Source organism: Rhodococcus sp. 06-1460-1B, assembly GCF_002258475.1.
GTDB lineage: Bacteria > Actinomycetota > Actinomycetes > Mycobacteriales > Mycobacteriaceae > Rhodococcoides > Rhodococcoides fascians.
In genome coordinates this window covers 1-42,884 of record NZ_NOYS01000001.1, presented here as the reverse complement: position 1 = coordinate 42,884, position 42,884 = coordinate 1, and the positions used below count along the sequence as shown (strand labels likewise).

The window sequence follows — 42,884 nt, the reverse complement described above, 5'->3', positions numbered from 1 at the left end:
TGTCGGAGGGACCGGTGGTGCCGGACGACTCGCCGCCACCGCCGCCGCCGGCGAGTCGTCCGGCACCACCGGTCCCTCCGGAGAACGCTGCCGCGCCTGCGCTGCCGCCACCGACTGCTTTGCCTGCGGCCATGGACTTTCCGCCCGTGGCGACCGCAGCTCCGGCCATCAGGGCTGTTCCTGCTGCGGCGGCACCGGATCCGCCCGAGCCGACGGCCGCGACCGCCGGGACCAACAGGCGCATCATCGCGGGCAGAACCGCTGCGGCCATGGTGAGCATGACGATGCCCAGCAGCGATTGTTGGAGCTGGTCGATGTCGGGGATCTCGCCCTCGGTGACGTTCGCCGAGTTCTGTGCGGTCAGGAACGCCATTGCGTAGACCAGTGCGCCGACGGGCTTGAAGAGCAGGAACGCAATGATCCAGGCCACGATCTTCTCGTAGGACTGCGAGCCGACCGAGGTACCTCCGGCCGCGGCCGCCAGCGGTGCGGCCGCGACAGCGGCAATGAGAAGCACCTGGCGGGCCACGAGCATCACTGCCTGCGCGATCGCGCCGAGAAGTCCGACCAACCCGATGATCAACATCAGCCCCGGGGTGGCGCTGCCGTAGGAGTTGATCGAGAGCATCGAATCGACCATGCCCACCGGGTCACGGTTGGAGGTATCGGTGATCAGCCAGTCCGAGAACGCGTCCCCTGCACGGGTTCCCGCAGCGACGACGACGGAGAACATCGTGGCGGCAATGACGGTGCGGGAGAGGGCCTTGTAGGTTTCTTCGGCCTCGTTGAGCAGTGCGTGACGACGCGCAGCCGCCAGACGCAAGGCCAGGAAGATGATCGTCGCGACCAGCAGTGCGAGTTGTATCCAGCCCGTGTACTCCGAGATCGTCTGCAACGGAGTGAAATTCTGCAGATCCGGGTTCGGGATCTTGATCCACCAGGTCATCGCCATGGTCAGTACTTGCGCCATGCCGGTGAGGATCGACTGCACGATCTCCCCGAACTGCGATTCCCACATCTCCGCGAACTGGCTGGTGGCGAAGTTCTTGGCTGCGTCGAGGGGGTTGCCATCCGCGGCGCACAGTGCGCCGCTCGCGCCGCCGATCAGATCGCCGATAACCGGCAACTGCGTTCCCAATACGTCCCCGACGACGTCGCCGGCGGTGTCGCACGCGGTGGTCTGCGCCGAGTCCGTCTGTGCCGTGTCGTCCGGGGTGGGTTCCTGCGCGGCCGCGATCGCACTGCCGGTCAGCATCACCGCAAGCGCGATCACCAGTGCCACTGCGGTCGTCCGGAGGTACCGGAGGGTGAGGGTCGTCATTTGCCGGGCCATTGCGTCCACCCCGCCAACGTCGGGGTGTTGCCGACCTTGCGCGCCTCGGCGAGCTTGAGGGACCAGTCGCCGCCGCGCCAGAGCAGCTCGATCGGCACTGTGGTCCAGCCGTTGCCGGAGACGTTCTTGCCGGCGTATTCGATCACCGCGTAATCCGAGGAGTAGTAGGTCAGGCGGTAGGCCTCCTGTCGAAACAATGGCTTGGCCGGCGGCGCGGTGTTGCCGGCCGCGATCTGACGTTGGGCGTTGGCGAGATTGCGGTCGAGCTCGGTCTGCAGCTCGGGGGTCGAGGCGACCGCTCGGGTACCCATCACTGCCGCTGCACCCTCGAACGTGGATTGGCTGCGGTTCACCAGCTGCAGTCCCGCCAGTGCCGCGCCTTGTGGGGTTCGAGCGAAGCCGGTGGCGAGGGCACCGTCGACTGCGGTGGGCCCGTCGGAGGCGGAGAACGGGAGGGGATAGTTCTGCACTTTCTGCCACATCACCCCGGCAGGCGGGGCGCTCTGGTAGTCGGCGGAGCTGGGATCGGGGCGAGTGCCGGGGTCTTGGTCGAGGGCGATGCCGTTCGGGTTCGGGGGCACCTCGACGCGGAAGCCGAGTTCGTCGAGGTAGGGCAGTCCCCAGTCGGTGCGGTTGCTCTGGGTCGGCTGCGGCGCGGCGGGACTGGCGGCGTCGGGTTGCGGCGCGGCGCTCTCGCGGGCGCTGCGGTTGATCAGGACGGCCGCGGTGCCGCCGACGACGACGAGAACGATCACAATCACAGACAGCACCAACGTCCACCGGCGTCCGCCCAGGACCTGTCCGTCGTCACCCGGGGACGACGGCACGGGATTGTGTCGCGGGGCTGTGCTCATCACGATTTCTCCAATGGTGTTGCCTCTGCGGGTACTTCGGTGATCGAGCGCACTCTGACGGTAGTGTCGCTGGGCTCGGGAAGCAGCAGCCGCCAGTCCTCGCCCGACCACACGACGGCGGTGTCGGATGCGGCGATCGAATCGTCCGGGAAGGTGGTGTAGATCGTCAGAACCGCCCGCTCGGCGGTGTAGTCGGTGATCCGGTACCCGGCGATCGAGGGCCGCTCTTCAGCGGCAGGGGGTGCGGTGATCGAAATCAGCTGCCGGTTGACGGCGAACGAGTCACGCGCAGGTCCGGGAGCGACCGCAGCATTGACCACCGATGGCCATTGGTAGTCGGGAGCGACCGAGATCCGCACGGTCTGTTGCAGTGCTGCCAGGGCCGCACCCTGCGGGTCGTGAGTGAATCCGCCGACTGGGCCGCTTCCCGAATTGAGGGACGGGCCCTGATCGCCGACAGGCAATGCGATGCCTTGGTAGTCCTGCCACCGCACCCCGGTCGGTGGTGCGGACGGATCCGGGGCCGTCGACGTGGTCGGAGCCGCTGGACCGGTGGCCTCGGTGTCGCCGGAGCTGCAGGCCGTGGCCACCGTCGCTGCGAGCAACGCAACGGCTATCCATGCTCGTGCCCCGTGGGTGCGGGGTGCCCCGTCGCCGGGTGTGGATGCGGTCATGATCGGAGATACCTCTTTCGTTACGCGATGCTCGTGCGCTCGCATGGTCAGAACGTCAACAGGGCGGCGGCGATACCGGTTGCGGCAGAGGCGAACACTGCCGAGATGAGCGTGACCACGATCGACTGACCGGCGTCGGTCTCGTGGGGAGATTGATTGCGGGCGTACGCCAAACGTCCTGCAGCCCAGATCAATCGGATGGTGAATATCGCGAAGGCGAACCAGAGCAGATACTGCAGCAACTGCACCAATGGTTCGGTGACCTCGGGCGGTGGTGTCTTCACATGTCCTCGTTCACGAGAGGACGACGGTGTTCATGATGGTGCCGGCGCTGGTGGCGATGACACCGCCGATCAGGGCTCCGACGACGATCTTCGGCGACTCCAACGACCCGCCGTTGTACTTCTCCCAGCCGAACTTTCCGCCGCCGTAGACCAGTGCGCACACCCCGGCAAGGACGACGAACCAGAGCAGCCAGCGACCCAGGCGTAGGAAGCCGTCGGACTTCGGGGGCGCTTCGGGGGTGAGCTCGATCTGGGCGAGGATGTCGATTCCGGTGTGCAGGCTGTGCAGGATCATGGCTTTCCTTCTGTCGGGGTGGTGGAGCGTTGAACGTCGAGGAGGATGGCCTCGCGTAGTTCCGATCCGACGGCGGCGATGTCGGCGGGAACGTCTGTGGCACTGCGCTTTTTCTCCGGTTGCGGATCGAACGGTGACCAGACCGCCAGGCCGCTGGGATCTCGCGCGAGTGGGTATTGCTCGACCCAGCCGATGCGCCAGTCGCGGCCGACAAGTGCGGTGACGACGTCGCGGGTCTGCTGGATCTGTTTGGGCAGCTTTCGACCCGGTCGGTCGGCCACGGTGATCAGGCCGATGATCGTGGAGGGTCCGCCGTGGCCTGCGGTGTGTTGACGAAGCAGTTCACCCGCTTTGACCAGTCCCGAGACGGTCTCGCGGGCAACGATCGCGACGTAGGGACTTTGCTTTCCGTACCCGCCGGGCCAGCGGTCACCGCAGTCGCCGGCGGGAGCGAGGACGTGGGCGAGGGTGCTCACGCCCGCACCGCCGTGTGCACCGAGCAGCCAGAGCATCGGGGACGGGGAACGATCCGGTAGTGGTATCGGCCTGTCCCAGATCGGGAGCTCGCGTTCGGGTAGGCGCATCGAGAGATCTCCCGACTTGCGGGGTGTCTGGTCGCTGGAGGTCGCGAGGTGGGGAATGCTCACCGGTCCTGCCCTCCGGCGGCAGCGCGGACGGTGTTTGCCCGCAGCTGCTCGTAGGCGGCGGACGTCGCTGGGTTCAGCTCGTCGGCCGTAATCGGCAGCCCCGTGGCCAGGTGAGGGTCGTAGGGGATGTCGAGGACGGCGAACACTCTGCCGTGCAGGTGGTTTCGGAGTTCGTTGAGGTCGATTCCCGGTGTTCCCGGGAGCTGGTGGGATATCGCGACGATGGTGCGCAGTGGGCCTGCATCCGTGGCGGTGTAGCGGATGGTTTCCAGTGCCGCGCGCATCCGATTGACGGCATCGGCGCGGGCATGGACGGCCAGGACTATCGCCGCCCAGGGCTCGGACCGCAGTGGATCGGCTGCGGCGCGGCCGAACCCGCGGTGTCCGAGGTCGTAGATCGAGGTGTCGACTTGGCTGCGGAGGTAGCGATCGATGCCCCGGTATGCCGGCTCGACCGACTGCAGCCAGGCGCGCCCGAGTATGTGTGCTCCTGCCGAGGTCGCGGAGGTGCAGTCGGCGACCGAGGCCGGCACGTTGTCGGGGTCGGAGCTGTCGAAGGCGGTTTCGATGACGGTGTCGCTGACCATGGAATCTGCGCCGCGTTCGACCAGATCACCGCCTGCAGGTGTGGCGTCGACGACGACCACGTCGTGGCCGCGGGCAGACCATGCGTTGCCCAGTCCGAGTGCTGTGGTGCTCGCTCCTGCGCCCCCGCAGGCACCGAGGACCAGAGTCATCGGTGGTATCGGTTCGGGGGCGGGCACCGGTTCGGGGTGAGCACGTAGGGGAAGGACCCGTGCGCCCTGGTCCGCGGGGTCGGGTAACGGGCTCTCTGGGGGCGGGGTGAGCCATTCGCTCATCCATTCGGCGCGCTCTTCGGTCACTGTGCTGCTCCGATCGAGGTGATGAAGGTGCGGCCACCGGCGTCGGTGGTGCTGATGGTCTGTTTGTCCGTGGTGCGAGTGCCGTCGCTGTAGCGCTGCTCGAGGGTCACGGCGTAGGTGTTCGGGGCGGCGGCCCGGATGTTCACGCAGTGCTCGGTACCGGCGGGGATGGTGTCGATGCCGCGTTGGAGCTCGTCGGCGGTTGCAGACTTCAACTGCGCGTTCGGGGCGAGGATCTCGCGGGCGGCCGCGCCGCTGCGTTCGACGTAGTAGGCGTGCTCGAACGCCAGGATTGCTGCGCTTCCCGAGGTGGTACCGCCCGGGCCCGCGCCGGTCACCACGCCGTCGGTCACCGATTCGGGGCACCAGGATTGGGCGAGCGCAGCGGTGGTGGTCGTGGGTGCGGGCAGCTCGGATGTCGGGGCTGGGGTCGACGACACGGCCTCGATCTCGGGCGTGGTGTCTTGGTCGGAGGTGAAGGCAGAAACCGCAAGTGCTCCGACACCGATCGTCATCGCGACGGCCGCCGCGGTGATGCCGAGCGCGCGGGCGTTGACGGAGCGGCGTCGAGCGGGGCGTGGGGTATCGGTCGAGACGGGCTGTGGGGGCGCGAGAAGCCAGTGCGACCCGTCGTCGGCGGAGCGGGTGTCATCGGTCTTGTCTGCTGGAACGTCCTGTGGCGGTGTGGGATCAGCCACCGGGGTGGCGTCGAGGGGATCGAAGGGCGGAAACCAAGAGTCGAGGGAGGTCGATGCTTCGTTGTTGTATGTCATCATCTTTGGTTCCTCTCTTCGAGAGTCCCTGGCGCACAGCAGGTGTGCGCCAGGGGCTTTCTCAATTCGGCAGAGCGGCCGGGGTCGTCGTGGTCGGCCTGCTGCTGGCCGGAGGTGTGACGACGGCGGTGGTGGTGATCGCAGTGCTCGGGAGCGGGGAGCTGAGGTCGGCGTCGATGCCGCCCGTATCGGTCGAACCGTTAGCCAGGTCCTTGGCAAGCGCGACGAACCAGTCGGTCACGAACTCCGTCGCCGATTCACCTGTCGGGGTGGTCGGTGTCGACCCGTAGGAGCCGTGTTGAGCGATGGTCGACGAGTACTTCGTCAGGGTCGCCAGGTTCAACAGGTCCTTGTTGTCGGTGATGTTGTCTTTGACAGCGGTGAAGGCCTGGTTGGTCAACCGCGACGTCGTGGCCGGGGGAACGAGCTTGGCGGCCGCGCCGAGGAGCTTGGTTCCGAGCAACCCGGCCGCGGCGACGGGGTTGGACATCCCGACTGTGGCGAGTTCGGCGATATTCGCCGGCGTCAGGATCTCTTTCGCGACCGTTTTCACGGCGTTGAACCCGATCGTCCCCACCTTGAGCAGAGCCGAGATCGCCTGGTCGGCAGTCGGTAGCGGGGTATTGGGATCCGATGCCACCGCGAGACGCTCGGACAGGGACTTCTTCGGAGCGATCGACAGGTTCGCCAGCGTCGTTCCCTTGATGTCCTCGTTGACCACCGTCACTGCCGTCTTGATCGAGGTCATCGCCAACGCTTCCGCAACCGAGGACAGGGACCGAACCGGGTCACCGGCCGAGAGCTCGGACTGACCGGCGATGTTGGTCACCACCCGCAGGATCGGCGAATCCGACGGTGCGTCACACGCGAGATCTCCGGACTGGCAGAAGCTCGCGACCCGGCCGGTCAACGCGCCGTAGTTGCTCACCGTGTCCGACGTGGGCGCGATACCTCCACCGGTCGGCGCGTTCTGGTCGAGGGCCTCGATCTTCGAGACCTCTGTCCCTGCGGTGCCCGGTGCAGGCTTTGGGGTCGTCTGCCCTGGTGCACCGGGAAACAGCGGTGCACCCACGGCCCGAGTCGGGTCGCCAAAGGTGGCGACCCCGACGAGCTTGGCGGCCGGAATCGACCCCTGACCGGCTCCGACTTTCTGTGCCCACGTCGAGACCGCGTGAGCGCCCTGGCTGTAGCCGGCGGCGGTGAATTTCGTTTCCGGGCATGCGGCAGCGACCTCCGCAGCCATGGCGTCGATGCTGGTCTCCGCACCCTCGACCGACTGTGTGTAGGGGACGTTGCCGCCGGGCACCGCGCCGCCGAACCCGGCGTCGTACGGCACGTACGCCCGCCCAGCGAGCTCGGTACCACCGGATACGGCTTTGGCGAGCAGAGGCATGAAGACCTGCGAGAGCATCCCGGTGTCGGTCGTCGGCGCGGCATCGGGGGCGGACTCCCCGGTCCCTTGCACGCCGAGGGCGAACAGCGCCGGGCACGGCCCCGTGATGAGGTCCGTGCCCGATTCGCTCGGAGCAGCCAACGCCGGCGACGTGGCATTGACCACGACCGCCACAGTGGCGGCCGCAGCCAACGCCACGCGAGCAACGCGGAGTCGAGGACGCGAGGTCACAGGTGCCATCCAGCAGGGGCAACCGAATCCAGGAACGATCCCGCCTGCGCTGCAACGTTGTCGGCAGCGGCGAGTGCATCGGCACCGCCCGGCTGCGCAGCGACGATCTCCCGCACCTCCAACGGATGCGCGGGTGCGATGCTCGCTGCCTCCGGAGGAGTCCATACCGGGGCCGCGAGTGGCGGGGGAGTAGGTGCTGGGGCAGGTGCAGGTGCTGGGGCGGGCGAAGGTGCTTCACCGAGGTTTTCGCCCGCACCGTATGCGCCGCCGACGACACCGCCGATGACCGCTCCGGCTGCGCCGACACCGGCCGCTGGAATCAGTGCTGCAGCTGCGCCGACCGCTGCACCGATCGCTGCACCACCGGCTGTGGCGGCGACACCCACCGGGACAGCTCCGACACCGGGGATCAGAACCGACCCGACTCCTGCGCCGGTGATGCCGCCGATGGTGCCGCCGATCAGGCCGCCGGCCAAGATCGCCGCTGGTGCTACGACTGCGTAGGTCGTGACCGCGGAGGTCGTTCCTCCGATGAGGACGCCTGCCGTGGTGCCGGCGGCCATCCGGTCCGAGCGTGTCGTCGGGATACCGAGGTTGTTGAAGTACGTCGCGCCCTGGGCTTCGAGCACAGCGGCGGTGTTGTTGACACGGTCCGCGTCGTCCTGGCTCAACCAACCTGGCTTCTCGCCGGAGATAGCACCGAAACGAACGGTGTTGTCCGGGGCCTGAATCGGAGCAACCGGCGTACCCGGTGCTACGACCGTCTCGTCCTTGGACGGTTCGGGTACAGCGTCGGTCGAGGGCTCTGGAGCAGGCGTCGACGGCGTCTGCTCGACGGTGGGTTCGCTGTAATAGACCGGCGCGTTGTAGTTGGGAACCGAACGGGTCGGTGCGTTGCGGTACTCCGCCGGTGGCACGTACGGGCCGACGTACTGCCAGTCCGCCGTCGTGCCTGAATCTTGCTGCGGCACTGCAGGGGAGGGTGCAGTGACGCTCGGCTGGCCGCCGGGAATTTCTGTGGTCACCCCGGGCTGCCCTGGCGCGGCAACGGCGAATCCAGCGCCGGTGAACATCGCGGCCACCGTCAAAGTGAGCGCTGCTGTCGCTGACGCTGTGACAGGGCGAGGGATCGCACGGTGGCGTGCTTTAGTCGAAGAGTGAGTCGGCATGGTGATGTAGCTCCTTCGAAATTTGTTGATCTACAACAAGTTTGGGTCTTAGATCGGTCGAGCAATTCAGCTATTTACCAGCAGGGAGGCTATGTGGGGCAATCGCATCGGCATGTGTGGATGTCGATTCGATTGCCCCACGTCCTCAGTCAGAGCCAGCCGAAGAGGACGGGCCAAATCCACAGCTGCTGGAAGATCCACACGGTGAGTCGCTACATCCTTTCCTCGACTTTGAATTTGGACAGAGGGTCGATGTCCCGGCGGGGTCACGCAGTTCGGCACACGATGAGGTCGAAGCGTCAATGCATGACCCTCGCGCCGGTCCATCGGATGAGACGTGAGCGCAGTCCCGACCTGCGGACGCGATCGTCGTCTCACGACTTCACAACGGGGGGCGGAGAAAGAGCCGAGACAATCGCTTTCAGTCCCCGTACGTTCTCCGCCTCCCCTGTTGTGGGAACGCGATTGGTAACCCAGGGCGTTGGGATTACCCTCACGTCCTCGAACTCGACACTTGTTGGGCAGGAGTCGAGTTCAAGATTCGGGTCGTTACGCGACTTTTCGTATTCCGGAGGTACTGATCAGCTCCGTAGGGGGCGAGGTCGGCAACCACTCGGTGAGAACTTCGGCAGTCGATTCGTCGATCTCCTGGTGGGGTCGCTCGCATTCGTGCCCAGCTTTGTGCGAGCACCCGACGAGGCCGATACCGGCAACGGTCGTGAGGGAGGCGCACTGATCTGCCTCTAGCCGGTTCTGTGGGGGCATGAGAACGAGCGGGCGGGACGGTAACGGCCGCGATTTCAGTTGCGATGTCATGGGTGCTCCAGTCGTTTGGACTGCGCTGTGCACCTAGGCTGGTAGGCCTGCGGGTGTCGTGCGTTCAGGCGCAGTTGTCATTCGCAGATACGGGACCCCGGGGCGTTCGGACGCCAATCACTTACGCACCCGGGGTTTCTCTTGCTTTGCTTCTGCCCCTTTTTCGATCAGGGGCGTCGCCACCTCCACGTTTGCGACGGTGGAGGGCAACTGCCTGTCCTCCAGGGCAATAAAGCGGTTCGACCTATCACGACATTTGCATCGTTTAAGGTCATGCACAGATTAGACCTTAGTGGAGGTGCGGCATGGTGTCTAGCAATGAACGGAATGCGACAGTGAGTCGACGCGTCTTGCGGGGGTTCGACCCAGCACGGCTGACGTCGCTGCGTGAAAGTAGAGGCATGAGCCGGGCGGATCTCGCACGCAAGTCCGGGCTCGGAGGTGCCACCGTCCAGCAATGGGAATCCGGCACTCGGAGTCCTCAGGTCGACACCCTGGCCCTCGTTGCGAAGACCCTCGGCCTGCCTATCAGTGAGCTTGTCGACGTACCCAGGGATCAGCGCTTCCCTGGAGATTGGCGCGTCCTTCTCGGGCTTACGCAGCCGCAGCTGGGCCAGCAGGTGGGTATCAGTACGTCGATGATCGCCCGTATCGAGCGCGGCGAGGTGAAGTTGACCGATGAGAATGCTCGCCGCCTCGCTACGGCGCTCGACATAGGGATCGACGAGCTCGTTCGCAGTTACGAGCGTGCGCGAGACAGGCCGGCTGGCGTTCAAGCGTGACGAGGCTCGCCAGTTCCTGAATCGGCAACGTCGTTGAGTCGACGTCGTGGACCGCAGCGACGGTGGGTGTTGCGCGGCGAGCGACGGCATGAGTGCAGTATGTACCGGCGATCGAAAACAGAGCAACTTAGAAGCAAAATTTTTGCAAATCCAGCTTGTGTGTAACGACATCCCTGTAGTTCTGAGCTGCTTCGATGCCAGTCCGGTACATTGATCCAGAAATTGCGATTTTTTTGCTAATCGGACATAGGATGCAGCAATGCAGGAAACAGACGACCTGGCCCGTTTTGGCAAGGTGGTGGCGGCGCGGCGGGCAAGGCTTGCGTTGACCAGGTTCGAGGTCCGTGATGCTGGTGGACCGTCGGACACCACACTTGGCAACATCGAAAACGACACTCTCGGTCGGGCACCCAGTCCGGCCGTGCTCAGGAAGCTCGACCAAGGCCTGCGGTGGAGCAAAGGGAGCGCAGCTGCTGTTCTCGCCGGTGGCGATCCTGTCCCCCTGGAGAGCCTGTCGAACAGAAACTCCAGATCGAGCAGTGCCGCCGCCGAGCCGGATGCGATTGTGCTTCCTTTGGACGAAATCAACAATCTGTTCGGGCTGCACCGGCAGCTCAATGCCGCGCACGAGAGCTGTCATGGCGCGGATCCCCCACTAGAAGACTTCGACCAGGTCGTCGGGGGATTCAACGCCTTTGTTTCCCGCGTAGCCGGACGGTATGCCACCGCGGTCTTAGAACGAAGTGGGGGCCCTGGGAGAACCCTCCCTCCGATGGCGGAGATGGCATTCGGCCCCCTCCTCGATAAACCCGCCGTCGACTACGACCCGGTCGAGCGCGAAGAACAGCTCTACCGTCGCTGGCTGGCTGGGCGGCACGACGACATCGACGACGAGCTGGACGCCAGGTTCCAGGAGCGATGGGCGGAGCGCGAGTGAAGCAGTTGAAGTTGCGCAGGAAATGGGCAAGGGTGCTTGCTCGGGACCAAGCCTCTCGTAGTACTCCGCGGGGAGAGAACGTTCGGAAGGAACAGACCACAATGGACAGCCAGCTACCGCTACACAATCGAATCAGCAGGCTATTCGGGGGCTTCCGACATCTGGGGACACCCGATGATCTGGACCCGCAGGTCGCGGCGCATGTGAGCAATAACGTCGGCCGCCACGTCACTGCCGAAGAAGTGAAAGTGCTCCGCAGCCAGGCGGTCGACGCCGCCGAACGAGACGTCCTCGAGGCAGTAGCCACCTTCTTCGAGTCGCCGGTTACCTACCTGGTCGGCACCACTGCTGAGCAGATGGACTACAACGCGCAGCTCGATTACTTCGACAACGTTCGGAACTCCCAGGCCACGGTATTTGCTCTACGAACTCGCGTACCGCAACTGACTCCGTCGATCGCTGAGCGTCTGAGCGAGCTGGTCCGGGACACGCACGGACGTTTCGAGAAGCAGAATCGGCACGAACCGGCCGAGGCCGGCGAATCGACATAATGAGCTCGGTCCGAGACGCTGCCGCTGCAGCGAGAACTATCGGCGACCCCGAGCTACGTGCCAGATCCTTCCTCGACACACTGCAACTGCAGTTCACGAGACCCTGGTCGATCGACCGATTCGTTGCCGAGGTTGGGTTCAAGATCGGCCGCGTCATTGTGATCCTCGATCTACCTGACGATCTGAGCGACAGCGGCGAGGTCTCGGGCTTTTGGGTACGAACTGCCCCGGTCGATGTCATCTACGTCCGTGCGGACGTAGATCCGCTCTTTCGTGAACAATGCATCCTCCACGAAGTCGCACACATACTTCTCGGTCATGATGCCGATGTTGTTGTCACCGAAGACATTCTGGTCGAATCGTTCATGAGGATGGCTCCTGCCATTCCGAGGACAATGATCAGCGCACTTGCCGAGGAACAACGGGCGAAGGTGTGCTTCACGCGAGTCCCGGACTTCCTTCAGCCCATCGAAGCAGAGGCCGAATGGCTCGGCACACTCATGCTTGCCCGCGCCGATTCCCTACGCAAGCCGTTCTACCCGGAGAACATCGACTCGAAAGACAAGGAGACCCTGCGCCGGGTGGCCACCATTTTCGGGTGGCAAATGTGAGCACGTTCTTCGAGGCGATACTGCCAATAGTGTTGCTGGTGTTCGGTCTTCAACGCCTACCGCTGTACAAGCGGAGGCCACAGACACGCCCCATGACTGTGCTACTGCTCACTCTCAGTATTGCGCAGATGTTCAGAATTCATGCGCTGGCAGACGACAATCTCGACCCCGTCATCCACGACGTGACGGGTCTGTGGAACGTGTCTGTCCTGATAGCTCAGGCCCTGGCGATTTGCGCCGCAACCCAATGGGTCGGGATGGCGGCTCACTCGACCCAACGTAGTTTTCCGCGTCGCTCTCGCTACGCAGTCACCACGGCGTTGGTCGGCGGTCTGGTCATCTCATTCCTGCTCTCCCCCGCGCCGTCGAGGCCTACCTATTACCTCAGTCAGACCTTTCCAGCCGAAGGCTGGATGCTGGTCTACTGGGTCATCTTTCTCGGCAGCCTGTCGTTGTGCGTGGTAGTGCCGTTCTACCTGTTGGTCCGCATGGCCTTGATCGTGAAGACCGGAGAACTAGCGCGCGTCCTCACCGCTGCTGCGGTGGCGTGCGGGATGATCCTGCTCTACGCAGTTCACAAAATCGTCTACCTAGCGGCGTTCGCCCGCGGCATAGAGAACTGGTACACCGACCACACCGTTCAGATATCGCTCTTCCTCATCATGTCGCCTCTGCTCGTCGCCGGATACGTTGCGTGGGTGTATATCTGGACGACACTGCTTCCTCGCGTCCAGCGGTACCGACGCATCGTTGCGTACATGGACGAGTGGCAGGCCTTGGCGACTCGAAGCAACGCCATCCTTGCGGACACTCTGATCCCAAGCTCCAAGCGGGCTGCCTGGCGTGCCAGCAGAAACTCCGTCGCGTCTACTCGACTCATGGTCGAGATGGTCGACGGCGAAGACGGTAAGGCCGCTTCCGCGGGGGCGACTAGAAGATGAACGGGATCAAGCGCTTAGAGCGCGTCATGTATTCGGCGTACCCCTCTCCTATCCCTTCGAGCATCGCGGCTTCCTCCGACGGAATCCGGTGGACGTATCCACCTGCCAGAAATGACACCATCACGGGGGAAAGCCAGTTCCCGTACGCGATGGAGAATCCCAGCGCGCAGATCAATGCCCCCGTGTACGAGGGGTGCCGGATCAACCGGTACGGGCCCGTCTGCACCACCAGTTGCTCTGGATGCGTGTGGACCTTGAACGTGAAGGACTCCCCGAGCTTCCGCGCCGAAGCCAGCCGGAGGGCCTGCCCGAGTGCAGCGGTGGTCAATCCCGCAACGAAAATCGTTCGCGGGTGCCGACTAACGACGGTTGCCGGCGAGGCCACGCTCAGCACGAGGCCTCCGCCATACGCCAGTGCAAGGCCACGGCCAACTGCTCTACCGGACCCGTTGTCCCGATTCACAGAACCCGCTCGCGGCCTCCGCTTGCCCATCCTGTACTCCGACAACGCAAATCCCGCGAAAGCGGTAGCCAAAACCGCAGCGGCCGGTCGACTGGTCACGAACAAGGGCAGCCTCTTGACGATCATGCGACACAGCTTCTCAGACTCAGTAGCCGCTCCGAGACGAGCAGGGTACCGACCAACTTCAAGGACTAACGCATGACGACGGCGACACGACCGATCAAAGGCCTGGCACTGGTGGGGGTCGGTGCGTTTCTCGCCGCGTCCTCGGCAACAATGTCCCTGTACATGGCTCCACAGCTGGTGAAGACGCCTCTCGACGTCGACTCCGCCACGGTCGCAACGGGCACCGCGACCTTGCTCGACACCGAAGCGCTCATTCAGGGCGTCTCGAAAGTCGATCGCGACGTTCCCATCCGGGTCTTGCAGCAGGTCACTGTCGAAGAACCGTCCGACAGCAACAAGATCACTATGCAATCCGCTGTTCTGTTGCAACGAGACGACAGACCTGGTGAAAGAGGGACGGTCAACGCAACCGTCGACAGATTCACCGCCGACCGCAGAACTGCGATGCCGATGGACGATCCGATCGGGTCGATCCAGAAGTACAACGATCAACCCGCCGACGAAGTCACACACGACGGGCTTTCGCTCAAGTTTCCGTTCGACGTCCAAAAGAGGTCCTATCCGTACTTCGATACGACCGCGCGCCGCAGCCAGGAGATCCAGTTCGACGGCCAGACCACCATCAACGGCCTGGACGTCTACCGGTTCGTTCAGGACATCGCGCCACTAGACACCGGCGGCAAGCTCAGCCTCCCTGCGTCGTACTGGGGTATCGACGGGGACGAAGAAATTCTGATGCACCGGTTCTACAAAGCACGCCGTGAGCTGCTCGTCGAGCCCACGACAGGTGCAATCGTCTTCGGGAAGCAAGCGGTTCACCAGTACTACGGCCGCACCGCTGACGACCCCTCGGCGGTCACCATCGTGGAAATGTCGCCGGAGCTCGACGCCGCCACTGTCGACGAGCAGGTGCAGCGTGCAGTCGAGTCCAAACGACTCATCGATTGGGCCGAGATCTACGGCCCGCTGACGGCCGGTGGTCTTGGCGTTGTATGCCTCGTTTTGGGGGCTGTAATGATTCGTCGCCATTCACGCACTTCAGAACTGGTAGTGGAGAAGCCCCAGGCCCTGGCTGATGCTCACCGCTGATGGCTGCCAGACAGTCAATGAGACAGAAGCCTGGCCCAGTTTCGGCGTGTCTGCGGAAGATGCCACGACACTCGAGACAGGATTGGTGGACGCGGGGATGACGGTCCCTCGTCGAGACCGGAGGAGACCACCAGTGCCTCAAAACAGCAAGGGTAAGCGCAAGGCTCTGAGAGCTCGCGCGCCCGAGGAGATCATTCCGACAATCGAGCGCATGGCGCGAGAGGCCGGATGCAGTTCGGTCAGTCAGTACCTTTCCGACATGTTGTGCCTGGTGGCCGACCGACCCGATCTCGTTCGAGAGCTGAACCAGGAGGTGTTGCCGCTCTCCGCATGACGTGACGCAAGGCCTCTCAGCTCGAATACGGAAGGGCGTTCCGTAGGGCTAGCTGGAGGAAAATACAGCGACACACGCCAGACCCGAGACACGAAAAACCCCCCGGCTCTTGTTGGGCAAGAAACGAGGGGCATTCGAGTTTGGTGAGAAGCGAGCTAGGAACTCGGTTCTCGGTGTTGCATTCCCCAGAAGGGACACTGTCTTGCTGGACAGGTCTCAGGGTACATCGCGCCCTGATGAAGATTCAAGATCTATAGCTTGTGTCGGGTCGACGATGTCGACACCCGACAACACTTGGATACGTCTGTCGCCGTTGGTGGCCGCGCGTCGGTCCATGCGTGTGTGGAGTGCCGTCACCGGCAAGTTCGATACCTCGCGCAGTCTCACGAAGCGCCTGCCGGCCGTGCCGGCCGCAGTGCCGATCTATGCGCGCGGCCGTACGAGCCTGTTAGCGCTGGACTTCGACGCCAAACATCACAGTCCTGAGCAGGTCGACGCCGACGTCGATCGCGCACTCGGATGGCTCCATGAATGCGGCGCGCGCACAATCACCGACCGCTCGACGAGCGGCGGCCGCCACGTTCTGGTCCCCATGGCTACCGATATGCCTCTGCGCGTTGACGACATCAAAATGGTGATGCAGCTACTCGGTGCCCGGTTGGTCACCCTGGACGCCACACCGATGCTCAACGCAGACTGGGGATGCATCACTCCCCCCGGTTCACCATGCCGAGAGGGCGGCTACCGACTCCTCGACGGCACCCTCGACGACGCAATAGACGCCTTCACCGTCCGCTCCGACCGCGGTGTCATCGCGCGCCTGATCGCTTTGCTGGGGGGCGCGACCACTCCTCGACACCGAACCCCTGTGGCCGCAGTCGCAGCCTCCCTCACCCAGGACGAACGCCTCGTCGGCGTCGGACGCGATCGACGCCTGGACCCGCGCTTCCACCGCAACACACCTGTCCCCCATGCCGTCGAGATGTACGCGGCCACAGGCAAGTTCACCAAGGCTCACAAAGCCCTCTGGACATCCCCGTCAGAAGCACGCCAGTCCGTCATCAGCCACGCCGTCCTGCGCGGTGCCAGCACTGCGGACATCGAGAAGTCGATCGCCACTACAGAGTGGGCCGGGCTGCGTCACGCCTACATCGACAAGTACGGGTCTCATTCAGCCGCAGCCTTGCAACGGGACGTGGAGAAGGCTCTGACCTGGGCCGCAGCGATTGTCCGTCCATTCCATCAACTCACGCACAAGAACAAATACACAGGGGGGGATGGCTCCTTCTTGAACGACCGTGTTCGTCAGCAATGGCTGGCTCACGCGAAGATGTGGATCGACTCAGAATTCCTCGGTACTCGCCAACGCCCCGTCCTACTAGCAGTGGTGCAGGCACTCGCCTACACATCTGCGTTGGCGGGGGAATTGGTGGAGGGAGTCCCAGTGGTCGCCGTTGGTGGTCGAAGCCTGTCGCATGCAGCGGGGCTGATGTCGGAATCGACTGTGTGGAGTGGGCTAAGACTGCTTAGAGAGACCCCAGGCTCTCCTCTGCTGCTGGTTTCGCGAGGGGCAGGGCGAGAGGCAGACCGCTACGCCCTGACCACTCCAGCGACGATCCAGAATCCAGGAGCAGTGCATATCGAGCGAGCGCGGGTCGAGCCCGTGCATCCGGCATGGAGCGTGCTTGGTCTACGTGGTCGTGCGGTGTACGAGCTGCTCAAGGCCGGCCTGGCCACCGACGTCGAGGACATCTTTGCCGCTGCAAAGCTCCGGCCGTCCAACGGATACGCGATCCTCGCGGACCTAACAACTGCTGGGCTCATCGAGCGGAACAATGCAACCTTGACCCTAGGACGCCGCACGCTGGACGACGTAGCGGCCGCTCACGGTGTGGAAATGGTCGTAGCCGACCGCATTGTTCGGCACCGAGCCGAACGGCTCGTGTGGCAGGTGTGGCTCGAAAACCGGTTCTCCGCTCCATCCCGTGACTCCGCTACGCGCGACCAGACGATTTTCCCGCCTGCCGAGGCCGCTCCCCTGCCTGGCGACGCAGATTCGGAGGCTCTTTGGGCAGCACTCATGAAGGCTGGTCCACCGCCAAGAGATCCGGTGTTAGAGGCAGTCGAGATACTCGGTGACCTTCTAGGGGCGGTCATTGTGGATACGTCGTAGCGCTTCGGAAACGGGTCTTGGGGTCGGTCGCCGGCCCACTTATCTGTCAGCTGTGCTCCGTACCACCCATCGGCTATCCGCATCCGAGGACGGTCCGACGCTAGCGTGGTGCGGCGATGCTTGAGCAAACCTATAGAGAGGCGGGTTATGACCGACTGGGTTGTAGCGGCGGAAGAATTACGCGCCGAGCTGTTGGCCCCGGACGCGAATGATGTCGACTGCTCGGGGGTGATACCGGCCTCTCATTTCGACGCGCTGCGCAGCAGAGGTTTCTACGGACTTGCGTTCAAGTCGCAGGATCCGATCCGGACACTTGCGGATACCGGCGAAGTGCTGGTCAGCGGCTGCCTCGCCACAGCATTCGTATGGGCGCAACACCACGGCACGCTGCTACGTCTGGCCACGTCGAGCAACGAGGGCTTGAAAGCTAAGTATCTGACGGCACTGCAGACGGGCGACATGCGCGCAGGTGTTTCCGGCAGTGGCTATGCCAGCCCACGGAAGCCGCTGGTCAAAGCAGTTCGAGTAGCTGACGGCTACTCGATTACAGGGTCCTCGCCCTTCGTAACGGGATGGAACGGTCTCACCGAGGTCATCGGTGTGACCGCGTACGACGAGGCAGCGGGACAGCAAGTTACGTTCCTTGCCCACGCCGAGGACGTCTCAGGCTTGGTAAGTGATCGCCTAGAACTGACGGCCGCGCACGCCTCACATACGGTCAGACTCACCTTCGACAGGCTTCATGTACCCGACGACATGGTCATGAGTGTGTCATCGGCGTCAAAGAAGGACGGTTCGGAACTGAGTGACATGGATCGGGCTGTGACCCGCTTGAACGGCTCGCTCGCTCTCGGAACGGCGAAGGCATCCCTCTTGGAGTTGGCTGCAATGAGCCGGTCCAACGACATCCTCGATGCGAGACACAACGAGATCAGAGCCACGCTCACTCGCGCGATCACCGAGCGGCAGATTGACATCTTCGGAGTGCGCGCTGCCGCAAGCCGATTCAGTGTGGACGTTGCGAACCATTTGGCGAGCGAGGCTGGAAGTGGAGCGATATTGCGAGGCGCGACACCTGAACGGCTTTTCCGTGAAGCTGCTTTCAGTCTTGTATGTACAACGACGCCGGAGATGAAGGCGCACTTGCTACGTGAGGCGGCACATCGGTACGACCTCTCGGTTGCGTAAGACGGAGGCCGCAAACCCGCGTGCTGACTGTTGCCTCAACTGATCAACTGGATCTGGGACGCGCAACGGTGGCTGCCCCAGCCCCCCGGTTGGGGCAGTCGTGCCCGTCTGTGGAAGATGTTTCGACCTCCCCTAGTGGCTATGGCCGCCTATATGGGCGATCGGAATGCTGCGCCGCTTCCCTGGTGAGCGGTGGTGAACGCCGGAGTTGCATGCTGTTGCGGGCCGTTGCGCTCGGACGCAATAGCCGTGCGCCCATAGGGGCAGTTATATTACATTATATGTACTTACAGTACCTAGCCTAGATACGCTAGGTACTGTAAGCTAACGTTACCCAATATCCGGTACTATTTGCTTTGCTCTTCTTTAATAATCACAGCGTATATACGCTGCGCTTACGTACTATTTGCTAAGCACTACTAGTTCCACTTCGGCCCATATGTCCCTGTAAGTGCCCCCACCTGCTTTGTTCCTCGGCTCTCCCCTGACACGGGGGAGGAGGGTGGTCGCATCAACGAACGAGAGGGAGAAGAAACACCGCTATGACAATTACTGCGATCGCGAACCTGAAGGGTGGCGTCGGCAAGACCACCATCGTGAACGGCCTAGCCCACGCAGCGGCCAGCGTGCAGCAAACCTGCTTGGTCGTTGACGCTGACTCTCAGGGGAATTCGACCAAGCATCTCACCAGTCACACTGTCGAAGATCCGCCTGAAGCGAGTCTCGCGGATGTGCTCGACCGAGATGTCGACTGTTCGACCGAGCAAGCCATCATTCAGGCGCGGCGTCCAGGCATAGATGTTCTGCCGAGCGGGTTCAGTGACCTTCAAGCAGTCATGGACACGCTGGTGGGGAAGACCGGCGGCGAGATGGCCGTCGACAGGGCGCTGAAAACGGTTGCAAACAAGTACGAGCACATCCTAATCGACTGCCGTCCCGCGATCGACCTTGTGTCCCGTGGAGCACTCTTCGCTGCCGATAACGTTCTGATCGTCGTGAACCCCGAATCGGACGCAATCGACGGGTTCGACGCTATTCGCCAGTCGATCGAGGACCTTGAGCAGTACATGGGCAAGGTACTGCCTATTGCAGGCGTAGTCGTCAACAAGATCGACGGTCGCCGTGCCGATCATGCGAAGACGCTGGAGTACCTCAAGGAGTACGTGCAAGAGGCTGATATCCGAATCGTGGGGGAGCCGATACCGATGCTGACCGACATCAGCAAACTCACCAACGTGGGAATGGGCCTCGATGAACACCCCCGGCCCACGGGACGAATCCGCAACCTTCACGAAAACTTCGTAAAGATTCTCAACGCAACAGGAGGGAAGGCATAGTGAGTAAAGAGATTCCGGCACCGCAGCTACCCGCCGCGCGCGCGCCTCGGCGCAACACGTTCGCGCAGGCGGCGGCACCGGCGCAACGCGAAGCTGAGGCCGCGACACCGCCGGTAGCGTCACCGTCTCGGCCGCCGTCTCAGCCGGCGAGCACGCCAGAAGTTGAGGTTGGCGCGAAGGAGAGATCCAAGCGGATGGAAGGAACGAAGGACATTCTGCTCTCGATGCCCTCGTCTCAGAAAGAACGAATGGAGGCCACCATCGCCCACACGCAGGCATACACCGGTGTCAAGCATCAGCAGGTCTTCATCAGGACTGCAGTCGAGCGGTTGTGTGAACAGCTGGAACGGCAGTACAACAACGGCCAGCGATACAAGTTGCCCCCGGCCGCACCTTCCCTATAGCGCCCCTATGGGCGCTATAGGGGGTATGGGCGAGTCGTTCCACACCGCCCACATCCCCGCAGCGTCTTAGGCGTTGCGTTCGTATCAAAGCCCACGCCGACCCCGAAAGGCCCCGATAGTGCGCTCACACCACCGGGGCCGGTCGATCACAGATTGGACCTGCGATCAATGAACAACGCTAGTACCTCTATCGAACCGGTCGAAGACCACGTCGACCACACCAGCGTCGACCACGCCGGCACGGTATTCATCCACCCTCGAGTGCTGATCGGCGCACTGGCCACTGCCATTGTGCTGACGGTCGGTATCGCCGCAGCGTCCTTCTGGCTGTCCTTCGGAGCGCTCCGGGATCTCGCCACAATGGCCGGCACCGAGTCTGGCCGAGCCTGGGTGATACCCGTAGTCCTCGACGGCGCAATTGTGGCCACCACCGTCACCGCGATTGCTCTGTCACACCACACGGACCCGCGGACGGTACGAGGACGGCGATTCGTCCTCTGCGTTCTTGCTGTCGCAGCCGGCGCATCCATAGCCGGAAACGCTTACCACGCAACGTTGACCTCGACCGTAATGCCGGCTTTCGTCGCCGCGGGCATCGCGACCATCGCCCCGGTCTTCCTGCTCGCCATGACCGAAGTCCTCGCTGTCATCCTCCGAGCTCCACGCGCCAGTCGCGCCGCAGCAACGCCTTTGTCGCAGAACGTGATCGAGAGCGTGCCGAGTCCAGACAGCCCGGGGGAGGTGCAGATCGCGCCTAAAAGCGACAGCAGCGCTCAGCAGCTCAGTGATCTACTCGACGCACATGGTGCACTCAACGACGACGTCTGGGAAACGGTCTACCTCTATCACAAGCATCCCGAGGTACAAGGCAACTTCTCCGCCGTCTCCCGGATGCTCGAGGTGACCACCTCCACAGTCACACGGCGCTACGACAAGCTTGTCCAGCTCCTGATGGAAGTCGCGGAGACGAAAGCGCCGAACCGGGCACTCCACCCCTGCGCCGACCCACAGGACGAAACAGCAACGGACGGCTCATCGATCGGAGTCGCCGAGCCATTGGAAGCACGCATCGGGGGATACGCGGAGGCGACGCGATGACCCGAAAGTCACCACGTTCCGGAACGGGTCGTTCCGGTGACGAAGAATTCGGCCCAGTATCCCGCGGCGTTCGGGTTCTTGGATCGCTCCCTGTTTACCGCCGCCGCCATCGGTTGGCAGTTCCACTTACTCACGCCGGTGGCTTCACACGCGGCCTGTGCACTCCGTTGATTAAGCTCGGACCTGGCCACCTTGAACCAGGCTTTGCCGATCTGAACCCCACCTTGCGCGGCGTCGGCAACGCCAGCGCCCGTGAAGGCCATTGCAGTAGCGATGCACGCCGCCGAAATCGTCGTTAAAATTCTTCTCTGCATGTGTCCTCCGTTTGTTGAGTGCTGTCACCAGCTTTCAAGATTGAGGTGCCCGTGTCTGTCCTCTGACTGAACGATCCACCTGGATCGCACAGTGAGTTCAGCACGGTCCGCACTCCTCGACCAACGCGCGAATCTGAGAAGAAATTGGTTCTGGTCACAGTGAATTTCCGCGATGCACATTCGGGTAGCGCTGAGCGGGAGGGGTGGGCCCGAGACGACGGGCCGCCGCAACAGCGTCGGCGGATGGGCCTCTAGTACCGCGCGAACCGGTACTCGCGCTCTACCTTTTCAACATCTGGGTCTAGCGCCGAGAAGGCTTCCACCTCGGTGCTCACGCGCACTCCGTACCTCGGCCCCACGGAGCGACGCCGCCAGTTCGAGCGCCACCTCACGTGAATGCGCGGCTCGCGCCGGTGCTCGACGATGCGTACGTTCGCCCGTGGCCGCTGCATCCGCAGCCACTGCCAGGTGAGGTCCTCTCGTCCTGGTTGGCCCGGATATGCGAGCTGTATCCGCACATCAGGCCCTCTGACCTTCTTGCCGGCATCGATATCGATTGTGCTGTCGAGGATCTCGACCGCTACACACCTGAGCCGATACTTGCCGAGCTGGCCGGTCGCGGCGCAGTCCCGGTAGAGAGGGTGCGGATGATGACGTTGGCGGGGTGGACACCGTGGCTGCTCGACAGCACCGACCCCGCCGACTGCGACTTCGACACCTACGTCCACCAATTCTCGATCCTGCTACCGGCCGACCTCGCGAGGGAGGATCGACGACGCCGCACACCCACGAGCGAAGCATGGTTGCCGTGGGCGAGCACTCCGCGCAGTCGGGCATGCCCGGCATGTATCGACAGCCTCGAATCCACTGCTGATATCAACATGACTCTGCTGCACCAATATCCGGTGCTGAGCAGCTGCCTCGACCACCGTTGTCGACTCGAACCCTGCTCTGCTTTCCCTGGTCATGCAATCTTCTGGGATCAGGTCCGGTTCGGTTCGGACGAACGGGTCTCGCCCGTTCCGGTTCCCTCAGCGGTCACGGACCTCGATCGGCGCAGCACCGAGGCTCTGACAACGGGATGGGTGGAACTCGGCCCAGGCCGGGTACATGCCGCAGTGTGGTTCCGGCTTCTGCGCACCGTCGTCGACGAAGTGTCCACACCGCTGGTTCGCACCGGACGGTGGGCGACGAGACTCGTTGCGATCTGGAAGGCCGCCGGTCGTTCTCGCCCGCTCCGGACAGCGTGGGTTCCGTTCGAGGACCTGCACTGGGACGAGCAGGGCAAAGTCCTCGGGGCCGCAGCGATCGGCATTGCGATGGTCGAAAGCGGTGAGATCGATGCCGGCGGTGCGCACGCATCTCTGCTGAGCCCACGACCGTATGAGCCGGTCGATCCTGGGACCGCTCCGACGCGCTCGTCTTATCCCGCACCCGAGCGCGATTTGTGGGCTGACGCGCACGCTGCGGCCGAGGCCGCCATCGCGGCAGCGCGCGTCGATCCCGCATCCGCCAGTTCGTTGTACAACTTCCTGCGCTGGGGGTACCGCACCGCAGCGGAGCTGGATGAGACGGTGCAACTGTTCCTCGACCAGGGATCCCGCTGCACCATCCGCCGACATAGCTATCGCCCGATGGAGCGGGGGTCGTCCGCGACGCACGCACGGCGATAGCCGAGAAGCCCGTTTTCGTGGCGGGGTCATAGTCACCAACGTTATTTGTGCGGTGACCGACGAGAATTTTCCTTCCCGCACCGTCTCCGCGGAAACGCCTGCTCAGCGTGCTTTCGGCCTGAGAAGTCTGTCGGGAGGGCCCGCTACAGTCCAGCCATGACAGATCGCCAGCTCGTAGACGGCCCGACCACGATCCCGGCTGTCGTGCCGGGTGCCGCGGCGGTGTTTCCAGACCTACCGCCCGAGGTTGCTGCTCGGATCGAGCGTTCCATGGCCGCGTCCCGCTCGACCGGTACCCGCCGGGCCTACACCTCGGCGTGGCGACGCTTCGAGACCTGGTGCACCGTCGCCGGGCACCACGCGTTGCCGGCGCATCCCGCGACAGTGGCGGCCTACCTCGTCGCCGCGGCCGACACGCTCACCGTCGACGGGACGCGGGCGTACGCGGCCGCGACGTTCGGCAAGTGGATTGCGGCGATCGCCGACCGCCACCGCGCTACCGGACACGACAACCCGTGCGGGCACGAGATGGTGCGCGCCACCCTCGCCGGTATCCGGCGGGACTACGCGTCGGCGGGGGAGCGGCCCCGCAACCCGCGCGCACCGCTGCTGACCTCCGACATCACCACGATCGTCGACCACGCCCGACGCACTACAGCGGGGTGGGCGTCGGAGGTGCTCGAACGCCGCGACACCGCGCTGCTGCTGATGGGATACACCGGCGCATTTCGACGCAGCGAACTCGTAGCGCTGGAATGCCGCGATGTGCGCCGCGACCGTCTCGACGGTGCGCACGTACGGATCCGAAGATCGAAGACCGACCAGGACGGAACCGGCATCGGAACGGTGAAAGCGCTTCCGTTCACCGACTGCCACGAATCCTGCCCGGTCTGCGCGTGGGTGCGATGGCTGCAGATCGTCGCCGCGTTCGACACCGGGGGCAGAGCCGCCGTCATTCGACTGCTTTCTCGCGCAGCACAATTCGACTCCCATCTCTGCCGCGGCACCCTGCCGACCGCCGAGAAACGGTCGCCGCTGTTCCGGTCTGTCCGCAAGAACGGCAACCTCTCCGACACTGTGTTGTCCGGGGCAGCGGTCCATGCGGCGATCCGCCGCCGCGCAGCTCACGCCGGGTACGACCCCGAGACTGTCATGCAGCTCGGCGGCCATTCCCTGCGGGCAGGATTCGTCACCCAAGCCTTCCGTAACGGTGCCGATGCACATGCGATCATGCGCCAGACCGGGCACACCACACCCGCAATGGTCGAGACATATGCCCGCGAGCACGCCCCTCTGGTCGGCAACGCGGTCACCGAACTCGGTCTATGACCGGGCGTGTGACTTCACCCGTGAACGCCGATAGGGCGACCGGGGTAGATGCTGACCACGACGACTGCACCGGTTCGATTCGACCAGCGGATATCACGAACGTGGCGGTGCCGAAGCGGGATCGGCACACGTGGTCACTGTTCGAGGACTGGTGCACCGCCCATGACGAAACACCACTGGCGGCCTCCCCGGATTCACTTGCTCGGTTCCTCTCGGCGCACCCCGCGGCGTCCACGACCCAGCGCCGCCGGATCGCGGTGATCGACGCCGCCCATTCCCGGCACCTGTTACCCCAGCCGGGCCGTGCGGAGGTCGTCCGGGCTGCGCTGGACGTGGCGCGTACGGCGCGCCTGCACGAGCTGGCAGCCGTGATCGGCGGCGTCATCGCGCGCCTCCCCGAATCCGGTTGGCCGTCCGAACTGTTCGCGCGGCGAGACGCCCTCGTCCTGGTCTTTGCCTCGACCGGTCTGCCGTACACCCAGATCGCGGCCCTGCGGCCCTGCGACGTCACCGCCGATCCGAGGATCGATGCCCTTCGTATCGACACAGGCCGCGGCGTTCGCACCGTCACTCCTCTCGCACTGATGGAGACGGGTATCTCGCCGCGGACGGTGTTCCAGCGCTGGTTGGAGGTGCTGGGCCATCACACGCGGTACCCGAACACTCGAATGCTCGCCGACGCTCTCGATGCCGTGGGCGGTACCGGGCTCAGCGGATTCGACCGGTACGTCGATCCGGCCGGTCGACAGCCGCTGTCGACCGCAATCGACCGGTGGGGTCACACCCCGCTGACTGCGACTGCACTTACCGCCCATGCGGTCGCCGACATCGTTCGAGCGCACCTGGACGGACGAGCACCTGTGCACCGACACCATTCGGTGCAGGCACGGCAGCCGAGCACAGATCTCGTACCCAAGCCCGCCTCGGCTTCGCTACTCGACCCCGGCTACTACGAACACGGGACTCGGGCACGCCGAGACGCACACCAGCTACTCGGTGGCGTCGATTCGACGCTCGACGACGTCGAAGAGCGTGCGGATTCACTGTTGAAGCGGCTTCTCGAATTCGTCGAGGCAGAAGTGCCGCCGTGAGGTCGGCCGTTCGTGCCGCGAAGATGGTCCCTGCACCCGTTCAGGCCGCTTCTGTGGCGTGGAGACGCTCGACGAGACCGGGGTGAACCGATCGATCAGATCTCCGCTTGCGTGAACTCGACTGTGTCGCCCTCCGGTGCACCGACATTCCGGGAGCAATCGCCGGAGGGAACTTCGGTTCGGGTGAACCCCTCAGGCTCGGTGTGCGTACACCACAGTGAAGCCCACCGCTGGCGTGGGCACGAGGACAGGACACGTGATGAGCACTTCAAGGTTCCGTATGGCAACGTCGCTGCTCGCGTCGGCGGCGGTGATCGCCCTCGCCGGGTGCGGTTCCACCGAACCCACCGGTTCGGTGGCGGTGTCGAGCACTCCGGTGTCCACGTCGGCGGACGCGAAGGCTGCGACACCCGATGTGGCACCGTCCGAACCCGGACTGGTGGTGTACGCCAGTAACTACTCTGTGAGTGACACGGTCTCTCGGGTACAGCGCGCGCTGGAGACGGCGGGAGCTGTGGCAGCCACTGTGGATTTCGAGAAGTTGGCACAGGGAGCAGGTGAGACGATCCGCCCGACCACCGTGGTGATCGGGGGGAATCCGAAAGCGGCGTCGCCGTTGATCGCCGCGGACCAACGGGCCGCGATCGACCTTCCACAGAAGTACCTGGTCTGGCAGGCCGCCAACGGAACGGTGTTTCTGGCATACAACTCCGCCGAGTACATCGCGACGCTCGCAGGCATCCCGGTCTCGTCCGACGCCCTCGACGGACTCCGGGCCGGCTCGGCATCGACCGCGTCCGATGCGACGGGATCCTCGGCGGCCGCCGCAGAGGGCACCGATGTGTCCGCAGCGCCGGGATACCTGGTCGAGAAGACCAGTGATGCATCGGTTGCAGCGTCCATTGCCCGATACGAGGCAGCGTTCGCGGCCAAGAATCAGCCCACAGTCGCAACCGTCGATCTCGCGTCCGCCGCTGCCGAGACACCTCTGAGGCCCACCATGGTCACCTACGTCGGTAATCCTGCGGTCTCGACTGCGCTGGTCGGAGCGCAGCAGACCATGGGGATCGACCTCCCCGCCCGATACGTGGCGTGGCAGGATGCCGAAGGGATCGTTCACGTGGCTCACCCCGATATCCGTGTACTCGCCGCTCGGCATTCGATCTCGCCGACCAATCCTGTTCTCGACATGGTCGCCGCCGCCACGACCGGTTTCACCGATGCCGCTTCCGGCTCGGGCAGTTAGGTGGACGGTGTCGAATCCGGCTCACAGCACAACCACCAGCTCGTCGATGCGTCCGAAGTCGCCATGTCGGCGCTCTTCCGCGAGCACCAGCACGCAGTGACTCGATTCGTCAGCCGCTACACCCAGACCCGCGAGCAGTGTGAGGACATCGTCCAGGAGACGATGTTGCGCGCGTGGCGCGGGATCGACCGCATCGATGTGACGGCAGCATCGACGCGGTCCTATCTCATGACCATCGCGCGAAACGTACTCACCGATCAGTGGCGGGCGAGCACGAGCAGGCCGACTCTCGTCCACGATCAGATCGCACTCGCCGCCGAGTGCATCGACGACGAATTGGGCGGGGTCCTCGACGGGTGGCTCATAGACGAGTCGCTGCGTCGGTTGTCCGAGGAGCATCGAGCAGTCATCGTGCTCATCTACTACGAGGGTCGAACCGTCTCCGAAGTGGCCGCGCACCTCGATATCGCGGTCGGCACGGTCAAGTCCCGCTCCTATTACGCTGTGCGTGCCCTACGCCGGATCTTCGACGAGTTGGGATTGATTCCATGAGCTCAGCGCACGACGAGATCCGACCACTGCTCGGGGCGTACGTACTCGACGGACTCGAGCGCGACGACCGAGCAGCGGTACGACGACACCTCGACGACTGCCTTGCCTGCCGAACCGAAATCGACGTCCTGGCACCCGTCGCAGGAGTGCTTCGACGTCGCAGGCAGCCAGCAGATCTCTCACCGGTGCACTCGACGGCCGGTGCAGACCAGCGACTCGACCACCTGCTGAGCGCGATGAGGCATCAACGGACCTCCGAGAAGAGGCGGCGGCGAGTGTGGACTGCGGTGTCGGCGACCCTCGTTCTGGGAGTCGCTGCGGCGATCGTCCCGCTCAGTACCCTCGCCCGCTCCGACGATTCGACAACGGTGAACGATGCGGGTGCCCGCCCGCTCGTTCTGTCGAGCACCGTCGGGGCCACAGGTGACCTCGAGCTCACCACGAAAGCCTGGGGCACATCGATCGACGTCGACGTTCAACAACTCCCCGGCGCAGGCATCCTCACTCTGCAAGTGGTCGGCAACGACGGGACTCGACAACAAGCAGCTCAATGGTCGGTCACCGCGAGCCGAGCAGCAGCGGTGACCGGCGCAACGTCCCTTTCTGTCGAGGACATCCACTCGATCGTGATCGACGATCCGGCGGGCAACACGATCGCGCGGGCCTCTCGCTGAGACCGAGTCGTCACGGACACGGGCAGGTTTCGATGCGGTGCCTCGGACAGCGTGTCGGTCGCGTGGCCGCCCGAACGGCTGGACCGCGGTCGAGTGAGATCGGGACGCTGACGACGTACCCCGGATCGACATCCGAGTCCGAACGCGCTGGCTCTGCGTTCGCCGCACCGCATCGGTCCGTCGCTCGTTTTCCGGACTCATTCCAGAAAAGTCGTGCATACTTTCGGTCGGTTCGGTACCCACTGTGGCATATACCAAGGGGGGTATGTAAGTACCCTAGGGGGTATCCGACCTGATCTGGAATCGAAGTCGATGAGAAGACGGGTGCAATAGGCACCACACGGCCTGTCGTGGTTATCTCATAGGTGTGTTCAGGCAGCGGAGTCGTCAAACGCTCAGCAGTGGTCGTCGAGGCGAGCCACCGAGAGCTGGCGTCTACGGCTCACGGTGCGTTTCCCCATGGCCAGCAGTACGTGTGGCGTGGGTCAGCAGTGAGTGCGGCGTATGACAGATGATGACGTGTGGTCCGGAAAGCACGCCCGAGCGCACGATGCCCCGGTCCGCTCACTCAATGCGTCGGTGTTGCGATGGAGGATCGACACTGCACGGTCCATTCCACTGTTCGATCCCGACGACGGCGGCGACGCGGCTCGCTGTCTGGTGCTGTTGGAGTCTCCGGGGCCGAAAACGATACGTCCGGGCGGGACCAACATGTGTTCGTTCGACAATCCAGATCGAACGAACCCCGTGCTGAAATCGGTGTTCGCCGACGCGGGTATCGACCGGGTGCAGTGCGTCAAGTGGAATATTGTGCCGTGGGCAGTGCTCGATGACGCCGGTCATCCGGTATCGCCGACGGCATCCGTTCTCGGTGAGGCGGGCCCATATGTCGGCGAGCTTATGGCCTTGCTGCCGAAACTGGAGGTGGTTTTCGTTCTTGGTGCGAAGGCTCTCGATGGCTACATGCGCGTCATCACTGCATCTGCTCCCACCCGCCTCCTCCCGGTGATAGCGGCACCGCACCCCTCGGCTCGCAACGCACACGCACCGGCGGCTGCTCGCCAGCGGTTGATCAACGCAGCACTGTCGGTCGCAACGCACCTGGAGAAGGCACCTGAACCCCGCACTGTGCTGAGGTAGGGCGGATCGTGCTGCTGCTGCCTCCGACCGGTCAGTCCTGGTGGGGCTGGCGTTCGCCGGTGTCGGTGTCGATGTCGATCACCTCGTCCGGGCTGTCGGGGTGGTACTGGATGATGTGTGGTTCGGCGGCACCCCGGCGTGCACCGTCTCGATATGAGAACCAACATCCCGCGAACAGCACCACTGTCACGATCGCTGCGACGACGGTCCAGCCCTCGAACCCGCCGGCGAGGGCCGTGAGAAAGGCCCCCGCAGCAGCTGTTCCCGCCATCAGCAACAGCCAGGTCAGATAATTTTCGGTGACTCGTGCCCAGACGCGTCCGCGGCTGCCCCGTCTCGGGGTATCGGAAGTCGGTGTGTCTGCATTCGGTGTGTTCATCGTGATCGTGAGTCCTTTCCGGGGTCAGTGGTCGATTGGATCAACGCTGTTCGTTCGGTATCAGCGTTCCGAGTGGGTACTACCCGGCGGTCGGTTCAGCTGGGTTGAAAAAGTTTTCCTTGCACGCTGCCGCGGAGAGTGTGGGCGGCGACTGTGCCCCAGGCTGCGAGCAAGGCCGCATACAGTCCGATTGCAAGGGCCTCGACCGCGGCCGACCCCAGAGCGCCGCCGAGGGCAGTGGCACCGGTGACGCAGGTGCCGATGGGGAAGGTGAACGACCACCAGGTCAGTGAGAATGTCAGTCCCTTCTGGGCGGCATGGATGGTGAGGGCGGTTGCGAGGGTGAACATCAAGACGCCGAAGCCGCCCATCGTCAGTCCGTACAGAATGCCGAACACGTGCAGGCCGGTTGCGACGGAGGCGGTCTCGCCGGTGAACACCAAGGGTGCATCGTTGCCGAGCAGGTTCGCGGCGGTGATCGATTGACCGATCATGCCGAGGGTGATCCACACCGTCGGTGCTGCCTGGACCGGCGGGATTCCGCCGTGGACGAGCCGTCCGTAGATGAGCGTCATGGTCAGCATTCCGATGATCAGTGACAGCCCGAACATCGCGTAGCAACCGGACAGCATGGCCAGGCGCCATTGCCCATCCGCGATATGAGGGAGCAGCAGCGCACCGGTGGAGGCGGACACCATCGGCGGTACGACGGGCATCAACCACGCCGGGAGTGCGACGGCGGTCTGGTGATCGTGGGCGGTGATCATCAGGTAGGGCACGAGAATGCTGGTGATCAGCCCGAGGGCTGTGCCAGCGGTCCACAGGACGGCAAAAATCACGGTTGCGGGCGCCGCTCCGATGACGTCTTTGCCCAGCAGCATCGTCCCGGCACCGACGGTCAGCAGCGCCATGGGGGGTGCGCCGTAGAACTGCACCATCACCGGATGCGCGGCGTGCTCACGCGCATACTGCCGGTGTCGGATCCAGTGCACTGCGAAGGCACCGGAGAGTGTGATCAAGGCGACCGACGCTGCGATCCACACGATCGTTGCGAACACGTGCAGTCCGGGGATGTGGGCGGGCAGGGTGGCGGCGGCGTTGGCGACGATACCGGTGCCCATGACCGAGGCGAACCAGTTGGGGGTGATGTGTTCGAAGATCTGGCTCGGGTGGTCGAGGTCGGAGAGCACCGGCCACTTGCGCGGCCGCTCGGTATCGTCGCCGCGCCGAGACGTGATGGAGGAGCGGTGCAGAGCTGTCGTGGTCATGACTTCCAGCGTCCTCGCACACAGTCGTCACCGGTAGACACCGATTACCTGGCCGGTCCCAACCTCAGGTTATGACTGCGGGGATTTGAGGGCGACGACGAGCAGGTCGCTCGACGGTCCTCGCAGTTCACGGCCCGCGGGCCACACGGCACGCAGGAACCGGCGCAGGTCGAGCCCCTCTGTGTGAACGCGGGCCAGCGTTCCGGCGGCGATCTCGGCGGATACCGCGAGGGAGCTGAGTACGGCCGGTGCGAGGCCGCCGATGACGGCAGCTTTGATGGCAGTGGTGGAGGACACCTCGAGCAGTGGCGCGGCGAGTGGGCCCGCAGTCCGGAGCGCACGTTCGAGCGCGAGACGTGTGCCGGACCCGGGTTCGCGGGTGACCAGCGGTGTCGCGGCCAGTTCGCTCGCCGTGATCGTTCGTCGAGCCCATTGATGATCGGGGGCGACGACGACGACGAGTTCGTCGCGGGCAACGTCCTTCGAGTGGAGTCCGCTGGGCAGATCGGGGCTTTCGACGAATCCGATGTCGGCGCGGCCGTCGAGCACCGATGCGGCTACGTCGACAGAGTTTCCGGAGGTGAGAGTCGGTGTGATGGAAGTGTCGTGGGAGCGCAGTGTGATGAGCCATCGCGGTATGAGGTATTCGGCGATGGTGAGGCTTGCGGCGATACGAATGTGGCTGTGGCGGTCGGTGCGCAGCATTGCGATGCTCGTGGCGAGCTCGGCGGCTTCGGCGATGACGCGCTCGGCCCAGCCGGCGACCAGTTCGCCGGTTGCGGTGAGGGTGGCACCTCGCTGCCCGCGATGCAGGAGTGCTACCCCGATGCGGCTTTCGAGTGCTTTCAGGCGTGCGCTCGCCGCTGGCTGCGACATGTCATGCGCCTCCCCTGCGCGTCCGATGCTTCCCAGCTCGGCGACGGACAGCAATAATTCGTAGCTGATCAGGTCGGTCACATGGGTCGGCAGGGGCACGGTGCCAGCGTAGAGACTGCAGTCGTAGCGGGCGCGGAGCCCACAGGCGCGTTTGCCGGAAAAGTCCCCATTCGATGCTCAATGCTCGCGGGAAGTGGAACGGGGTCGCGGCACTGGATCCCGTGGTTCGTTCACCCTCACTGACGCCACCTGCTTTTATCCAGTTCTCGTCACCCAGGATTGCCTTGGTTCGTGCGAGTTGTTTCGAACTTCACCGGTGCTCTCGCAGCGTGAGCTGGGACAAGGCAGGGGATGAGTCGGACGTAGGCGACCATTCCGATCAGCTCCACCAGTGTCTGCGTCACCACGACCACGGCAGCAAGAGACAGTGCTGGTGGCAGCGCGAGCGCCAGCGGCAGAACGACCAACGAATTTCGGGTGGCACCGGAGAAGATCAAGGCCCGAGCGTCCGGGACGTCCAGGCGGGTCACTCTGGCCGTCGCCCATCCGACAACCGCCATGATGACCAGGAACGCGACGAAGATCGGCACCGCGGCAAACAGCTGGGAGCCTTCGGAGCGGACTGCGTCGATCTGCGACGCCACGACGACGGCAAGAGTGGCCATCATGACCGGCACCATCGCCGCGGCCATCACATCCATGATCTGGGTGCCGATACGCCGACGACGCGCAAGTGCTTGCGTCAGGGCCGCCAACACCAGAGGAACAACGATCAACAGCACGAACGCTTCGACGAACGGTGCAATGTCGATGATCTCCACCAGCTCGGACCCGACGAACAACCACAGGTAGAGCGGCAGGAACGCGATCTGCAACAACATCAACAGCGGCGCGCTCGCGAGGAGCCGTTCCGACGCTGCACCGGCCAACCCACTGAAGACGATGACGTAGTCGATGCAGGGAGCCAACAACACCAACAGCACACCGACGAGTACCGCCTGATCAGCAGCAACGAACCGGGTCAGAGCGAATACGACGATTGGAACGAGCACGAAATTCAGTACTACGACGCTGAGCAAGAATGTGCCGTCGCGCAGCGATGCGCCGATGGCGGAGAACGGAACCGCGAGGAACGTAGCGTAGAGCAACACGATCAGTACCGGATTGATAGCAATCTCGAACGCATGCGCCGACGACGGCGCACCCAAACCGACACCGCCACCGATGAGCAGGGCCAGCAGGTAGAGCGGGATCTGGAACTTCTCCAGCCACGCCACCACCGAGGTGGTGCTCGATATGTTCATGCGGTGCCCACCGCGGTGTTCGCTGAGATCAGCCAGGTGCAGTCCGGATTGCATGGCGTCGGCGCGTCGGGTGTGTCCCCGAGCCGGGCCAGCGCGTCGGTCAAACTCTCACGCAGAGCGGTCAATTGAGCGATCGATTCGTTGGCGTGCGCGATGTGGGACTCGATGGCGGGGCCGAGTTCGGCTTTGACTGCTGCGCAGGAGTCTTTCTCCCAGACACGAAGGAGAAGTTTGATCTCCGGCAGCGACAGGTTCAGGCTCTTGGCGGCGGTGATGAACGCCAAGCGTTGCCGAGCGCGGTCGTCGTAAACGCGGTAACCGTTCGCCGAACGGTCCGCCGGGAGCAGGCCCTCGCTTTCGTAGAACCGTAGCGTGGTCGCCGGGACGCCGGTCGCCGATGACAGCTGTGAAATGCGCAGAGCGGACATGCGCACGAGGATAAACCTTCGAGTCGGGTGGAAGGTCAAATCCTTGACCTTCCACGCAGGTGCTGGGGCTAACGTCGGGCCATGTTCCCAGCGAGACCGCGCCCGGACGTCCGGGCGCTCATCCGTCTAGACCTGACGCCTCTCAGCGAGATGAAGGCCCCGTCGGCGTGCACGCTCTCAACGGCTGACCAACCTGAGGGTATCGAGTTGTGGGCAACGATCCTCACCTGCGCTACCAGCCGCGGACGGTCGACGGCGGACTTGTATTCACCTTCCCGTCACGTAGTGCTCGGAGTCGGAGTGGGTCCGCGATCAGTCGGGTGAGGCTGCCTGAGGGGTCGGTCCGAGCCGGACATTGACCCAGTGTCGGACCGGAGGGATCGACCACATGGTCCACAGTGCGAGGAGCGCAGTGCTGGCGGCAAGAATGCTCGCGGCGACGTCGAGCGGGAAATGTACGCCGAGGTACAGCCGGGAGGCAGCGACGGCGAGCGCGAACAGCACTGATGTCGTGCGGGCCAACCGCCGGACAATTACGTGCGCCCGAGCGGTGAGCAGGACCACAAGCCCGATCATGGCCGCAGCCACCGCTGTATGTCCAGACGGGAACGACCACACGGTGTCGGGAGGAATCAGCCAGAACCGTTGCGGGGGACGGGGTTCGCGGATGCTGTATTTCGCGATTGTCGACACGACGAGGGTAGATGCCATCACTGCCAGGGCCCATGCCGCGTCGACCCGTCGGCCTCTCCACGTGAGCCATGCGGCGATACCGATCGCCACCACGATTCCGACGACCGGTTGTGCGCAGTCCGTGACAAATTCGGCGAGGGCAGTGGCCCAGCCGGCGCGATGAAGGGCGATACGGTCGTGGAACCGCAGACCCGCCTCTGTCACAGCAGTGGTGGAGGCGAGAGTGCCGGCGGCGAGCAGTGCGGCAAATGCGAGCAGAGCGGCGGCAAACGGCCGAATCCACGGACGAGCAGGAAACATAGGTGACTTTCCTTGGTTGGGTTGCGTGGGATGGACGGTGGGGTGCCAGGTGCGGCGACGACCGGTGGCGAGTAGGGCGGCCACTGCGATGACCTGGATTGCGGGAACGACGGTGAGCGACGCGGGAATCGAATGTCGTAGAGCAGATCGGTTTTCGGCTGGGGAACGGATGGCTTTGCCGCTCCGTTCGTCGATCACGAGAACGCAGACGCGCCAGTGCGCCGGCGATCCAGAGGAAGTGCACGGCGATGACGGGGTGGGCGTAACCGGAAACGTCGACGCCCAGAAGCGGCGGCTTGGTGTATGCCACCGGGCCGGAGACCGAGCGCACCATCAGCGCTGCGACCTCGTCGGATGCGGTGACCACACCCCGACGACGAAGGCGGTAGCCCCCCGCGAGGCGAGGGGGCCGGTGATCGAGCGGGCACCTTCGTAGACGAAGTCCGCGAGCATGCTGACCGTCCCGAACGCGACAACGAACCGACACGCCCCCCATCGATGGTCGTGGCGGTTCGGTGGATTTCTTTCTGGAAGCGCGCGGCGGGAACCCGGTGCGGCGGATGGGTCACCGGCGTGTTTGGGCTGCGTCACTATGCTGCCTATCGGTAGCGGGGACGAGGAGGACCGGGCGGTGGGCGTGGCGGGCGAGTGTCGCGGACACCGATTCGCCGACGGCCCTCTCCACCAGTGACATCATCCCGCCGCGGGTGGTACCGATGATGATCATCAGGGCGTCGTTGGCGTCGGCGATCGTGGTCAACAGTCGAGCCGGGTTGCCCCGCCTCGAGTAGAACGCCCAGTTCCCGGGGATGGCGGCCAGCATCGCGCATGCCTCGCGGCGCTCTTGTTCGACAGCGTCGGCGATGCGTTGTTCCCAGTCGTCGCTGTCCGGGTCGATCGGCAGGTCATCGGTGTCGACGATGTGCGCTACATGCAGGAACGCGTTCAGTCGACCGGCAAGGTCCATCGCGTAGGTCAAGGCAGCGTGGCTTGCTGGGTGCCGGTCGAACCCCACGACCAGGTGGCACACCGGTTCTACCGAGGCGGCGGGGCCGTCCACCTGTAGCGGAGCGCGCCAGTCCCCTAGGTCGTCGCAGGAGGCGTGGCTGGGATCGTCCTCGGTCATTGTTTTCTCCTCATATTGTTTTCTCCTCATACGGAAGCCAGGACGAGACCGGCACCGCCGGCGACGACAGTCACCAGCAGGGTGCCGACCGCGTTCAACACGCCAGCGATGTACTTCTGACGTTGGATCAGCCGCACCGTCTCGAAACTGGCGGTGCTGAAGGTGGTGTACCCGCCGCAGAAACCGATGCCCACGATCAGCTGAAGTTCCTGGGGTAGTCCGTGGAAAAGGATCAGTCCGGTGACGAATCCGAGGAGCAGTGATCCGGTCACGTTGATGATCGCTGTCGCCCAGGGAAAATCCGACGCCCGGCGGTGCCTGATGGCCCCGTCGAGCACAAAACGGACGATCGCCCCTGCACTGCCCGCGCAGGCGATCCAGAGTGTCGTCATTGTGTTGCCTCCGCGGGCCGTGTCCGCAGTCGCGCGGCGATCGCGATTCCGGCGGTGGTGGCGACCAGACCCACCAGTACGGTGCCGGCCGCGTAGCTGCCGGCGGCCCACCACTGATGGCTGCGCAGAAACAGATCGGTATCGACGGCCAGTGTGCTGTAGGTAGTGAACGAACCGAGCATCCCGGTGCCCACCAACAGCCGGACCCGCTGCCGCCACCCTGTGTCCGGGCCCAGGCGAGCCAATCCCTCCAGCAGCATTCCGAGCAGGAACGCCCCGACGATGTTGATAGCGAAGGTCGTCACCGGCCAGCCACTCGCGGCAGAGGAACACCACAGTCCGAGTTGGTATCGGAGCGGGGCCCCGACCAATCCACCGACACCGACGGCGGCGATCGCGGACGCTCGCGCATGCAGCGGGCTTGGGGGCGCACTGTCGGGATCGACCGGTAGGGTCGGATTCGGGTCGTGATGGCCGTTCATGGACAGACTCCTTCCACTCAGGGAAAGGAGCCATCAGCCCCAGGGTTGGGGCGGTTCAGACAACCCCCTACGGGGCGGTCTCGGCGGAGATCCATCGCCGGACACCACTATAGCCTGACCAGGGATCGACCCAAGCAGATCCGATGTACGTTCGAGATTCTCGGTCAGCAGGCCGAGGTGTCTATGTGCCAGCGCTGCAGCTCAACAACCGAACCCGGTTGTTGAGCTCGACTAACGGCCACGACGGCACCGGCCACGACGGCACCGGCCGTGCAACGGGTCGGATTGGACACCTGTGTTCGCGTATCAAGCCCGGTATTCCCGATCCGCCGACCACCGCGATCTTCTCAACACGGGTACGTGGCACACGGCGTCACCAAGACGCTGAACATTTCGCCGAACACAGCATTGTCGTCGAACTCAGAGCGGGCACCAGGCTCGGAACCGAGGTTCATTGCCACGCCGCATCGACACGCAGTCGACTAGACCACACTCGAACATGAACTGCGCCACCCAATTTAACCCCACTGCAGTAGGTCGAGAGTGAATCGGGATACTTCGAATCGAACGCATAGAACGTCTGGCGCACAAGCGCACTCAACATACCGGTGACGAGCTACGTCAAAGTCAAAGACTCCAAGGGAACACACACGACGTGTCGAGGGCAATCATGTTCACTGGTAGATCGAGGACTTTTCGATCACAGAAGCTGTTCTATATGGTGGTTGTACGCGTAGCTCGGCGGGATGAATGCTACTGACCGGCGCTCCCGTGTGGTGGGTAAGTGCAGTCGTCTTCTGAACTAGTGCAGTCGTCTTCTGAAACTGACACGGCCGATCGAGCGACCAGCCGCCGCATGGTGCCAAAAACGTAGGCTAAACCCTGGCGTGTCAGAACCAAGGAGTAGATGAGTTGTGGCACAGTTGACCGCTGTGGGCCACAAATACGGGTACGCCAGGGTCTCGACCGCCGAACAGAACCTCGATCTACAGAGCGACGCGCTGAGAGCTTCCGGTTGCGAACGTATCTTCACCGACACTGCGAGCGGGTCCACCACCACCCGCCCAGCGTTGACCGAACTGCTCGACATTCTCCTGCCCGGTGACGTGCTCACCGTCTGGCGACTCGACCGGCTCGGCCGTAACCTTCCCCATCTCATCGAGCTCATCGCAGACCTCAAGGCCAGGGGAGTGGCGTTCGCATCGGTCACCGAACAGATCGATACCACCACCGCCGGTGGAGAACTCATCTTCCACATCTTTGGTGCACTCGCCAGCTTCGAGCGACAACTTCTCCGCGAACGCACACACGCAGGCCTCGCCGCAGCCCGCGAGCGAGGAAAAATCGGCGGACGCCCACCGGCCCTCACCGTCACCAAGAAGCGAGAGGCAACACGAATGCGCAACCAGGGCAGAACTATTGGCGATATCGCTGATGTGCTCGGAGTCAGCAAGCGCACTTTGTACAGGCACTTCTCCCCGGTAACGGCTCAAGCGCCCAACGCCACTGGGGCGCTATGAGTGCAAAAGTTCGGGTGTTGTTTGCCCGCGGCGAAACCGACGACTATAGAGCCATAACAACTTTCGAGCTCAAGTCGACCCATGACCTCTACTGGTTCAATGCAGAAGGCTCCCTCGACCGGCCCGCGGCATTGCTCCCGGCCGGCTCCCCAACCATCACTCTGACCGCTCCCGAAGGCTGGGAATCGATGAAGGCGGTCAGGACTAAGCACTCCTACCATGCATCCGGGCGCATGCACGTCGAACCACAGGAAGGCAGCCGCGCGGCAGCGATAGGAGACGTCCTGCTCGCGAAACCAGGCGAGATCGTCGGTCCCGCTCTGTTGCAATACATGATCACCAAACCGCCTGCGCAATATGCGCCGTACACCAAATCCCCCGAGCGCGGGGGTGCCAACGTCATCCTTATCCGGGTGCCTGAAGAAGGTTGGCACGAGCGTATGTACCTGGAGATGTATCTAACGCCGTCGGGGCAGTTTAACTTTCCCCCAACGTATTTGAAGCTTCCCGGCCGACCCGAAGTTGCTTTCGACGCGCGAACCTTGGATGTCGATCAGGATCGCCTCATCGCCATTCGATGTGCTCACTTCCCGATGCCCAGGCACGTTGATCGGGCCGCACGGGCGGTCGGATGGGTAGTCCTACCAGGGCCTGAGTTTCTATCAGCTTCGTCGTCGGGCACCGGATTGCCGCCTACTGCTGAAAGCTAAGCAACACAGTTGTGTCGATGACAAGCTCCCGTTGGGATCGCAGTTCAGCGGCGTGCAGCGTGACAAAGATGTGCCGGCCGCAGCGCACTGCGGCCGGCACATCTGGTAGGCAGTTGATTCGTCAGCGGTACTGGACGTGGCTAGACGTCACCAGCCGCCACCGCCTTTACCGGAATATTCGTTGGTCGGCAACAGAACGGTCGGATCCCCATTCTCGGCTCCGAACAGCCATTCCCGGTTGAGGCAACGAGAATTGGCGTACGTCACGTAGTTTGCATCATTCAGGGGATACCGCCACGTCTCGAGGTCGTACGTGGAGCCTGTCCACTTGTCGACCGCATAGTGCTGGTGGCATTCGAGCTGCTGCCAGATGGAGTCCGCGAGGTCCCCGTACAACCCAGGAACGCACGACTGAATCTGATGCCACATCGAGACCGTGGTGTTTCGGTTCTGCGCAAGACCGTTCTTTCGGGCGGAGTCGGTCGGCGTCACCACGATGTAAAAGTTCGAGTCCGTCCCCTCCTTGGGCTTGACGTCGATGCTCTTCACGTAGGTATTCGCCCCGCAGTTCTGAACCTCGGGGATCTCGGCCGCAGCGAGGGGCGGCGATACAGCACCGACCCCCAGGGCTACGAGGAGGATGAAAAAGGGCGCAAGAAATCGCCTGACGAGAGGCTTCATGGGTCTGGATACCTTTCAGCAGAGACGGAGACCTGCCGGGCAGCATTTGCCGCCCGGCGGGCCTTGTTACCAACCCCCGGTTCTGGCCGACTCCCATGTGCTCCAACAGATTCGCGGTCCGTTGGTGGGCAGTTTGGTCGTTCCGGAGAAGGTCTATCATTCCATCCAGAAGCAATCGGTATGTTACGTGCGGGTTACAAAGTTACGGGCACGTGAGCGGCCACGTCCACGCCCCTGTTTTCAGGGTGTTCAGCCATCAGGTCTTGCCAAAATCCCATGTAATCGGCGTAAGATTCACGGTTGTTCGACGCTCTGCGTCTTACATTGGTGCCGCATTCCAGCGGGACTGTTACCAACGCCCTGGTGGTCGCGTGCCGACCCCCCGGACTCGAAGACCCCCTGGTTCGCGGCCGGGGGGCCTTTTTTGTTCACGCAGACCGTAAATCCTGGCCTTGACGCAGCATTGCCCTCGTCTACTTGGGGGACACGTTCGCGTCTCATGCTCCACCACAACGCACAGGTGGGTCCTTGGGCGAGTGTCGACGAGAAGAAACTTTCGTACATCGACCTGCTGTTTGGCTCGTGAGCCGACAGAAAAGGTAGAGCGCTGTTCATCCCGAACGGCGTGAAGGACGAAGGAGTACCAGATGATTCCGAGAACGATCTCAGACGACGTCCTCGAACGCGCGATCCATACCGCCCTGGCCCAGCAGCTGGCAACCCATGCCGGCAGCCTCAACACCAACTGGGGCACTATCTACCGCGAACTCGACAACGAGCGCTTGCGCAGGGCCGGCCTCACCGTATGGCCGGAACCGCGCACGCGAGCGTAGAAGGTGGCTCGCTCGGCCGGGCCGAGTAGGTCCGCTCCGAGCTTCGGCCCCGACTGCACCTACTCGGCCCGGCCGAGTCACCATCACTGCACGCACGTCAAAAAAGCTCATCGCCTGACGCTGCAGACTCGGAATCACCAGGCGGCCAACGATTCGAGTTCGGGAGGCCTGCGAAAAGTTCGGCGAACTGCACGCCAGATTCCTCTGCGGCCGTGTCCGCTGTCCTGTCCTTCGCTGGCCTGTTGTCGGCCGGCGCGTACTGAGGAGTGAGCAGGTACAGCCGTCGCCGGGTAGTGCCGTAGCCTCCACCGAGTTTGGGCGCGTCGACGTATTCCTCTTCCATCGATGCCATACCCAGATTGACCAGCTGATTCAACCCACTCAAGCGGGTGTTCTCACTGAACCCATGAGCGTCTCGGAACGCTCTGTCCGAGAACCACACCGGCCGCGGTTTCGACGGGATGTACCGCGAGAGCAGAATGACGTACATCGCCAGCCCTGGCCCGTCGAGGTCTCCGATTCGGCCAGTCGTCCACAACGCAGGAGGGACCCGGAAGTACAGATCGCCGTCCGACCCCTTGGGCCTGGAATACGACTCCTTGGTTCCCAGCTCGCTCAACACCTCAACCGTCGGTGAATACCCGGCACTTCCCGGTGTCAGCACGATGTGTTTGCGCTCCGCGAGCACCTTCAAATTCTGGTTCACCGACCGAGTCGCCGCACGACTCCGAGGATCATCGAGGGCAAGCATGTCTGCCCACCAGCTGGCCGCATGGCTCACGGTGAACGGTGGTCGCGCCGCCACCCACAAGGCAGTGAGCAGCAGTGCAAGCCGCTGCTTACCGCCCCGCCCACCCGAGGACCGCTGACTGCTCATCAGCGCTGAGAGTGGCGATTGCCCCGACTGGCTGGACGCGAGCACGAAACCACGTCGAACAGGAGCCCCGAGTCGTCGGTTCGGGTCGACGAGCAACCGATTCGCCTCCGACAACCGATGCCGAGATGCCACCGAGGTCCACCTCCTTTTCGACGTCGACAACCGCGATAATGGTGATGTAATACTATCGCACCGCTCAATAAAGGGGGGTCCAACCGCTCGATAGGTACCCCAGTCCCCGAATCGGCCTTGTCAACGAGCGCGCCCGACCGATAACGTGGTTCTCGCAACGTCGCTCCGTCAATGGCGGAACGGTCGCACCGCTCAGGCTTCGGAGCTGGGTCTGTGACCGGACGGTGCCGAGGCCCGACACTGAGGACCGGCTCCCGATATGGGATCGGGTAGGCCGCCCTCGTGTCGGGTTTCCTCGTTCTACGGCATCCCGCTGACTGCCATCAGCGCGACGCGGGTCCGACCGTGATCACCTCCTGGCCTTCTGGATCAACGCGCAGGCGACCGACAGTCCAGCTGCCGCCGCAGTCATCACCGCCACGAGAAGACCGCCGCTTCCAGTCGCTGCGACCAGGTCAGCGACAAGCCTGAGCCACAGCACCGCTGCCTCGAACCTCTCGACAGACTCCGGCGACAACGAGGTCGCCCAACGACGCCACCCAGCCGCGATCCACTCGACAGCAGCATCGGCAGCCCTCGCAAAGGCATGAAAGCCCTGGTGGAGACATGTAGCAGCCCACAGCAGCATGGCCGCAATCAGCACGACAACTTCATCTAAGTTAAACCCTTTGAAATTCATTTCTTTTCCTTTTTCTGGTTAATGTTTTGTTTGAATCACCTTCTCTGAGCGTCCGAAAATGGCACAGCTGACCCCTTCGCTCCTTTCTTGAATGACGCGTGGTGGCTCGTTCGCTCGAATACTCGAAAGGGACACTATTCGATCGCGGCACCGAAGTCAACACCGGCTATATGATGCGTAACGCCAGGTCATGCATCATTTGGGCCTGAAATCTAAATCCAAAATTGAGACGCTGTGTAAAGCCGAAAAGTTAATTAGATAAACTCCGCAAACGATCTTTAGTAATACCCGAATCGAAGTATTACCTTTTCTTATCTGGCGCACGCTGATGGTCTTGCAGGCACGCCGGGGATGGACGGGCTACCGCGATACCGAGCGTGGCCGGTCTCCGTCGCTCCCGCACAGGCACCCCGCGAGATCCTTAGGTCGGAGGTGGTCGCCCGCAGCCGGTGACGCCGACGAGTGTGTGGGTGTTTCCGCCTGCCGGGCGGTTCCGGCCGCCCTGCGGGCGTCCCCCGAGCCGAGCTCCGCTGCGCTCCGCACCGCGAAAGAGCATTCGATTTCTTGTCGCACATCTGGCTCCCGGCGATACTGCATCACCCGGGCCCGCCGCCTCAACCCCTCGCTCCGCTGCGCTACGGCCGAAGGCTCCGAACACTTTTCGTCTCGCACTCGCTGCGCTCCCACGAAAACTGTTCAGCCGCGGCGTTGCCCCGTCGTTCCCGTGCGCTGCTGTCTCTCCTCACGCCAGATGACGGCGACAAGAAATTGGCAGAGCAGGCCGGGGGACCGGTCACG

Annotated in this window: 46 protein-coding genes; 22 read left to right on the top strand and 24 right to left on the bottom strand. The window is 63.6% G+C overall.

The features are described from left to right. The 10 genes from CH268_RS00235 to CH268_RS00190 all read right to left on the bottom strand — a co-directional run. Nucleotides 1–1,321, bottom strand: a 1,321-nt coding sequence (locus CH268_RS00235) for a hypothetical protein (protein ID WP_094661844.1), incomplete at its 3' end; no start/stop codon positions are given. After that, nucleotides 1,318–2,187, bottom strand: a complete 870-nt coding sequence (locus CH268_RS00230; protein ID WP_249277101.1) for a hypothetical protein — start codon at nt 2,185–2,187, stop codon at nt 1,318–1,320. The genes CH268_RS00235 and CH268_RS00230, both read right to left, overlap by 4 nt. After that, complete coding sequence (locus CH268_RS00225) at nt 2,187–2,861, bottom strand: hypothetical protein (protein ID WP_176457799.1); 675 nt, start codon at nt 2,859–2,861, stop codon at nt 2,187–2,189. The genes CH268_RS00230 and CH268_RS00225 overlap by 1 nt, the downstream gene beginning before the upstream one ends. Nucleotides 2,862–2,908: 47 nt before the next feature. Next, complete coding sequence (locus CH268_RS00220) at nt 2,909–3,145, bottom strand: hypothetical protein (protein ID WP_094650850.1); 237 nt, start codon at nt 3,143–3,145, stop codon at nt 2,909–2,911. A gap of 10 nt (nt 3,146–3,155) precedes the next feature. After that, nucleotides 3,156–3,440: a hypothetical protein gene (locus CH268_RS00215; RefSeq protein WP_094622027.1), complete on the bottom strand. Its 285-nt coding sequence runs from the start codon at nt 3,438–3,440 to the stop codon at nt 3,156–3,158. Then, the gene (locus CH268_RS00210) at nt 3,437–4,087 is read right to left on the bottom strand and encodes a DUF6668 family protein (protein ID WP_255182252.1); all 651 of its coding nucleotides are present in this window, start codon (nt 4,085–4,087) and stop codon (nt 3,437–3,439) included. Before CH268_RS00210 ends, CH268_RS00215 begins: the two co-directional genes overlap by 4 nt. Then, nucleotides 4,084–4,971, bottom strand: coding sequence for a MinD/ParA family ATP-binding protein (locus CH268_RS00205; RefSeq protein ID WP_141215056.1), 888 nt, complete (start codon nt 4,969–4,971; stop codon nt 4,084–4,086). Before CH268_RS00205 ends, CH268_RS00210 begins: the two co-directional genes overlap by 4 nt. Further along, nucleotides 4,968–5,747 (bottom strand): hypothetical protein, encoded by a 780-nt coding sequence (locus tag CH268_RS00200; RefSeq protein ID WP_094661839.1) that lies wholly within the window; start codon nt 5,745–5,747, stop codon nt 4,968–4,970. The genes CH268_RS00205 and CH268_RS00200 overlap by 4 nt, the downstream gene beginning before the upstream one ends. A gap of 58 nt (nt 5,748–5,805) precedes the next feature. After that, nucleotides 5,806–7,368 carry a cutinase family protein gene (locus tag CH268_RS00195; RefSeq protein ID WP_255182251.1) on the bottom strand — a complete coding sequence of 521 codons (1,563 nt, stop codon included), beginning with the start codon at nt 7,366–7,368 and terminating at the stop codon, nt 5,806–5,808. Next, nucleotides 7,365–8,441, bottom strand: coding sequence for a hypothetical protein (locus CH268_RS00190; protein ID WP_141215055.1), 1,077 nt, complete (start codon nt 8,439–8,441; stop codon nt 7,365–7,367). Before CH268_RS00190 ends, CH268_RS00195 begins: the two co-directional genes overlap by 4 nt. Before the next feature lie 1,217 nt (nt 8,442–9,658). Here CH268_RS00190 and CH268_RS00185 point away from each other — a divergent pair. The 5 genes from CH268_RS00185 to CH268_RS00165 all read left to right on the top strand — a co-directional run bounded on the left by CH268_RS00185 (nt 9,659) and on the right by CH268_RS00165 (nt 13,175). Continuing rightward, a complete protein-coding gene (locus CH268_RS00185; protein ID WP_094661833.1) occupies nt 9,659–10,135 on the top strand; it encodes a helix-turn-helix domain-containing protein in 477 nt (158 codons plus the stop codon). A 259-nt stretch (nt 10,136–10,394) separates the two neighbouring features. Then, on the top strand, nt 10,395–11,072 hold the full coding sequence (locus tag CH268_RS00180) for a helix-turn-helix domain-containing protein (protein ID WP_094661831.1): 678 nt from the start codon (nt 10,395–10,397) through the stop codon (nt 11,070–11,072). A 203-nt stretch (nt 11,073–11,275) separates the two neighbouring features. Beyond that, entirely contained in the window at nt 11,276–11,623 is a 348-nt protein-coding gene (locus CH268_RS00175) for a hypothetical protein (protein ID WP_141215054.1), read from the top strand. Further along, entirely contained in the window at nt 11,623–12,234 is a 612-nt protein-coding gene (locus tag CH268_RS00170) for a hypothetical protein (protein ID WP_094661827.1), read from the top strand. Before CH268_RS00175 ends, CH268_RS00170 begins: the two co-directional genes overlap by 1 nt. A 92-nt stretch (nt 12,235–12,326) precedes the next feature. Further along, nucleotides 12,327–13,175 carry a hypothetical protein gene (locus CH268_RS00165; protein ID WP_141215053.1) on the top strand — a complete coding sequence of 283 codons (849 nt, stop codon included), beginning with the start codon at nt 12,327–12,329 and terminating at the stop codon, nt 13,173–13,175. Here the strand turns inward: CH268_RS00165 and CH268_RS28105 are convergent. Then, entirely contained in the window at nt 13,165–13,503 is a 339-nt protein-coding gene (locus CH268_RS28105) for a methyltransferase family protein (protein ID WP_255182250.1), read from the bottom strand. The two genes, CH268_RS00165 and CH268_RS28105, sit on opposite strands and share 11 nt — an antisense overlap. A gap of 333 nt (nt 13,504–13,836) precedes the next feature. Here CH268_RS28105 and CH268_RS00155 point away from each other — a divergent pair, with 333 nt between their 5' ends. The 7 genes from CH268_RS00155 to CH268_RS00125 all read left to right on the top strand — a co-directional run bounded on the left by CH268_RS00155 (nt 13,837) and on the right by CH268_RS00125 (nt 21,387). Then, nucleotides 13,837–14,853 carry a DUF3068 domain-containing protein gene (locus tag CH268_RS00155; protein ID WP_094661821.1) on the top strand — a complete coding sequence of 339 codons (1,017 nt, stop codon included), beginning with the start codon at nt 13,837–13,839 and terminating at the stop codon, nt 14,851–14,853. A 133-nt stretch (nt 14,854–14,986) separates the two neighbouring features. After that, nucleotides 14,987–15,187: a hypothetical protein gene (locus tag CH268_RS00150; protein ID WP_094661819.1), complete on the top strand. Its 201-nt coding sequence runs from the start codon at nt 14,987–14,989 to the stop codon at nt 15,185–15,187. Between the two features lie 334 nt (nt 15,188–15,521). Next, on the top strand, nt 15,522–17,360 hold the full coding sequence (locus CH268_RS00145) for a hypothetical protein (protein ID WP_141215052.1): 1,839 nt from the start codon (nt 15,522–15,524) through the stop codon (nt 17,358–17,360). 147 nt (nt 17,361–17,507) lie between these two features. After that, nucleotides 17,508–18,548, top strand: coding sequence for an acyl-CoA dehydrogenase family protein (locus CH268_RS00140; RefSeq protein WP_094661815.1), 1,041 nt, complete (start codon nt 17,508–17,510; stop codon nt 18,546–18,548). 542 nt (nt 18,549–19,090) lie between these two features. Next, nucleotides 19,091–19,885, top strand: a complete 795-nt coding sequence (locus tag CH268_RS00135; RefSeq protein ID WP_052058282.1) for a ParA family protein — start codon at nt 19,091–19,093, stop codon at nt 19,883–19,885. 194 nt (nt 19,886–20,079) lie between these two features. Next, nucleotides 20,080–20,289, top strand: coding sequence for a hypothetical protein (locus tag CH268_RS00130; RefSeq protein WP_094661813.1), 210 nt, complete (start codon nt 20,080–20,082; stop codon nt 20,287–20,289). Nucleotides 20,290–20,457: 168 nt separating this feature from the next. Next, nucleotides 20,458–21,387, top strand: coding sequence for a DUF2637 domain-containing protein (locus tag CH268_RS00125; protein WP_094661811.1), 930 nt, complete (start codon nt 20,458–20,460; stop codon nt 21,385–21,387). 8 nt (nt 21,388–21,395) lie between these two features. Here the strand turns inward: CH268_RS00125 and CH268_RS00120 are convergent, their stop codons facing one another. Beyond that, nucleotides 21,396–21,701 (bottom strand): hypothetical protein, encoded by a 306-nt coding sequence (locus tag CH268_RS00120; protein WP_141215051.1) that lies wholly within the window; start codon nt 21,699–21,701, stop codon nt 21,396–21,398. Nucleotides 21,702–22,093: 392 nt separating this feature from the next. Here CH268_RS00120 and CH268_RS00115 point away from each other — a divergent pair, with 392 nt between their 5' ends. The 7 genes from CH268_RS00115 to CH268_RS00085 all read left to right on the top strand — a co-directional run bounded on the left by CH268_RS00115 (nt 22,094) and on the right by CH268_RS00085 (nt 29,406). After that, nucleotides 22,094–23,374, top strand: coding sequence for a TniQ family protein (locus tag CH268_RS00115; RefSeq protein WP_255182249.1), 1,281 nt, complete (start codon nt 22,094–22,096; stop codon nt 23,372–23,374). A 156-nt stretch (nt 23,375–23,530) separates the two neighbouring features. Continuing rightward, nucleotides 23,531–24,703 (top strand): site-specific integrase, encoded by a 1,173-nt coding sequence (locus CH268_RS00110; RefSeq protein ID WP_027494235.1) that lies wholly within the window; start codon nt 23,531–23,533, stop codon nt 24,701–24,703. A gap of 101 nt (nt 24,704–24,804) precedes the next feature. Further along, nucleotides 24,805–25,794, top strand: a complete 990-nt coding sequence (locus CH268_RS00105; RefSeq protein WP_052059180.1) for a hypothetical protein — start codon at nt 24,805–24,807, stop codon at nt 25,792–25,794. Between the two features lie 259 nt (nt 25,795–26,053). Continuing rightward, complete coding sequence (locus tag CH268_RS00100; protein WP_080729192.1) at nt 26,054–27,040, top strand: DUF302 domain-containing protein; 987 nt, start codon at nt 26,054–26,056, stop codon at nt 27,038–27,040. After that, the gene (locus CH268_RS00095) at nt 27,041–27,592 is read left to right on the top strand and encodes a sigma-70 family RNA polymerase sigma factor (protein ID WP_027494238.1); all 552 of its coding nucleotides are present in this window, start codon (nt 27,041–27,043) and stop codon (nt 27,590–27,592) included. Next, the gene (locus CH268_RS00090) at nt 27,589–28,266 is read left to right on the top strand and encodes a zf-HC2 domain-containing protein (RefSeq protein ID WP_027494239.1); all 678 of its coding nucleotides are present in this window, start codon (nt 27,589–27,591) and stop codon (nt 28,264–28,266) included. Before CH268_RS00095 ends, CH268_RS00090 begins: the two co-directional genes overlap by 4 nt. Nucleotides 28,267–28,770: 504 nt before the next feature. Further along, nucleotides 28,771–29,406, top strand: coding sequence for a uracil-DNA glycosylase (locus tag CH268_RS00085; protein WP_051364861.1), 636 nt, complete (start codon nt 28,771–28,773; stop codon nt 29,404–29,406). A 31-nt stretch (nt 29,407–29,437) separates the two neighbouring features. Here the strand turns inward: CH268_RS00085 and CH268_RS00080 are convergent, their stop codons facing one another. The 9 genes from CH268_RS00080 to CH268_RS00035 form a co-directional block, all read right to left on the bottom strand. After that, entirely contained in the window at nt 29,438–29,785 is a 348-nt protein-coding gene (locus CH268_RS00080; protein WP_051364864.1) for a hypothetical protein, read from the bottom strand. Between the two features lie 95 nt (nt 29,786–29,880). Next, the gene (locus CH268_RS00075; RefSeq protein WP_080729195.1) at nt 29,881–31,053 is read right to left on the bottom strand and encodes a TDT family transporter; all 1,173 of its coding nucleotides are present in this window, start codon (nt 31,051–31,053) and stop codon (nt 29,881–29,883) included. Nucleotides 31,054–31,122: 69 nt separating this feature from the next. Beyond that, nucleotides 31,123–32,028 (bottom strand): LysR family transcriptional regulator, encoded by a 906-nt coding sequence (locus tag CH268_RS00070; protein WP_230074817.1) that lies wholly within the window; start codon nt 32,026–32,028, stop codon nt 31,123–31,125. A gap of 170 nt (nt 32,029–32,198) precedes the next feature. Continuing rightward, on the bottom strand, nt 32,199–33,233 hold the full coding sequence (locus tag CH268_RS00065; protein WP_051364866.1) for an arsenic resistance protein: 1,035 nt from the start codon (nt 33,231–33,233) through the stop codon (nt 32,199–32,201). Further along, complete coding sequence (locus CH268_RS00060) at nt 33,230–33,661, bottom strand: MerR family transcriptional regulator (RefSeq protein ID WP_027494242.1); 432 nt, start codon at nt 33,659–33,661, stop codon at nt 33,230–33,232. The genes CH268_RS00065 and CH268_RS00060 overlap by 4 nt, the downstream gene beginning before the upstream one ends. A 312-nt stretch (nt 33,662–33,973) precedes the next feature. Next, on the bottom strand, nt 33,974–34,852 hold the full coding sequence (locus tag CH268_RS00055) for a phosphatase PAP2 family protein (RefSeq protein WP_051364869.1): 879 nt from the start codon (nt 34,850–34,852) through the stop codon (nt 33,974–33,976). A gap of 367 nt (nt 34,853–35,219) precedes the next feature. Then, the gene (locus CH268_RS00045; protein ID WP_027494243.1) at nt 35,220–35,780 is read right to left on the bottom strand and encodes a universal stress protein; all 561 of its coding nucleotides are present in this window, start codon (nt 35,778–35,780) and stop codon (nt 35,220–35,222) included. Between the two features lie 26 nt (nt 35,781–35,806). Then, nucleotides 35,807–36,172 carry a fluoride efflux transporter CrcB gene (crcB, locus tag CH268_RS00040; RefSeq protein WP_027494244.1) on the bottom strand — a complete coding sequence of 122 codons (366 nt, stop codon included), beginning with the start codon at nt 36,170–36,172 and terminating at the stop codon, nt 35,807–35,809. Continuing rightward, the gene (locus tag CH268_RS00035; RefSeq protein WP_027494245.1) at nt 36,169–36,654 is read right to left on the bottom strand and encodes a fluoride efflux transporter FluC; all 486 of its coding nucleotides are present in this window, start codon (nt 36,652–36,654) and stop codon (nt 36,169–36,171) included. Before CH268_RS00035 ends, crcB begins: the two co-directional genes overlap by 4 nt. A gap of 914 nt (nt 36,655–37,568) precedes the next feature. Here CH268_RS00035 and CH268_RS00030 point away from each other — a divergent pair. After that, nucleotides 37,569–38,174 (top strand): recombinase family protein, encoded by a 606-nt coding sequence (locus CH268_RS00030; RefSeq protein WP_255182248.1) that lies wholly within the window; start codon nt 37,569–37,571, stop codon nt 38,172–38,174. Beyond that, nucleotides 38,171–38,884, top strand: coding sequence for a hypothetical protein (locus CH268_RS00025; protein ID WP_094661805.1), 714 nt, complete (start codon nt 38,171–38,173; stop codon nt 38,882–38,884). Before CH268_RS00030 ends, CH268_RS00025 begins: the two co-directional genes overlap by 4 nt. 147 nt (nt 38,885–39,031) lie before the next feature. On the opposite strand, the gene CH268_RS00020 is transcribed toward CH268_RS00025, so the two are convergent. Next, nucleotides 39,032–39,565, bottom strand: a complete 534-nt coding sequence (locus CH268_RS00020) for a DUF2599 domain-containing protein (RefSeq protein WP_094661803.1) — start codon at nt 39,563–39,565, stop codon at nt 39,032–39,034. Between the two features lie 647 nt (nt 39,566–40,212). Between CH268_RS00020 and CH268_RS00015 the strand changes: the two genes are divergently transcribed. Continuing rightward, complete coding sequence (locus CH268_RS00015; protein ID WP_094661801.1) at nt 40,213–40,398, top strand: hypothetical protein; 186 nt, start codon at nt 40,213–40,215, stop codon at nt 40,396–40,398. A 97-nt stretch (nt 40,399–40,495) separates the two neighbouring features. On the opposite strand, the gene CH268_RS00010 is transcribed toward CH268_RS00015, so the two are convergent. Together CH268_RS00010 and CH268_RS00005 are read right to left on the bottom strand one after the other, a co-directional pair. Beyond that, a complete protein-coding gene (locus tag CH268_RS00010; protein ID WP_141215050.1) occupies nt 40,496–41,275 on the bottom strand; it encodes a hypothetical protein in 780 nt (259 codons plus the stop codon). Between the two features lie 481 nt (nt 41,276–41,756). Further along, nucleotides 41,757–42,086, bottom strand: coding sequence for a hypothetical protein (locus CH268_RS00005; RefSeq protein WP_094661797.1), 330 nt, complete (start codon nt 42,084–42,086; stop codon nt 41,757–41,759). Between the last annotated feature and the right edge of the window lie 798 nt (nt 42,087–42,884).

Coding starts and splice junctions, on each gene's coding strand:
- CH268_RS00135 (WP_052058282.1), top strand. CDS start 19,091: ATGACAATTACTGCGATCGCGAACCTGAAGGGTGGCGTCGGCAAGACC.
- CH268_RS00190 (WP_141215055.1), bottom strand. CDS start 8,441: ATGTTCACCGGCGCTGGATTCGCCGTTGCCGCGCCAGGGCAGCCCGGG.
- CH268_RS00155 (WP_094661821.1), top strand. CDS start 13,837: ATGACGACGGCGACACGACCGATCAAAGGCCTGGCACTGGTGGGGGTC.
- CH268_RS00090 (WP_027494239.1), top strand. CDS start 27,589: ATGAGCTCAGCGCACGACGAGATCCGACCACTGCTCGGGGCGTACGTA.
- CH268_RS00075 (WP_080729195.1), bottom strand. CDS start 31,053: ATGACCACGACAGCTCTGCACCGCTCCTCCATCACGTCTCGGCGCGGC.
- CH268_RS00130 (WP_094661813.1), top strand. CDS start 20,080: ATGGAAGGAACGAAGGACATTCTGCTCTCGATGCCCTCGTCTCAGAAA.
- CH268_RS00180 (WP_094661831.1), top strand. CDS start 10,395: ATGCAGGAAACAGACGACCTGGCCCGTTTTGGCAAGGTGGTGGCGGCG.
- CH268_RS00010 (WP_141215050.1), bottom strand. CDS start 41,275: ATGAGCAGTCAGCGGTCCTCGGGTGGGCGGGGCGGTAAGCAGCGGCTT.
- CH268_RS00200 (WP_094661839.1), bottom strand. CDS start 5,747: ATGATGACATACAACAACGAAGCATCGACCTCCCTCGACTCTTGGTTT.
- CH268_RS00110 (WP_027494235.1), top strand. CDS start 23,531: ATGACAGATCGCCAGCTCGTAGACGGCCCGACCACGATCCCGGCTGTC.
- CH268_RS00065 (WP_051364866.1), bottom strand. CDS start 33,233: ATGAACATATCGAGCACCACCTCGGTGGTGGCGTGGCTGGAGAAGTTC.
- CH268_RS00045 (WP_027494243.1), bottom strand. CDS start 35,780: ATGACCGAGGACGATCCCAGCCACGCCTCCTGCGACGACCTAGGGGAC.
- CH268_RS00100 (WP_080729192.1), top strand. CDS start 26,054: ATGAGCACTTCAAGGTTCCGTATGGCAACGTCGCTGCTCGCGTCGGCG.
- CH268_RS00080 (WP_051364864.1), bottom strand. CDS start 29,785: ATGAACACACCGAATGCAGACACACCGACTTCCGATACCCCGAGACGG.
- CH268_RS00185 (WP_094661833.1), top strand. CDS start 9,659: ATGGTGTCTAGCAATGAACGGAATGCGACAGTGAGTCGACGCGTCTTG.
- CH268_RS00020 (WP_094661803.1), bottom strand. CDS start 39,565: ATGAAGCCTCTCGTCAGGCGATTTCTTGCGCCCTTTTTCATCCTCCTC.
- CH268_RS00025 (WP_094661805.1), top strand. CDS start 38,171: ATGAGTGCAAAAGTTCGGGTGTTGTTTGCCCGCGGCGAAACCGACGAC.
- CH268_RS00060 (WP_027494242.1), bottom strand. CDS start 33,661: ATGTCCGCTCTGCGCATTTCACAGCTGTCATCGGCGACCGGCGTCCCG.
- CH268_RS00085 (WP_051364861.1), top strand. CDS start 28,771: ATGACAGATGATGACGTGTGGTCCGGAAAGCACGCCCGAGCGCACGAT.
- CH268_RS00145 (WP_141215052.1), top strand. CDS start 15,522: ATGCGTGTGTGGAGTGCCGTCACCGGCAAGTTCGATACCTCGCGCAGT.
- CH268_RS00140 (WP_094661815.1), top strand. CDS start 17,508: ATGACCGACTGGGTTGTAGCGGCGGAAGAATTACGCGCCGAGCTGTTG.
- CH268_RS00230 (WP_249277101.1), bottom strand. CDS start 2,187: ATGAGCACAGCCCCGCGACACAATCCCGTGCCGTCGTCCCCGGGTGAC.
- CH268_RS00125 (WP_094661811.1), top strand. CDS start 20,458: ATGAACAACGCTAGTACCTCTATCGAACCGGTCGAAGACCACGTCGAC.
- CH268_RS00005 (WP_094661797.1), bottom strand. CDS start 42,086: ATGAATTTCAAAGGGTTTAACTTAGATGAAGTTGTCGTGCTGATTGCG.
- CH268_RS00215 (WP_094622027.1), bottom strand. CDS start 3,440: ATGATCCTGCACAGCCTGCACACCGGAATCGACATCCTCGCCCAGATC.
- CH268_RS00225 (WP_176457799.1), bottom strand. CDS start 2,861: ATGACCGCATCCACACCCGGCGACGGGGCACCCCGCACCCACGGGGCA.
- CH268_RS00165 (WP_141215053.1), top strand. CDS start 12,327: ATGACTGTGCTACTGCTCACTCTCAGTATTGCGCAGATGTTCAGAATT.
- CH268_RS00015 (WP_094661801.1), top strand. CDS start 40,213: ATGATTCCGAGAACGATCTCAGACGACGTCCTCGAACGCGCGATCCAT.
- CH268_RS00120 (WP_141215051.1), bottom strand. CDS start 21,701: ATGCAGAGAAGAATTTTAACGACGATTTCGGCGGCGTGCATCGCTACT.
- crcB (WP_027494244.1), bottom strand. CDS start 36,172: ATGACGACACTCTGGATCGCCTGCGCGGGCAGTGCAGGGGCGATCGTC.
- CH268_RS00035 (WP_027494245.1), bottom strand. CDS start 36,654: ATGAACGGCCATCACGACCCGAATCCGACCCTACCGGTCGATCCCGAC.
- CH268_RS00170 (WP_094661827.1), top strand. CDS start 11,623: ATGAGCTCGGTCCGAGACGCTGCCGCTGCAGCGAGAACTATCGGCGAC.